The sequence below is a fragment of the Fischerella major NIES-592 genome, assembly GCF_001904645.1.
Lineage (GTDB): Bacteria > Cyanobacteriota > Cyanobacteriia > Cyanobacteriales > Nostocaceae > Fischerella > Fischerella thermalis.
Genome location: NZ_MRCA01000021.1, coordinates 1 through 57,671 on the forward strand (window position 1 = coordinate 1; position 57,671 = coordinate 57,671).

General features: G+C 39.5%; 46 protein-coding genes and 2 pseudogenes (1 of these 48 running past the window's edge). 32 read left to right on the forward strand and 16 right to left on the reverse strand.

Features of this window, described 5'->3' with window-relative positions; all coding sequences use genetic code 11:
- From NIES592_RS22390 to NIES592_RS22430, 9 genes are all read left to right on the forward strand, one after another.
- Positions 1-1,979: KR prefix domain-containing protein (locus NIES592_RS22390; protein WP_143168397.1), on the forward strand; the 1,979-nt coding region annotated here is incomplete at its 5' end.
- Between the two features lie 110 nt (positions 1,980-2,089).
- A complete protein-coding gene (locus NIES592_RS22395) occupies positions 2,090-2,854 on the forward strand; it encodes a class I SAM-dependent methyltransferase (protein WP_062246117.1) in 765 nt (254 codons plus the stop codon).
- A gap of 242 nt (positions 2,855-3,096) precedes the next feature.
- On the forward strand, positions 3,097-7,212 hold the full coding sequence (locus tag NIES592_RS22400) for a non-ribosomal peptide synthetase (RefSeq protein WP_073556946.1): 4,116 nt from the start codon (positions 3,097-3,099) through the stop codon (positions 7,210-7,212).
- A 212-nt stretch (positions 7,213-7,424) separates the two neighbouring features.
- Positions 7,425-8,804: a cytochrome P450 gene (locus NIES592_RS22405; protein WP_073556974.1), complete on the forward strand. Its 1,380-nt coding sequence runs from the start codon at positions 7,425-7,427 to the stop codon at positions 8,802-8,804.
- Between the two features lie 45 nt (positions 8,805-8,849).
- The gene (locus tag NIES592_RS22410; protein WP_073556947.1) at positions 8,850-9,740 is read left to right on the forward strand and encodes an SDR family NAD(P)-dependent oxidoreductase; all 891 of its coding nucleotides are present in this window, start codon (positions 8,850-8,852) and stop codon (positions 9,738-9,740) included.
- A 123-nt stretch (positions 9,741-9,863) separates the two neighbouring features.
- Positions 9,864-10,076: a hypothetical protein gene (locus NIES592_RS22415; protein WP_073556948.1), complete on the forward strand. Its 213-nt coding sequence runs from the start codon at positions 9,864-9,866 to the stop codon at positions 10,074-10,076.
- A 9-nt stretch (positions 10,077-10,085) separates the two neighbouring features.
- On the forward strand, positions 10,086-11,462 hold the full coding sequence (locus NIES592_RS22420; protein WP_073556949.1) for an MATE family efflux transporter: 1,377 nt from the start codon (positions 10,086-10,088) through the stop codon (positions 11,460-11,462).
- 123 nt (positions 11,463-11,585) lie between these two features.
- Positions 11,586-11,810: an MbtH family protein gene (locus NIES592_RS22425; protein WP_073556950.1), complete on the forward strand. Its 225-nt coding sequence runs from the start codon at positions 11,586-11,588 to the stop codon at positions 11,808-11,810.
- 45 nt (positions 11,811-11,855) lie between these two features.
- Positions 11,856-12,734, forward strand: coding sequence for an oxidoreductase (locus tag NIES592_RS22430; RefSeq protein ID WP_073556951.1), 879 nt, complete (start codon positions 11,856-11,858; stop codon positions 12,732-12,734).
- A 444-nt stretch (positions 12,735-13,178) separates the two neighbouring features.
- Here the strand turns inward: NIES592_RS22430 and pstB are convergent, their stop codons facing one another.
- From pstB to NIES592_RS22455, 5 genes are all read right to left on the reverse strand, one after another.
- Positions 13,179-13,976: a phosphate ABC transporter ATP-binding protein PstB gene (gene pstB / locus NIES592_RS22435; protein WP_062246128.1), complete on the reverse strand. Its 798-nt coding sequence runs from the start codon at positions 13,974-13,976 to the stop codon at positions 13,179-13,181.
- A gap of 71 nt (positions 13,977-14,047) precedes the next feature.
- Positions 14,048-14,980, reverse strand: coding sequence for a phosphate ABC transporter permease PstA (gene pstA, locus NIES592_RS22440; protein ID WP_073556952.1), 933 nt, complete (start codon positions 14,978-14,980; stop codon positions 14,048-14,050).
- Complete coding sequence (gene pstC / locus NIES592_RS22445; RefSeq protein WP_062246130.1) at positions 14,977-15,915, reverse strand: phosphate ABC transporter permease subunit PstC; 939 nt, start codon at positions 15,913-15,915, stop codon at positions 14,977-14,979. The genes pstA and pstC overlap by 4 nt, the downstream gene beginning before the upstream one ends.
- A 198-nt stretch (positions 15,916-16,113) precedes the next feature.
- The gene (locus tag NIES592_RS22450; RefSeq protein ID WP_073556953.1) at positions 16,114-17,184 is read right to left on the reverse strand and encodes a PstS family phosphate ABC transporter substrate-binding protein; all 1,071 of its coding nucleotides are present in this window, start codon (positions 17,182-17,184) and stop codon (positions 16,114-16,116) included.
- Positions 17,185-17,467: 283 nt separating this feature from the next.
- Positions 17,468-17,671 carry a hypothetical protein gene (locus NIES592_RS22455; protein WP_062246135.1) on the reverse strand — a complete coding sequence of 68 codons (204 nt, stop codon included), beginning with the start codon at positions 17,669-17,671 and terminating at the stop codon, positions 17,468-17,470.
- A gap of 306 nt (positions 17,672-17,977) precedes the next feature.
- Here NIES592_RS22455 and NIES592_RS25470 point away from each other — a divergent pair, with 306 nt between their 5' ends.
- From NIES592_RS25470 to NIES592_RS26065, 4 genes are all read left to right on the forward strand, one after another.
- The gene (locus NIES592_RS25470; RefSeq protein ID WP_178379609.1) at positions 17,978-18,136 is read left to right on the forward strand and encodes a hypothetical protein; all 159 of its coding nucleotides are present in this window, start codon (positions 17,978-17,980) and stop codon (positions 18,134-18,136) included.
- A 245-nt stretch (positions 18,137-18,381) separates the two neighbouring features.
- Positions 18,382-19,194 (forward strand): molybdate ABC transporter substrate-binding protein, encoded by an 813-nt coding sequence (gene modA, locus NIES592_RS22460; protein WP_073556954.1) that lies wholly within the window; start codon positions 18,382-18,384, stop codon positions 19,192-19,194.
- A complete protein-coding gene (gene modB / locus NIES592_RS26060; RefSeq protein ID WP_084552380.1) occupies positions 19,194-19,931 on the forward strand; it encodes a molybdate ABC transporter permease subunit in 738 nt (245 codons plus the stop codon). The genes modA and modB overlap by 1 nt, the downstream gene beginning before the upstream one ends.
- Complete coding sequence (locus tag NIES592_RS26065) at positions 19,870-20,937, forward strand: sulfate/molybdate ABC transporter ATP-binding protein (protein ID WP_084552382.1); 1,068 nt, start codon at positions 19,870-19,872, stop codon at positions 20,935-20,937. The genes modB and NIES592_RS26065 overlap by 62 nt, the downstream gene beginning before the upstream one ends.
- A gap of 9 nt (positions 20,938-20,946) precedes the next feature.
- Here the strand turns inward: NIES592_RS26065 and NIES592_RS22470 are convergent, their stop codons facing one another.
- Positions 20,947-21,912, reverse strand: a complete 966-nt coding sequence (locus tag NIES592_RS22470; protein ID WP_073556955.1) for an arsenic resistance protein — start codon at positions 21,910-21,912, stop codon at positions 20,947-20,949.
- Positions 21,913-22,011: 99 nt separating this feature from the next.
- Between NIES592_RS22470 and NIES592_RS22475 the strand changes: the two genes are divergently transcribed.
- The 3 genes from NIES592_RS22475 to NIES592_RS22485 all read left to right on the forward strand — a co-directional run bounded on the left by NIES592_RS22475 (position 22,012) and on the right by NIES592_RS22485 (position 24,963).
- Positions 22,012-23,184, forward strand: coding sequence for an MFS transporter (locus NIES592_RS22475; RefSeq protein ID WP_073556956.1), 1,173 nt, complete (start codon positions 22,012-22,014; stop codon positions 23,182-23,184).
- A 228-nt stretch (positions 23,185-23,412) separates the two neighbouring features.
- Positions 23,413-24,567, forward strand: a complete 1,155-nt coding sequence (locus NIES592_RS22480; protein ID WP_073556957.1) for a substrate-binding domain-containing protein — start codon at positions 23,413-23,415, stop codon at positions 24,565-24,567.
- A gap of 213 nt (positions 24,568-24,780) precedes the next feature.
- Positions 24,781-24,963 (forward strand): hypothetical protein, encoded by a 183-nt coding sequence (locus NIES592_RS22485; protein ID WP_073556958.1) that lies wholly within the window; start codon positions 24,781-24,783, stop codon positions 24,961-24,963.
- A 30-nt stretch (positions 24,964-24,993) separates the two neighbouring features.
- On the opposite strand, the gene nrtS is transcribed toward NIES592_RS22485, so the two are convergent.
- The 5 genes and pseudogenes from nrtS to NIES592_RS22510 all read right to left on the reverse strand — a co-directional run bounded on the left by nrtS (position 24,994) and on the right by NIES592_RS22510 (position 28,999).
- Positions 24,994-25,224 (reverse strand): nitrate/nitrite transporter NrtS, encoded by a 231-nt coding sequence (gene nrtS, locus NIES592_RS22490; RefSeq protein ID WP_178379610.1) that lies wholly within the window; start codon positions 25,222-25,224, stop codon positions 24,994-24,996.
- A 538-nt stretch (positions 25,225-25,762) separates the two neighbouring features.
- Positions 25,763-25,909, reverse strand: a pseudogene (locus NIES592_RS26070) (STAS domain-containing protein); the annotation flags it as partial.
- A gap of 57 nt (positions 25,910-25,966) precedes the next feature.
- Positions 25,967-26,461 carry a hypothetical protein gene (locus NIES592_RS22500; protein WP_256678202.1) on the reverse strand — a complete coding sequence of 165 codons (495 nt, stop codon included), beginning with the start codon at positions 26,459-26,461 and terminating at the stop codon, positions 25,967-25,969.
- Between the two features lie 272 nt (positions 26,462-26,733).
- The gene (locus NIES592_RS22505; protein ID WP_073556959.1) at positions 26,734-28,383 is read right to left on the reverse strand and encodes a purple acid phosphatase family protein; all 1,650 of its coding nucleotides are present in this window, start codon (positions 28,381-28,383) and stop codon (positions 26,734-26,736) included.
- 184 nt (positions 28,384-28,567) lie between these two features.
- Positions 28,568-28,999 carry a nucleoside deaminase gene (locus NIES592_RS22510; RefSeq protein WP_062246153.1) on the reverse strand — a complete coding sequence of 144 codons (432 nt, stop codon included), beginning with the start codon at positions 28,997-28,999 and terminating at the stop codon, positions 28,568-28,570.
- A 17-nt stretch (positions 29,000-29,016) separates the two neighbouring features.
- Here NIES592_RS22510 and NIES592_RS22515 point away from each other — a divergent pair, with 17 nt between their 5' ends.
- The 5 genes and pseudogenes from NIES592_RS22515 to NIES592_RS22530 form a co-directional block, all read left to right on the forward strand.
- The gene (locus tag NIES592_RS22515) at positions 29,017-29,940 is read left to right on the forward strand and encodes a nucleoside hydrolase (protein WP_073556960.1); all 924 of its coding nucleotides are present in this window, start codon (positions 29,017-29,019) and stop codon (positions 29,938-29,940) included.
- 663 nt (positions 29,941-30,603) lie between these two features.
- Positions 30,604-31,473 (forward strand): tRNA pseudouridine(55) synthase TruB, encoded by an 870-nt coding sequence (gene truB / locus NIES592_RS22520; protein WP_073556961.1) that lies wholly within the window; start codon positions 30,604-30,606, stop codon positions 31,471-31,473.
- Positions 31,474-31,833: 360 nt separating this feature from the next.
- Positions 31,834-33,201, forward strand: a complete 1,368-nt coding sequence (locus tag NIES592_RS22525; RefSeq protein WP_073556962.1) for an AAA-like domain-containing protein — start codon at positions 31,834-31,836, stop codon at positions 33,199-33,201.
- Between the two features lie 38 nt (positions 33,202-33,239).
- Positions 33,240-33,383: a hypothetical protein gene (locus tag NIES592_RS25475; protein ID WP_178379611.1), complete on the forward strand. Its 144-nt coding sequence runs from the start codon at positions 33,240-33,242 to the stop codon at positions 33,381-33,383.
- 66 nt (positions 33,384-33,449) lie between these two features.
- Positions 33,450-33,794: pseudogene (locus NIES592_RS22530) on the forward strand (transposase); the annotation flags it as partial.
- An 81-nt stretch (positions 33,795-33,875) separates the two neighbouring features.
- Here the strand turns inward: NIES592_RS22530 and NIES592_RS22535 are convergent.
- Entirely contained in the window at positions 33,876-34,835 is a 960-nt protein-coding gene (locus NIES592_RS22535; RefSeq protein ID WP_073556963.1) for a hypothetical protein, read from the reverse strand.
- A 120-nt stretch (positions 34,836-34,955) separates the two neighbouring features.
- The gene (gene cax / locus NIES592_RS22540; protein ID WP_062246163.1) at positions 34,956-36,038 is read right to left on the reverse strand and encodes a calcium/proton exchanger; all 1,083 of its coding nucleotides are present in this window, start codon (positions 36,036-36,038) and stop codon (positions 34,956-34,958) included.
- Positions 36,039-36,946: 908 nt separating this feature from the next.
- Between cax (NIES592_RS22540) and NIES592_RS22545 the strand changes: the two genes are divergently transcribed.
- Entirely contained in the window at positions 36,947-38,929 is a 1,983-nt protein-coding gene (locus NIES592_RS22545) for a P-type ATPase (protein WP_073556964.1), read from the forward strand.
- Between the two features lie 842 nt (positions 38,930-39,771).
- On the opposite strand, the gene NIES592_RS22555 is transcribed toward NIES592_RS22545, so the two are convergent.
- Positions 39,772-40,080: a hypothetical protein gene (locus NIES592_RS22555; protein WP_062246168.1), complete on the reverse strand. Its 309-nt coding sequence runs from the start codon at positions 40,078-40,080 to the stop codon at positions 39,772-39,774.
- Between the two features lie 1,088 nt (positions 40,081-41,168).
- Between NIES592_RS22555 and NIES592_RS22560 the strand changes: the two genes are divergently transcribed.
- The 3 genes from NIES592_RS22560 (at position 41,169) to NIES592_RS22570 (ending at position 43,483) form a co-directional block, all read left to right on the forward strand.
- The gene (locus tag NIES592_RS22560) at positions 41,169-41,921 is read left to right on the forward strand and encodes a DUF1345 domain-containing protein (RefSeq protein ID WP_062246170.1); all 753 of its coding nucleotides are present in this window, start codon (positions 41,169-41,171) and stop codon (positions 41,919-41,921) included.
- Positions 41,922-42,093: 172 nt separating this feature from the next.
- Positions 42,094-42,663, forward strand: a complete 570-nt coding sequence (locus tag NIES592_RS22565; RefSeq protein WP_178379612.1) for a DUF1345 domain-containing protein — start codon at positions 42,094-42,096, stop codon at positions 42,661-42,663.
- 94 nt (positions 42,664-42,757) lie between these two features.
- The gene (locus tag NIES592_RS22570) at positions 42,758-43,483 is read left to right on the forward strand and encodes a manganese efflux pump (protein WP_073556966.1); all 726 of its coding nucleotides are present in this window, start codon (positions 42,758-42,760) and stop codon (positions 43,481-43,483) included.
- Positions 43,484-43,581: 98 nt separating this feature from the next.
- Here NIES592_RS22570 and NIES592_RS22575 read toward each other — a convergent pair whose 3' ends face one another.
- Entirely contained in the window at positions 43,582-43,845 is a 264-nt protein-coding gene (locus tag NIES592_RS22575) for a hypothetical protein (protein WP_073556967.1), read from the reverse strand.
- Positions 43,846-44,689: 844 nt separating this feature from the next.
- On the reverse strand, positions 44,690-46,006 hold the full coding sequence (locus tag NIES592_RS22580; RefSeq protein WP_073556968.1) for a ParB/RepB/Spo0J family partition protein: 1,317 nt from the start codon (positions 46,004-46,006) through the stop codon (positions 44,690-44,692).
- 910 nt (positions 46,007-46,916) lie between these two features.
- Here NIES592_RS22580 and NIES592_RS22585 point away from each other — a divergent pair.
- From NIES592_RS22585 to cax (NIES592_RS22620), 7 genes are all read left to right on the forward strand, one after another.
- Positions 46,917-49,214, forward strand: a complete 2,298-nt coding sequence (locus NIES592_RS22585; protein WP_073556969.1) for a heavy metal translocating P-type ATPase — start codon at positions 46,917-46,919, stop codon at positions 49,212-49,214.
- A gap of 187 nt (positions 49,215-49,401) precedes the next feature.
- The gene (locus tag NIES592_RS22590) at positions 49,402-50,703 is read left to right on the forward strand and encodes a formylglycine-generating enzyme family protein (protein WP_256678203.1); all 1,302 of its coding nucleotides are present in this window, start codon (positions 49,402-49,404) and stop codon (positions 50,701-50,703) included.
- A gap of 323 nt (positions 50,704-51,026) precedes the next feature.
- The gene (locus NIES592_RS22595; RefSeq protein WP_062246185.1) at positions 51,027-51,254 is read left to right on the forward strand and encodes a Nif11-like leader peptide family natural product precursor; all 228 of its coding nucleotides are present in this window, start codon (positions 51,027-51,029) and stop codon (positions 51,252-51,254) included.
- A gap of 1,089 nt (positions 51,255-52,343) precedes the next feature.
- The gene (locus NIES592_RS22600) at positions 52,344-55,067 is read left to right on the forward strand and encodes a heavy metal translocating P-type ATPase (RefSeq protein WP_073556971.1); all 2,724 of its coding nucleotides are present in this window, start codon (positions 52,344-52,346) and stop codon (positions 55,065-55,067) included.
- Between the two features lie 384 nt (positions 55,068-55,451).
- Positions 55,452-55,889, forward strand: a complete 438-nt coding sequence (locus NIES592_RS22610) for a universal stress protein (RefSeq protein ID WP_073556972.1) — start codon at positions 55,452-55,454, stop codon at positions 55,887-55,889.
- A gap of 68 nt (positions 55,890-55,957) precedes the next feature.
- Positions 55,958-56,425: a universal stress protein gene (locus tag NIES592_RS22615; protein ID WP_062246190.1), complete on the forward strand. Its 468-nt coding sequence runs from the start codon at positions 55,958-55,960 to the stop codon at positions 56,423-56,425.
- A gap of 645 nt (positions 56,426-57,070) precedes the next feature.
- On the forward strand, positions 57,071-57,671 hold the 5' portion of the coding sequence (gene cax / locus NIES592_RS22620) for a calcium/proton exchanger (RefSeq protein ID WP_062246193.1). 509 nt of this gene lie beyond the right edge of the window; only the first 601 of its 1,110 coding nucleotides appear in the window; its start codon is at positions 57,071-57,073; its stop codon lies off the right edge, out of view.

Below are 57,671 nucleotides of genomic sequence, written 5' to 3' on the forward strand. Positions count from 1 at the left end.
GTCAGCGTTTGCCTTTACCCACCTACCCCTTTGAACGCCAAAGATACTGGATTGATGCTAAATCGCCACTACCTTCTTCAACTGGCAACTCTGTAACATTAGAGACAAAAAAAGATATTGCCGACTGGTTTTATATTCCTTCATGGAAACGTTCATTGCTACCTCAATCTTGTAGGAAATCAGCAGATGAGAAATGGCTTTTATTTATTGATGAATGTGGATTGGGTTGTGAGTTAGCTAACAGATTAAAAAAACAAGGAAAAAATGTTACTACGGTGAAGGTGGGAGAAAAGTTCACCAAACTAAGTGAAGGAATTTATACAATTAATCCCTACAATTATGAGGATTATGATACTCTGCTGACAGAACTAATTGCCCTAAATGAAACTCCCCAAAATATTGCCTATTTATGGAGCATCAGTAGCTTGGATACTCCTAAATTAGGTGAGTTTTTAGAATTCAAAAGTTTGCTATTTTTAATACAAACCCTTGATACACAAAAAATTACTGAGCGTTTGCAAATTTGGGTTGTATCCAACCAAATCCAAGAGGTTAATGGTAATGAAACTCTCGATCCAGAAAAAGCAACGGTGTTAGGATTGTGTAAGGTTATTCCTCAAGAGTATCCTAATATTATCTGTCGGAATATAGATTTTGTTTTAAAGGATAGTCGAGATTTTAATAGTAATATATTAGATCAATTACTAAGTGAATTCTCGGCTTTATCATCTGATACGGTTGTTGCTTATCGCCACAACTACCGTTGGGTACAAGTATTTGAACCAGTACACTTATCAGCAGTTGAAGAAAATACCCCACAGAGAAAACATGGTGTTTACCTGTTTCCTGGTGGACTGGATAGTCTTGGGGTTGTGATAGCAAAATATCTCACAAAAACTCTCCAAGCAAAACTCATATTTATCGAGAATTTTACTTTTCCAGAAAAGGATGAGTACTCACAATGGCTGGAAACTCACACTCAAGAAGATGAAGTGAGTGGCAAAATTAGGAAATTGCAAGTATTAGAGGAATTAGGTGCAAAAGTTTTAGTGGTACGTGCAGATACAAGTAATTCTGAACAAATGTACCACAGCCTTTCACCTGAGAATATTGGTCAAATTCATGGGGTTATTTATTCAACTCGAATCAGGCGCGAAAATGTATTTTGCTCGATACCAGAAATTGGTAAAACAGAATTAGAACAACTGTTTGACTATCAACTTCGTAAGTATGTTGTCTTAGAACAAGTTTTACAAAATAGAAAGTTAGATTTTTGTATCATTATTTCTTCTTTATCTTCCATTTTGGGAGGATTTGGGTTAGGTTTATACTCAGGAGTTAATCAGTTAACTGATTCTTTTACCCAAAGACATAATCAAACAAATTCTTTTCCTTGGATTTCCATTAATTGGGATAAGTTACAACTGAATGCAATCCAAGAACAAAAAACACTTGGACAGACATCTGGGGTAGAATTAGCGATCACCGAGACTGAAAGTGTAGAAGTATTTAAACGGGTATTCTCTATAGGAGAGGGAACTCAAGTTGTTGTTTCTACGATAGATTTAAAAGCCAGATGGGAACATACATTTAAACTTGACCTAGATTCAAAATATTCTAGTCAAGAAGTCCCTTCCTCGCGCTATTCGCGACCTAATCTGAGTAATTCTTATATTGCTCCAACTAACGAGTTAGAAAAACAAATTACCGAAATCTGGCAAGAAGTTCTTGGAATTACACAAGTTGGTATTTACGACAATTTCTATGAGTTGGGAGGAGATTCTCTGATTGCTACTCAATTGGTTTCTCGATTGCGAGCAAAATTTCCAGTAGAGTTACTATTGCGTGACCTCTTACTACAAGCAATGATACCTATCAAGCAGGCAGAAATGATTGAGCAGCTTTTGATGGAAAAAATTGAAGAGTTATCTGAGGAAGAGGTAGAAATTCTTTTGGCGAACCAGGGGGGTGTTGATTAAGAATTGGCATCATTGGGGTAAAGGGTTGTGTAAAATGTAGTTTTTTTAAACGCAGAGGAACGCGGAGTATTTTGATCAACTTTTGTAGTGAGAAATAGGAGATTCAGTTTATGCTTTTGGTTACAAATCCTCCAAATTATGATTCTATTGCCCGGTTGCAAAATGAATTTAAGAGTCCAGATGAAGTTGTAGTAGAAGCTATCATTCCTGCTTTAGAGCAAATACTTTTACCACATATTCCTGAGGGAGGGCGTATTCTCGATCTTGGTTGTGGTAGCGCTCAGTTAGTACATCAGCTTCAGATCAGGGGATATAAAATGACTGGAATTGATGCTTCTGAGGCGCTGTTACGCTATGCTCGAACAAACGCTCCTGAAAGTGAATTTATCCTTGGTGATATACGTGATTTTAAGTTACCACAAACTTTCGATGCGGTTTTTTCCAAAGATGTTTTACTCTTCATTCTAAGTATTGAAGAATTGACAGTTGTTTTTCAAAATGTTTATGCTGCGCTGCGAGATAATGGTTTATTCGTGTTCACGATACCAATAACAGATTGGTTGCATGATATTGCTCAAGAAAAAAGTTTCAATCATGTCTATGTTAATGATGAATGTGCTTTTATTGAATTATTTGATTATAAACCGGAAGAAAGGATGTGGGAAATTAAAGTCACTGGTTTTGAGTTGGTAGAAGGTATTTGGAAGCGTTCAGATACAACTTGGTTAAGAAAGGATTACTTTTTAGCGGAAGTTCAATCAGTTTTAGAAAAGGTGGGATTTACAGAATTAGCTCATTACAATATTAAAGATTTTGGGGGTAGTGAGGAAGCTGGAATGGCTTGTTTTGTTTGTCAGAAAAAATCTTTGACGTAATAACGAGTCATGAAAAAATAAAACCGCAGAGGCACAGAGGATAAGAGTTAGGGAGGAATTTTGCGTCAGTTCGGTAGTGATTATTTGGACTAGTTGAGGTTAATAGTCATTAATTGATATCGCTAATGTTCCCTTTGAATATCTATCTGTGTTCATCTGTGTGCATCGGTGTTCGTTTTTTATCTATCTTGTAATGTCTCGAATAAATTCAAAATAGCTATTAATAAATACTAACTATTAACATGAATAAAAAATCTTCTAATTTATCACCTGCCAAAAAAGCCCTTCTACAAAAATGGAAGGGAGGCAAATTTCGAGCTGATACTATCCCTATACGTAAAAATTCTAATAACATTCCTTTGTCTTTCTGCCAACAAAGGGTATGGTTTATTGACCAGCTTTATCACGGAAGTTCTTTCTACAATATCCCCAGTGCATTTCATTTAAAAGGGCTACTTAATATTACGGCACTCCAGCAAAGTCTGAATGAAATTCTTAGACGTCATGAAGTTTGGCGTACGACTTTTGTGCTTATAAATGAACAGCCTGTTCAGCAAATTGCATCGGAATTAAGTTGGGAGTTACCCATCATCAACCTGGAGCATTTGTCTGGTGCAAATTGGGAAGAAGAGATTAAACAATTTGCGGCACAGGAAGCAAAAAAACCTTTTAATTTAGCTAAAGGGCCTCTTGTCAGAGCAACTTTATTGCGTTTGGGTGAAGAAGAACACGTTTTCCTTTTGACTATGCATCACATTATTACAGATGGATGGTCTGTTGGTGTGTTTATGCAAGAATTGGCAACACTTTATGTAGCTTTCTCTACAGGCCAGCCTTCACCCTTAAGCGAACTCCCCATTCAGTATGCAGACTTTGCTGTTTGGCAACGCGATCGCTTACAAGGTGAGTTGCTGCAAACTCAACTTAATTACTGGAAGCAACTACTGAGCGGTGAATTACCCGTACTACAGTTACCAACAGATCGTCCACGTCCTGCTGTTAGTACTTTCACTGGTGCTAAACAATACTTTAGGTTATCCAAAACCCTGACAGATGCACTGAATCAATTGAGTCAGCAAGAAGATGTGACTTTATTCATGACTCTGCTGGCAGCATTTAATATACTGCTCTACCATTACACAGACCAAGAGGACATTTTAGTTGGTTCTCCCATTGCTAACCGAAACCGAGCGGAATTAGAAGGAATGCTGGGTTTGTTTGTTAATACGTTGGTGTTGCGTAATGATCTCAGTGGCGATCCCAGTTTCCGCGAACTTCTCCATCGCGTGCGTGAGGTGACTCTCAATGCTTATACACATCAAGATTTACCTTTCGAGAAGCTAGTAGAGGAATTGCAACCGGAGCGAGATTTGAGCCGGAATCCACTATATGAAGTGATGTTTGTCCTGCAAAATACGCCAATGTCGATGCAGGAAGTTTCTGGGTTAACCTTGCGTACTCTGGAGTTCGATAGCGGTACAGCACAGTTGGATATTTTTCTGTCGATGTGTGAATCTCAAGAGGGATTGACAGGATTTTTGGAGTACAATACAGACCTATTTGATTCAGCAACGATAACTCGATTCATCAACCATTTTCAAGCTTTATTAGAAAGCATTGTTGCCGATCAACAGCAGCGTATTTCACAATTATCACCACTGACTGCCAAAGAGCGAGAGCAATTGTTATTTGGGTGGAATCAAACTAGTGCAGATTATCCCCGAAATACGTCTCTCCATGAATTATTTGAGCAGCAAGTTGAGCGATCGCCTAATGCCATAGCCATAATTAATCAGTCAGAACAGCTTACCTATGAGCAACTCAATCAGCAGGTCAATCAGCTTGCTCATTATTTACGCAAACAAGGTATCACAAAAGAAACGCTCGTCGCCATTTGTCTAGAACGTGACCTAGAAATGGTTGTGGGAATTCTAGCTATCCTCAAAGCTGGCGGTGCATACCTTCCCCTTGATCCAAGTTATCCAATTGAGCGCTTGAGCTTTATGCTCTCTGATTCTCAAGCGTCATTGGTCATTAGTCATTCGTCATTGGCTAATAGCTTTAGACAAATGACTTTTGACCAAGAACAAGTGAGGCTCATTTATATAGACAATGAATGGGAAATTATTAACCAAGAGAGTCAACAGAACCCTATTAGCATTTATTCAGGCGATCATCTCGCCTATATTATCTACACTTCTGGCTCTACTGGAACTCCTAAAGGTGTGCTGGGAACTCATCGCGGTACAGTGAATGGCTTGTACTGGTTATGGAAAACCTATCCTTTCACACAACAGGAGGTTTGTTGTCAGAAAACAGCTATAAGCTTTGTAGATTCAGTGTGGGAGATTTTTGCTCCCCTACTCCAGGGAATTCCGACTGTAATTATCCCGGATGCAATTGTCAAAGACCCACAACTGTTTATAGAAACTCTGGCACACCATAAAGTTACGCGTATTGTACTTGTCCCTTCACTGCTACGCTTACTATTAGATACTTACAGCCATCTTGCTAAGAATCTATCGCATCTCAAACTCTGGATCACAAGTGGAGAGGTGTTGTCTGTTAACTTAGCCAAAACTTTCCGAGAATTGCTACCTGAAGCAAAACTGATCAACCTTTACGGCTCATCGGAAGTTTCTGCCAATGTTACTTACTGTGATCTGAGTTTGTTACCAGATCAACTAACCACGATTCCCATTGGTCGTTCCATTGACAATACTCTAGTCTATGTGTTGAATAGCCGTTTGCAACCAACTCCTGTAGGAGTTGTGGGTGAACTCTATATTGGTGGTGATGGATTGGCAAAAGGTTATCTGCATCGTCCGGAGTTAACTCAAGAAAGATTTATAGATAACCCCTTTGTCCCAGGAAGCAAACTTTATAAAACTGGTGACTTGGTACGTTATCTCAACGATGGCAATCTTGAGTATCTTGGTCGTTGCGATCGCCAGGTAAAAATTCGAGGTTTCCGGGTTGAATTAGGAGAAATTGAGGCAGCGATCGCCAAACATCCATCTATCCGGGAGTCTGTTGTCATCGCCCAGGATCATAATCCAAAAGATCAGCGTTTCATAGCTTATGTAGTTACCAAGCAAGACATTGAGATACCACAACTGAGCAACTATTTACAAGAAAAGTTGCCCAATTATATGGTTCCGTCTGCCTTGGTAATTTTGGATGCACTACCGTTAACACCGAATGGCAAAGTAGACAAACTAGCCCTTCCTACAGACGATGTTATCCGATCTCAGGCGATCGCATCTTTTGTTGCTCCTCGGAATTTTACGGAATTGACTTTGGTGAAAATTTGGGAAAATCTCTTGAATACTAGTCCGATTGGAGCCACAGATAACTTCTTTGATTTGGGCGGTCACTCATTTTTAGCTGTGCGACTAATGGCTCAAATTTATGATCAATTTGGTCACAATCTTCCTCTGTCTACTCTTTTTGAAAATCCCACAATTGAAAAACTAGCTGCAATTGTTAATCAGCCATTCTATGAGAACTCCGGTTCTCACTTAGTAGCAATCCAGTCTTCTGGTAACAAGATTCCTTTCTTCTGTATGCATGGCGCTGGTGGAGGTATTCGTAACTACTTTAATTTGTCCAGAAGACTTGGTGAGGACTATCCATTTTATGCCTTGGAAGATAACCCTGACCAAGACGAACCTGAAATTATTTCAGTAGAGGAGACAGCAACTCGCTACCTCGAAGAAATTCGTCAGGTACAACCCCATGGTCCTTATCTTTTAGGAGGTTTTTGTTACGGTGGTGTGCTTGCCTTTGAAATGGCACAACAATTGCAAAGGCAGGGTCAAACAGTAGGTTTGCTAGTTGTCATCGACGCTATATTACCGGAAACTGGGGTTAAACCCGGAGAAGATGACGATGCAAAATTCTTACTCCGCATGGCTGAATCGATCAAAACTAACAATAACATCGACTTTTCTGTTGGTTTTGATGAACTTCGAGGTTTACCACTGAATGAGCAACTTCATTTAGTAAATAAAAAAGCAAACTTCATTTTTAGTGATACAGAGATTAAGGATTTTCTCCGCTATTACAAGCTTTTCAAATCTCATGTTCAAGCGATGCGAGATTATGTTCCGCAGGTTTATCCTGACTCCATGACTTTATTTCGAGCTAAGGAGGAAATTGTGCATGATTTTGAAAGTGCAGAATTTAATACTAGTGATCCTTGGCTAGGTTGGGGTAAATATTCTCGCCAACCTATACAGGTTATTGAAGTTCCAGGGGATCATTTCTCGATGTTTGTTGAACCTCATATTCAGGAATTAGCCAAACAGCTAAGAATTTGCATTGATCATGCTTTGTTTAATATTGCCAATCACTAATAAGACGTTTGTGAAAGTTTGTACACAACTAAACATGAACTACACCCGTGTTCAAGTTATACCCCCACAGGCGTTAGCGTAGCTCCTCCGTAAGCAGGCTCGCCCATAAGCAGGGAATAAATTAAACGAACACCGATGCACACTGATTAACACCGATGGATTATGAGTTTGCTGTTAAGTTAATCCCCGATTGCCATTTTCAAGATATACCAATGAAACTGCCCCCAGGACCTAAAACCCCCAGTTGGCTGCTAAATCTGCAATTCGAGGCTAACCCCTTTGGGTATATGGATAATATTTACAGACGCTATGGTGATATTGTCATGATAATGTCTGATTCTACACCAGTAGTCTATGTCAGTAATTCTTTAGGAATAAAGCAGATTTTCTCTAATACCAAAGAGATCTCAGCTAGGGGTGCGTTGAATCAAGATTTTGCTTTAATGACAGGTCAGCAAGGAATACTTCAATTGGATGGCTTGCGCCACAAACATCGGCGCAAACTATTAATGCCTGCTTTTCACGGTGCTAGGATGCAAGCCTACGGGCGACGTATCTGTGAACTGACAGACAAAATCATGAATCAGCAGGCGATCGCGAAACCTTTTGTTGCCTACCGTACCATAGAAGATATTACTCTGCGGGTGGCTATAGAAGTTGTTTTGGGGTTAGAGGAGGGAGAGCTTTACAATAAGATAAAACTTTTATTCGTTTCTATAGTCAGATATCCCCAATCTCCTTTATATGAGTTCGTGACAAAACTTCCCTGGGGACGACGGGATTTAGGTCGGTGGAGTCCAAGGGGATATATGCTGCACCTACGGCAAGAACTTTTTGATTTACTGTATGCAGAAGTAAAAAAACGCCGTGAACAAGCAGATCCTTCACGCACAAGCATTCTCAGTGATCTCATATTTGCCTGTGATGAAACAGGCACAGTTATGAGCGATGAAGAAGTACGCGACCTGCTACTTTCGCCCGTATTTGCTGCTCAGGATGCTTCTGCTACTGCGATCGCTTGGTCATTATACTGGATTCATCGACTGCCGGAAGTTCGCGATCGACTGCTGCGGGAACTCGATAGCCTTGGTGAATCAAAAGATCCCATGAGCATTATTGAGCTACCCTACCTCGATGCTGTCTGTAATGAAGCTCTAAGAATTTACCCAACTCAATTATTTACATTTCCCAGGTTAGTAGAGTCACCAGTTGAGGTCATGGGCTATGAGTTGAGTCCAGGTACAGTGTTAATTGGCAATATTTATTTAACTCATCAACAAGAAAATTTATACCCAGAGCCTAAGCAATTTCGACCAGAGCGTTTTCTGAAACAACAATTCTCTCCTTATGAATTTCTTCCCTTTGGCGGCGGTTCTCGTGTTTGTATCGGGGCAACTTTTGCTCTGTTTGAAATGAAACTTGTCTTGGCAACGATTCTTTCACGCTATCAATTAACACTGGTTAGTAAACGACCAGAACGACCCAAGTATGGAAATTTAATTTGTTACCCTGCCAGTGGAGTCAAGATGGTCATGCATGGTCGGCGTCAGCACCAAGGACAATCACAATCATTTGTTGTTGGTTCAGTGTAGCTCTAGAGTTAGTTTTTATATCCATTCATCATAGAGGTAAGGAATATGGTTCAAAGTAAGAAAGGCGCTGTAGTAATTACAGGAACATCCACAGGTCTGGGTCGAGCAACCGCACTCAAGCTTGCCGAAAAAGGCTACTGCGTCTTCGCTGGTGTCCGTACAGAAAAAGATGCTGAATCGCTAAAACAATCTGCATCTGGTGATTTAACACCAATCATCATGGATATCACAAAAGCAGATCAAATTCAATCCGCTTCACAATTTGTCTCACTAGCCGTTGGCGACGAAGGACTCATCGGACTAATTAATAACGCAGTTGCAGCAGTAGATGGCCCATTAGAATGTGTAGCAATAGATGATGCAAGATGGCAATTTGAAGTCAATGTTATCGGTCAAATCGCAGTCACACAAGCATTTTTGCCAATGATCCGCAAAGCCAAAGGCCGAATCATCAACATTAGTGCGATTTGCGGCAGATTGGCTCTACCCTATAGAGGACTCTTATCTGCTTCCAAATTTGCACTGGAGGCAATCACAGATTCATTGCGAATGGAATTACGTTCTAGCGGCATTGAAGTTCTTTCTATCTTACCAGGGGCAATAGTCACCCCAGAACAGGCTGACAAAGTAGAGGCAGGCTATCAAAAAACACTAGCAAATATGTCACCCGAAGCTAAAGCTATATATGGTAAAAATTACAGAATATATATGCAACGAGCAGTAGAGGGAAATCGCAACACAGGTTTATCAGTTGAAAAAGTGACAAATGTCATTTTAGAAGCCCTAGAAACTCCCAAACCGAAAAGACAATATTTCGTCGCAGAATCACCTTGGCAACTTAAGCTAAAAGCATTGTATAAAAGATTGCTTCCTCACCAGTATTTTTACGACATATTTTATTTTGATAATCTGCGAAAAGCATTGGGATTGGATTAACGGCATTCACGCAGCATCCCAAATGTTTAAGTTTATTTACTCTCTCTACTCGAAAACTTCCTTCGCGTCCTTTGCGTCTTTGCGGTTCATTCCTCATCCCTACTTCGTATAACCACAATAAACATGCAAACTCAACTCCTCACCACAGACTGTCGTTTTTGCTCACAAATTTCTAAAGCTAATGGATACGCAGCGTCTGATGGTAGTGTGTCAAGTGCTTATGAAGCCAGAGTAGAAGCTTGTGGTAAGGTTATGAGTGCATTCAACTCAGCCAAACAGATGCAGTTAGAAGTTGTGAAGCAATATTGTGTTAGCGCTTTAGTCAAGGTTGAGTAAACAGTAAAAATGACTCTACAAAAACAATCTCAAGTCACAAACGAAATCCTGCAAGGCAATATCTTTAAGCTGATGTTTAAGTTATCAATTCCTAGTATTCTGGGAATATTGATGCTGAGCTTAAACACTTTTTTTGATGCTTTATTTGCAGGTCAATTTATTGGTACAAATGCCCTGGCAGGTATTTCACTGGCATTACCACTCACAGGTATAGTAGATGGATTTGCTCTTTTAATTGGAGTAGGGTCTGCTTCTGTTCTCAGTCGAGCGATTGGTGCTGGAGATATTAAAACTCAGTCCAAATTATTTGGCAATTTGATGCTAATGGGTATTGTGGTTTCCTTTTTTATCACAATTCTTGGTTATATTTTTGGCGAAGAATTAATTGTATTCATGGGGGGAAGTGGCGAAGTTACTGCTGCTGGCACAGAATATTTTAAAATTTATATACTAGGTTCAATCTTTTATATCCTAGCGTTATCTTCTAGCGAGATTATTAAGGCAGAAGGAAAAATCAGACTAGCAACCGGATTTGAACTGACTTTTGTCCTGATTAACATCATCTTAAATTCTATATTTATTACTGTCTTTAATTGGGATATTGCGGGAATCGCGATCGCTACAGTTATTGCGATGGTTTTTTATAGTATTTTCAACTTCACTTATTTTTTTTCTGGTAAAAGTTCTACCCCGATTAATCTCAAAAACTTAGCTATAGCAATAGATTTACTACCTGCAATATTTTCCGTAGGAATATCATCGCTACTTTTCCCAATCATGGGGTTTGTTCAAAATTTTGTGGTTTATCAATCAATTTCTTATTATGGAACAAATAACGATATTGCCTTTTTCGGAGCCACAGTCAGATTAACTTCATTTTTCCTCATTCCCTTATACGGAATTGCACAAGCCTTGCAACCAATAATCGGTATAAATTATGGAGCTAAAAATTATCATCGACTCAAGAAAGCCTACCTAACTTTTGCTACAATGGGTGTGATTTTATTAATATTAATTTGGCTGCCTTTACAGTTATCACCAGAAACATTTCTTTGGTTACTTTTACCAGATGTGATTTTTACAAAAAATGACATATTCAATTTTAGAATTCTCAGTTTATTAATACCAATATGGCCTTTAGCAATTTTTGGTAATACCCTCTTTCAATCTATAGGTAAAGGTAAAATTGTCGTTACAGTAATTTTATTAAGGAGTCTACTTTTATTTTTGCCATTTGTACTCCTTATGTCAAAAATATTAGGTTTAATTGGTATATACTATGGCATATTCTTGACAGAGTTTTTAGTTGGAATAATTGCTTTGATATTAATATGTATAGAATTTAGAGGTTTCAGTCAAATAACAAATGAAAAATTAAGTTTATAAATTTTGAATAGTATTGCAGATATTGACCTAGCAACTTTAGAAGGTAAGGGATACCTGGAACCAGTGGAAGGGTGAAAGCTCTGGTCTTAGGAATTGCAGTTTAGCGATAACAGGAGAAAAATTATGTACCAAGACGACAAAGAAGACACAACCATTTACAAAGTCGTAGTCAATCACGAAGAACAGTATTCCATTTGGCCAAGCGATCGCGAAAATCCCCTTGGTTGGACAAATGTTGGTAAAAGTGGTTCCAAACAAGAATGTCTAGATTACATCAAAGAAGTCTGGACTGACATGAGACCGCTTAGTCTCCGGCAAAAGATGGCAGAATCTGAACGTAACATTTAGTACTTGATCAATTTCAATAAGCTTCTTAGAAATGGAGATTTCCTTATGGTAGCCTCGTCTGTTTCTCAGGCACGGGTATGGTTTATCACTGGTAGCTCAAGGGGTTTGGGTCGAGTGTTGGCAGAAACATTGCTTGAGCGAGGTGAAAGAGTGGTTCTCACCGCACGGAACCCACAGCAGGTAGAAGATTTAGTAGCAAAGTATCCAGGTTGTGCATTAGCAGTGCAACTTGATGTCACGAAACCTGAACAGGTGCGAGAAGCCGTAAAACAAGCAATTGCCAATTTTGGACGCATTGATGTACTCGTCAACAATGCCGGATATTCAACTGTGGGGACAATAGAAGAAGTTAGTGATGACGCAGTTCGCCATCTGTTTGAAGCAAACTTTTTTGGTGTCTTAGAAATGCTGCGAGCAGTGCTACCTCATATGCGACAGCAACGCAGTGGACACATCCTCAATATTTCATCAATGCTTTGTTTTGCAGCTAGTGCTACCAATGGATTTTATTCTAGTAGCAAACTTGCACTAGAAGGAATTTCCGGAGCATTAGCTAATGAAGTTGCACCCTTTGGTATCAAAGTCACCATAGTTGAACCTGGTGCATTCCGTACAGATTTTATCACGCGTTCTGTTGTCGTAACTGACACCCACATTGAGGACTATAAGGCATCAATTGGTGATATACGTCAGCAGTTGCGGAATGCCGATCACGATAAACTCGGTGATCCTAAGAAAGCATCACTGGCAATGATTCAAGTAGTTGATAGCGATAATCCACCAATGAGATTGGCACTAGGAGCAGATGCAGTCGATCTTATTGATGGCGCATTGGAGTTTATTAAAGCAGAACTAGATGCTTGGAAAGAAGTAGCTGTAAATACTGCCTTTAAAGAAATGAGGACTTACGCAAAAACCCTCTAAAAGCCTCTTTCCTTTGCGTTCTTTGCGTCCTTTGCGGTTCATTTTACCGTGACCACTGCGTAAGTCCTAGAAATTTTAGTGGGGGGAAAAACCTAAGTTGCTGGTAGTTCGCCAAGCTAGATTTAAGCACAATGAAGCTAGACGTTCTCATGATTAATACCGTTTACATAAATTATTTGATAGTAAATAAACACAGTCTAAATTAAATTTATTTTCAAATAAAAATTAAAAGACAAAAGCGATCGCTACTAGATGCCCATCTGGATGCGATCGCTTAAACTGTTTACTACAGATAAATATAGTAACATGGTTATTGAAATTTAAGCAATCAATGTAGATGCTAACTTCAATAATTTAAAAAGAGTTTTTTTGTCAATTTTATGAATAGTAAATGTGACATGATACACCCCTTTTCCTTACTATAAAATAACAAATATTCTATCTTTAACCGAATCTGCCGCTAACATAATCTCGTGTGTCTTCCTGCTTAGGATTTTTGAAAATTACCTCTGTTGAACTATATTCGACTAAATATCCACTTTTGCTACCTGTTTCTGTGGCTTGTGCATTAAAAAACGCTGTCTTGTCCGAGACTCGCGCAGCCTGCTGCATATTATGGGTAACGATAATAATGGTGTATTGTTGCTTCAGTTCTTGAAGCAATTCTTCAACCCGCAAAGTTGAAATTGGATCAAGAGCAGAGCAAGGTTCATCCATCAGTAACACTTCTGGTTCAATTGCTAAAGCACGAGCAATACATAGGCGCTGTTGCTGTCCACCAGATAGAGATAGACCGCTTTGCTTGAGTTTATCTTTAACTTCGTTCCATAAAGCAGCTTGCCGCAAACTCCGCTCTACTAATTCATCCATGTCACCGCGATAACCATTTACTCTTGCTCCAAAAGCAATATTTTCATAAATTGATTTTGGGAAAGGATTAGGTTTTTGAAATACCATACCAACTCGACGGCGTAGAGCTATTGAGTCCATTTTAGCTATATCTTTATCTTCAAAGGTAATTCTGCCCTCAATACGTGCGCCAGGAATTAAATCATTCAAGCGGTTAAAGCATCGTAGTACAGTGCTTTTACCACAACCAGAAGGGCCAATAAAAGCTGTGATTTTGTTTCTGCTAATATCTAGATTAACATCACGAACCGCCTTGAAATTACCATAGAAAACAGATAATTGTTCAGCTCGCAATATATATTCAGAAGTAGCTATTTTTGAGTTGATTACCATCTGCAATTTTCACCAAATCGACAGTATTAATTAAGGTTTGCTCGAAGTGCCACAGTTGATTGTAGGTTAAGTTATCCGCGTGCCTTCTGAAATTTATTACGTAATACAATCGCTGTTGTATTCATAAGTAGCAGCAAAATCATCAAAACAATAATTGCAGCAGCAGCATTAGTATGAAATTCTGGCTGAGGACGGGAAACCCAGTTATAAATTTGAATTGGTAATGCTGTAAATGGACTTTGCAAACCTTTTAAAGAAAGTTCAGGAACAAAAGCAATGAAAGTCAAAGCTCCAATTGTAATTAGAGAAGCAGTTTCACCAATTGCTCGTGAAAGGGCTAAAATTGTGCCAGTGAGAATTCCTGGTAAAGCGAGGGGAAAAACTTGTATTCTGATTACCTGCCATTTAGTTGCACCCAACGCATAACCTGCTTGTCTGATACTATCAGGAACAGTACGCAGTGCTTCACGAGTAGCAATAATAATAACTGGTAAAATCAACAAACTAAGTGTTAATGCACCTGCTAGTACACTACGTCCATTAGTTATGGGAAACATCCACCGGACAAAAAGTTGCAAACCTAGCAAGCCATAGATAATTGATGGTACTGCGGCTAAATTGGCAATATTAATGTCTACAAACCGAGTTAACCAATTGTCAGATGCGTATTCTTCTAAATATATTCCCGCCCCTACTCCTAAAGGAAAAGAGACTAAAGCAACTGTAATTAGTAACCAAATACTACCTACTAGAGGGGACAGTATTCCAGCAGCAGACGGATTGCGAGAAGGATAACTAGTAATGAAAGACCAATTTAATCGAAAAAGCCCATCTCTAAACACAGTGATTAACAAAATTACTAGCATCACCAACCCGAAAAAAGTTGCTGTCCAAGCTGCAAATTCAAGAATTTTGTCGAGTCTGTAGCGATCAGAGAGAGAGGTATTAAAGTTTGGATTTGCTTCAGAATAATTTTGAAAAGCTTTGGGATTTTGCGCTGTCATTCATATTTCTCCCGGAAACGACGAACAAACCAGTAACTAAAAATATTTAAGGCTAGGGTAATGAGAAACAAAGTCATACCCACCGCAAAAATTGTGTTGTATGCTAGTGAACCCGCTGGTGTATCTCCTTGACTTACCTGGACAATGTAGGCTGTCATTGTTTGAACTGGTACTAGCGGATTGAAACCTAAGCGGGGATTTTGACCCGCAGCAATAGTCACAATCATAGTTTCACCAATGGCACGGGAAATAGATAATATAAAAGAAGCCACTATCCCAGATAAAGCTGCTGGTAATACTACTGAAACTATTGTTTCCCGCTTGGTTGCGCCTAATGCGTAGGAGCCATTCCTTAAACTTTGGGGAACTGCATAGATAGCATCTTCACTTAAGGAAGCCACTAGTGGAATAATCGAAATTCCCAACACTATCCCTGCACTCAAAGCATTGAATCCCTGTAGTCCAGGGATAAATGTTTGCAGAAATGGTGTGACTGTAAGTAGAGCAAAGTAACCAAAAACAACAGTGGGAACCCCAGCTAGAATTTCTAAAGCTGGCTTCAGCCATTTACGAAGTCCAGCAGGAGCATATTCACTCAAACAAACAGCGATTAATAAGCCAACAGGTAATGCGACTGCGATCGCAATTGCAGAAGTAAGCAGCGTGGCACTTAACAGTACCATAATTCCAAACTGCTGATTAGCGAATAGAGGTGTCCATTGCGTTTCCGTTAAAAATCGCCAAATAGGTACTTTTTCAAAAAATGAGACTGTCTCAAAAATCAGCGTTAAAACAATACCAATTGTTGTTGCTACTGAAATAAAAGCAAACGTTGCAAAAATTGCTTTTACTCCAGCTTCTACTAGCTTATTTAAGCTACGATTAGGCTGCCACAGGCTAGAATCTTTTGGCGTTGAAAGAGGATTGACACTCATTGTTAACACACCGCATAAACTCGAAGTTCCTTTGTCTTTATAAACTAATAAACAGAGTTAAAAGGCTGGCTAGTTTATTATTTGGATTACAGCATTTAGAAATTATTTGCTAACACTCCACAAGTGATAGCTCACAATAAGAATCTAAAATAACTGTTTCCCTAGCCTCTGTGCCTCTGTTTTATCAACAAAAAACTCTTATTTTTCTTTTTTGAGTAAATCTTTCAGGGTGACACCCACTGTAGAACCTTGACCTTCAAACACCGAACCTACTTTACCGTTGTTGAAACGCGCTTGAACTTCAGAAAGTATGTCCTGAGGTAAAGGTACATAGCCCACTTCTTTGACTAACTTTTGATTTGCTTCAGCTAAATGAAAATCAACAAATGCCTTGACTTCAGGACGAGTTGCGGCAGATTTTTTGACATAGATAAACTCTGGACGAGATAGAGGCTGGTAGGTACCATCGGCTACCGTTTCTGCGCTGGGAAGAACACAACCTTTACCGTTATCAATAGCAACTAGTTTTAATTTTTCTTTGTTGTTTTCGTAATAAGCAAGCCCAAAGAAACCAATACCATTAGTATCTGAACTGATACCTTGTACTAAAGTGTTGTCATCTTCACTCGCGGTGTAATCACCCCGACTCTTGCCTTCGGCACCGACAATAGCTTTAGTAAAGAAATCATAAGTACCGGAGTCTGTACCTGCTCCATAAAGCCCTAATCGCTGGTCAGGGAAATCAGGACGAATTTGTCTCCAACTAGTAACTTTGCCCTGGGCTGCTGGTTCCCACATCTTTTTCAGTTCAGCAACTGTGAGACATTTGACAAAATTATTTTGTGGGTTAACTACAACTGACAGACCATCAAAAGCCACTGGTAATTCAATGTATTCAACATTATTTTTTTTACACAGTTCTACTTCTTCGGGCTTAATTGGACGGGAAGCATTGGAAATATCAGTTTCATTATTGCAGAACTTCTTGAAACCGCCACCTGTACCAGAGTTACCCACAGTGACTTGTACGCCAGGGTTGGCTTTTTGAAACTCTTCTGCCATTGCTTCAGAGATCGGGAAAACTGTACTGGAACCATCTACAGTGACTTTCCCAGATAGATTTGAACCGGCTGCTGTGTTTGCTGCTGGAGTTGCATTACCATTAGCTGCGGGATTTGAGTTGTTGGTAGCCTGATTATCGCCACAAGCACCGATAGCAATTGACAAGACGACCAAAGAAGCAACTAACTGTCCTTTTGAAGTGAACATAATAAATTTCGGCTACAAATTCTGAACTTAAGTTACGCTTGAATATTATCATCAAGGGATACTTAGGAAGTTAAGATAAGGTTAAGCAAAAGAAATTAACTAACAATAATTTTATTAAGAAATATTGTTCAATTATTAAACTTCAGTGAAATTTTTTGCACATGATAATCTTGGTGCAAATAAGTTCAAATATAAGCAAACATATCTGTAAAAGCTATTTTTTTAATCAATGTATTTTACATGTAGTATCAATGATACTTGAGAGATTTGGGTTAAAATTAGGTTAAGCCAAGGTTAAAAATAATAATTTACGTCTAATGTGAATTAACAAAGGCGCTAATAGATCATGGGAAATACTCAACAAACCAATGACCACCCAACCACCCATGAAAGATCCATCTGTGTTATCTGTGTTTATCGGTGTGTATCGGTGGTCGATTTCTAAAAAAACGTTTTTTACCAGGCGCAAGGAATATTGCGTCTCCATATTCAATTCACATCAGGCGTAATTTTATGGTTTTTTATCCAGTAAACATATAAAGTATCTGAGCAGATCACTTTGCTAAACCGCAAGAGCGACATATCTGTACATCTTTCATTTCATACTCGATGACATTTTCCACAGCATCCATTTGTAGTTGAGAGCAAGTTTGCAATAACTCTTTGAACTTTTGTCGCCTGCATTGTACTCGTGATTTGGCATTGCTGAATCAAGACATGAATTTACAATTCACGGATATGTAGAGACGTAGCAATGCTACGTCTCTACAANAAATGTATACAAACATAATTCATGACCAAATTCAGCAACGCCCGTGATTTCATTCCAGACACCGATATAGCTAATTCTTGGGCGATCGCTTGCTCAATATTTAAAAGCGATCCCGTACACCGAGAGCAAGTCGATCAATCGATTGCTAGTAATTCAATGTTGAGTGTACGTAAGGAATAGTTCAAGGTCGTAGTAGTGGTCATCACAGCACTCCTGTGTTGATGTTTACCTACATAGACGGCAGACTTTCAAAAAAGGACGCAAAGTTAGAGAATTTCTATTTTTGCTGCTATGGTAGAGATTTTTATTGTGCAATTTTTGTGCAAGTATTTTGTCACAATGTTTGTTCTACTTGCTACAGAATTTAAAATTACATTCATGTATCAATATCAACTAGCAGCCTGTTAGTCATAAACAACACTTCCATGAAAGTAAGAGGACGGTATTTTCTCCTGTCAAGCCTAGTAGCAGTTCTAGTCACATCCTGGGGATTTTTCCTCAATCCAGTACCAGCAATCCAGACACTATTAGCTCAAAAACCAGTAACACTAACTGTATCTGCGGCAGCTGACCTCAACTATGTGTTTAAAGAAATCGGTGCTTTATGGGAAAAAGAAACAGGAAACAAAGTCACCTTTAACTTTGGTTCTACAGGACAATTGGCTCAACAAATTGAACGAGGCGCACCAGTAGATTTATATGCGGCTGCTAATAAGTCATTTGTGGAAGACCTTGACAAAAAAGGGTTAATAGTATCCACAACTAAAGCTTTGTATGGCAGGGGACGGATTACTTTATGGACAAGAGAAGACAGTAAACTCAACCCCAAAGACATTAGAGAGTTAACCAAACCGGAATACAAGAGAGTAGCGATCGCCAATCCGGATCATGCTCCCTACGGTATCGCTGCCAGAGAAGCATTTCAGTCAGTAGGTATATGGGATGCAATCAAGCCGAAACTGGTGCTAGGCGAGAACATCCGCCAAACTCAACAATATGTGGAAACTGGCAACGTTGATGTCGGTATCGTGGCTTTATCTTTAAGCGTCAACAAACCTGGAAAATGGGAGCTAATTCCTGAAAACTTACATAAACCCATTGACCAAATGTTGGCTGTAGTCAAAAAGAGTAAGTATCAGACACAGGCTAAACAGTTTGCTCAATTTATTAACGGGCCAAAAGGCAGACCATTAATGAAAAAATATGGCTTTGTTTTACCTGGAGAGACGGTAAAGTAATGGATTGGTTTCCTTATATATTGTCATTGCAAGTCACCGCACTAGCTACAGTATTACTGTTAGTTTTTGGGCTGGGACTAGCAATTTTCTTAGCCCGTGTTCGTTTTCGAGGAGAACTAATCATCTCTACAGTGCTGAACTTGCCCTTGGTACTACCTCCCAGTGTGATTGGTTTCTACCTATTGTTAGCTTTAGGTCGAGGTAGCCCCATACTGGAATGGTTCGGTATAGATATTTTATTCACTTGGCAAGCAGCAGCGATCGCTAGTGCAGTAGTTGCGTTACCCCTAATTGTAGAAGCAGCTAGAGCCGCAATTTTAGATGTTAATCCCGAATTAGAAGCAGCAGCCCGTACCCTGGGAGACTCGGAAATCAAAGTATTATGGCGAGTTACTTTACCTTTGGCTCGTTCGGGAATTTTAGCAGGCTTTATCTTAGCAGTCGCCAGAGCTTTAGGTGAATTCGGTGCAACCTTAATGGTTGCAGGGAATATCCCCGGACGCACCCAAACCTTACCTTTGGCTATTTATGATGCTGTGCAGAACCAAGAGTATGGCAAGGCTAATTTGATGGTGCTGGTGATGACTTTTTGGGCATTTCTGTTGTTGTTGTGGGCGCGTAGGCTGGAACAGCGTAGACAAAAGCGTTTTACTGAGAAAATAATCAAAACTAAGGATGCAGCTTTTAGTAGACATTCACAAACAACTAGCCAGTTATCCTCTAGAAGTGAAATTTAATCTAGAGGGGCGAGTCCTGGGAATATTGGGGGGTTCTGGTTCTGGCAAAAGCATGACTTTGCGTTGTATTGCGGGGCTTGAAACTCCTAAGCGGGGTCGCATTGTCGTTAATGGAAGGGTTTTGTTTGACTCCAACAAACGAATTAATCTACCAATTCGCTTACGCCGTGTTGGTATTGTCTTTCAAAACTACGCTTTGTTTCCCCATTTGACAGTTGCCGAAAATATTACCTACGGTTTACAAGATTTGTCTGTTGCAGAACGCCAGCACCGCTTAAGAGAACAAATTACCAGATTACAACTTTCTGGTCTAGAGAACCGCTATCCACACCATTTATCTGGCGGACAACAGCAGCGCGTAGCTTTAGCGAGGGCTTTAGCAGTAGAACCAGAAGTGTTGTTGTTAGATGAACCTTTTTCGGCTCTCGATACCCACCTACGACACCAACTGCAAGAACAACTGATTGAGACACTGAGTAGCTATCAAGGAGTGACGCTATTTGTTACCCATAATTTAGAAGAAGCCTATGAGATTTGTGAACAACTGTTAGTGATGTCAGAAGGGCAGGCGATCGCTTACGATAAAAAACAATCGATTTTCGATCGTCCAGCTACTTACACAGTTGCTCAACTAACTGGTTGTAAAAACTTCTCTAAGACAAGAGCAATTTCCCCCACACAAGTAGAAGCCCAAGACTGGGGCTGTACTCTCAAAGTCATTGAACCAATTCCTGAATCATTGGCTTATGTCGGAATTCGCGCCCATCATCTCACCATTACCAATGATCCCAAAGCTGAAAATACCTTCCCCTGTTGGTTAGCTCACACACGGGAAACACCCCATAGAATGACACTTTACCTGAAGCTAAATCATCCACCGACTCAAGCCAACGATTACCACATCCAAGCCGAAGTATTTAAAGAAAAATGGTCAACTATCAAAGATCGTCCTTTCCCTTGGTATGTCAAGTTAGATCCAATGCGGTTATTTTTAATGCAATCATAAACACTTATTTTACTGCTGCCATTGCCCTCGCCGTCGTATCAGCAGTAGTAGCTGAGAAATTAAAACCATAACTGGTAACTCAATCAAGGGGCCAATGACTAAGACAAGAGCAATTAAAGGACGATGGGGAAATGCAGAAGCAGCAATTGCTAGGGACAGTGGGGAATTACGAGCCAAAGTGGTGCAGCTAAGACAAGCAACCTCTTGGTAGGAAAACTTTAAGTAACGTCCTATCAATTGACCTAAGACAAAATTAACCACGAAGAACAGAACAACAGGGATAAACAGTTGAAATATTAATTCTGGATGCTGTATGACTACCTTTCCTTGTGAAGCGAAGATAGTAGCGATCGCTAAATTAAGGCAGATTACTTGAAATATTGCCATCTTTGCAACCACTTGCTGAAAATAAACATCACCTTTCCATCTGAGGATTAATTGTCGGGAAATGGTTGCTACCAACAAAGGTAAAAATAATACCCAAAACAAACTATCAAAAAGTTGAATTATGTTGATCTCTACCAATGTCCCGGCAAAAATCAACAGATACACTGGTAGCAAAATAACTTGCAACACTAAATTTAGTGGCAGTAAAGCAGTTGCCAAAGCCACATCTCCACGGGCAACACCTGTAAAGACAAGATACCAATCAGTACAAGGTGTGACCATCAACATAATTAGCCCCACCCTGAAATCGGGGCTATCTTGCAAAAATAGATAACCATTAATCCAAGTGAAGATGGGAGTCCAGACAAAGTTAACCATCAGGCTTGTTGATGTCACTTTAAAATTCTGTAACCCTCTTCCCCAGCCCTTTAAAGGTATTGGTAGGAAAGTTGCATACAGCATCAAAGCCAATAACGGCACAATTATCTTTGGGGCTAAATTAGCAAACCATCCTATTTGAGCTAATGCCAATCCCACAAAAACTGAAAGCAGTACTAAAAATGGCTGTACCTTCTCAAATAATGGCATTAGTCTACTTTGGCGCTAATTACAGCTAATAGTAAAAAGATATCACTGAATCACAGCTACAACCTCTTAAAAATTAGCACACTTAACAACGTAGTAACTATGGCACAGGGTACATCTAATAAATCAGCTCTCAAATTTGTGGTGATGTTAGGTATAGTTAGCCTCTGTGCTGATGCTACCTACGAAGGTGCAAGAAGCATTACAGGTGCGTATTTAGGAGTTTTAGGGGCTAGTGGTTTTGTAGTCGGGCTAGTAGCAGGTTTAGGAGAATTAATCGGCTATTGTTTTCGTCTTTTCATTGGCTATCTCAGCGACAAAACCCGCAAATATTGGCGAATTACCACCATTGGTTATGCACTCAATACGGCAGTTGTACCACTCTTAGCCTTAGCAGGAAGTTGGCAAGTCGCTGCGGCATTGATGATTGGTGAACGCACTGGTAAAGCAATTCGCACTCCACCTAGAGATGTGCTACTGTCCCACGCGGCTTTGAGACTGGGAGGCGGTTTTGGATTTGGGTTGCATGAAGCACTTGACCAAATCGGTGCAGTAGCGGGGCCATTGGCTGTGGCGACGGTGGTTTATCTTCACGGTGGATATCGGGGCGGTTTTGCAATTCTTATCGTACCTGCTGTAGTTGGGATGATTGTGCTTTTGGTAGGGCAGAGAATTTACCCGAATCCCCGTGATTTTGAACACCAAATTCCTACATTAGCGGACAAAGGACTACCTCAAAGATTCTGGATTTATTTAGGGGCTGTAGCATTCCTGGCCGCAGGCTTTGCTGATTTTCCATTAATTGCTTATCACTTTCAAACTCAAGCGATCGCCACAGGCAATACAATTCCCCTACTATATGCTTTGGCAATGGGGGTTGATGGGATTGCCGCACTGATATTTGGACGTTTATTTGACCGCTTTGGCATATCTATCCTAATTTTTGCGGCTGTTTTGTCTTCAATGTTTGCACCCTTAGTCTTTTTCGGCAACATCAATTTAGCAATATTGGGAATGGTCTTGTGGGGGATAGGGATGGGAGCGCAAGAATCAATTTTGAAAGCAGCAGTGGCAGCAATGGTGCCAATTGAAAAACGTGGCTCTGCTTTTGGCATATTTAACACAGGCTATGGTGTGTCTTGGTTTTTAGGTAGTGCTTTGATGGGAATTTTATACGATAGGTCAGTGAGTACTCTAATTCTTTTTTCAGTCATCATTCAGCTTGCTGCCATTCCGATTCTGCTGCTTGTTAATAGGAGTGGATCGAGAAATTAAAAGCATGGCTAAGGTTTGCGTATAAAAGTTAACCATTATCTTGCTTTTTTAGCATTGTATTTAGTACTGGGATCGCTAGTATAAATTGGGAATCAGAATCAGCGATCGCGTAGCGACTCCCCTAGAGTATTGCTTTCGTTAACTCGATTAAAAATCGAAATTTTACCTAAAATACTAGTTTTATTTACCCTGATTATATAATTTCAAAAAGACAATAACCAAGATGTGGTGAAACAAGAAGTTCTTCGTAATAACTTAAAACAAATTAGAACCCGCTTGGGTATGAGCCAACAGGATTTGGCTAACTTGGCTGGTGTGACTCGTCAAACTATTAGCGGCGTAGAGTCAGGACAATATGCTCCCTCAACCACAATTTCCTTACGTTTAGCGAAGGCTCTTGGTTGTCACATTGAAGATTTATTTTGGCTCGAAGAAGATTTACCAGAAATTACTGCTATCCCTGCCAAAAATTTACCAGTAGGCCAAGGTTTGCGTGTACTATTAGCACGAGTAGGTGGGCAATGGGTAGCTCATCCTCTAATTGGTAAAGATGCCTTTCGTAGTGAAATGATTCCTTCGGATGGTGAGGGAAATCGTCTCCCACATACAGATACGGTGTTAGTTAAACTACTAGATGAACCACAGAAATTACTGAATACGGTAGTTTTAGCTGGTTGTTCCCCTGCACTATCCTTATGGGCAAGAGCCGCAGAACGTTGGCATCCAGAACTGAGAGTACATCTAACTTTTGCCAATAGTATGGCAGCTTTAGAACGCTTATGTCGCGGTGAGGTTCACATTGCAGGAATGCACTTGTATTGTTCAAAAAATCAAGAACATAATACACCCTTTGTGCGTCGTATCTTAAAAAATCAAACAGCAGTTTTAATTAATTTGGGGATTTGGGAAGAAGGTCTTTTAGTGCAGCCAGGAAATCCCAAGAATTTAAAAACCGTAGCTGATTTAGCACAACCTGGAGTCACCATCGTTAATCGCGATCAAGGTTCCGGTAGCCGAGAGTTGTTAGAAAGGAAACTTCAGCAAGAAAAAATATCGTTTACTGCTGTACAAGGATTTGATCAAGTTGTTAGTGGACATCAAGATGTAGCATTGGCTGTAGCTACAGGAAAGGCAGATGCAGGGGTAAGTTCAGCATCTTTAGCCACTGCTTTTGGATTGGATTTTATTCCCTTACATCAGTCACGATATGACTTAGTAATTCTCAAGCAATATTTGGAAGAAGCACCTGTACAACGATTACTCGGTACTTTGGGACATCGACAGGTGATTTCACAACTGCAAGCACTTGGTGGTTATGATACCAGCTTGACGGGGGAGGTAGTGGCGACAGTAGAGGCTGGTAGTAACGGTAAGCACAATTAGCAAGATACATTTAACTATGGCACAGGGTACATCGAAATCTGCTATCAAATTTGTGTTGATTGCCTATCACGTTCAAACAAATGCGATCGCTACAGGAAACACAATTCCCTTATTGTATGCTTCAACGCCCTAGTTGTATTTTCAGCCCCCTGAGTAAGCCTTGAACTAAAGTTCGATCCTCATAGCCCAAGTCCGTTAAAACGGACTCAAAAGATGAACGCACCCTTAGTAATTAGTAACTTGACGGGAGCAAGCTTATGTTTACAATTTCTCAAGAGAGGAATTTTTCACAAGGAAATACTACCCGTCATCAAAGTTTCTCCTGTTGGTTGGGGAATTCTTTTAACTATTAACAGCTTTGAAAGTTATTTTGGTCTGGTTTTTCCGATTAATTGATGTCATGACCTTGATTTTTACTACTACATATCAACCTTTTCTAGAACGACTCACGTATTGACCGTGAATATTCACGATATAAGGAATCAGGTAGGTTACACCCGCAGAAATCCAGCGATCACGATTCATTTGACCTTTAATCAGTGCCGAACCATGATTAATGATAAATAGGATAGAACCAACCACAACAGATACTTTTAGTGCTGTCGGCATCATGTCTTGATTAAAAAGACATAAGCCAAATTCCTTGAAAGTTTTCATGCACTTCATAGGTCGGCTTGCTTTCATAGCTTGTATAAACCAAGAAAACTATAATAATTTATTCCCCGGTAAAGCCAGGGAATAACACTTTTTAACAACTAAATCTTCAGTAAACCTCTCATAATTAATGGCACAGACCACTAGTGGTCTATCGCATTAATTCTGAGGGGTTAAATTAAAAAACCGCGAAGACGCAAAGAGCGCGAAGAAAGAGAATTAGTTTACCCTTTAAAATCAATGCGATAGACTACTAGCTGGGTTTAAAACCTCTGCTTCTACCTTGAATCTTGAATAGGTAGGGGTTTGAATACCCTACTTATTCGGCTTTTTAAGTTTATTCAACTGAATTTTATTGAGGTACAAGTAAAGCTCAGTCGCAAACTAAAGAGGCTGTTAACTATCACCTAACACTAGCCATCTTGGCAGTATCATACTGATCCAACATAGTGACACCCTCGCAAAATGCACTCATCTGGAGATAATTCTTGACATGCTCAGCCGCACCAACTATATAGAATTCAACATCGGCACCCAGCTTTTACTTGTTGAAAATGAGCGATCGCAGTCCAGCGCTAGATATGCATTTCAGATTTTCTAGCATCAAGACAATGCGTTTGACTGACTGGCTGGTTGCTTTCTTTAATTCATCCTCAAAAAGTGGCACAGCAGCTGCATCCATTAACCCACTTGCGGTATATCTCTTCCCCTTAGGATCACTTCAATGCCAGCCTTATGTAGGGCCTTAACCATAATTTTTGCAGCCTAAGGAGGGAGACCTAGTAAACCCGCCAGCATGTAACTCATAAATGATCGTATCACTCATTGGTCGGTTGAGGGGGCGATCGCCTTCCCAGTCATAATCCGAGATGTCAATGACTACACTACGCATTGAGCTGGCTAGGTTGTCTTTTGTTCCCAAAGCATCTATGCGGTTCCAAAGAGCATTGCTGTTTCCCTTGGAGTAGGGATCGATCAGTACCTTGTTCTTGTTGAAGCGGTGTCCTGCGCCGTGTAAATCCTGAGGGCCGTCTACTCTATACGCATAAAAAGTACCTGGTGTCAACCGTTTCACAAAGATATGCCAGAAATGAAAGGTTTTATTTATTGTTGGGTTCAATTGGATAATCTGGATCGGTTCCGCGTCATCATGCTTATCAAACAACAACAGTTCCACAGATGTGGCATGTTCTGAAAAGATTGCGAAATTTACCCCGTCTTTGTACGGCGTTGCACCCAAAGGATGTTGGCTTCCTCTTTCTACTTGGTACTTAGCTGTTACTGGCTCAAGTTGATATAGCGATCGGCATCCATGAACCCTCGATACTCAGTTTCGTCAAAGTGAGCTTCAATCAGTAGACCGAAAAGTTCTGTGATTGCTATGAAGGGGTGACTTGTTTAAGCTTATTTTGAACCTAAAAACCGTATTGTTGAATACAGTTTTTTGACAACTCACTTCATGTTGTCTCATAAATAAATTTATTTCTTGGCGCACGAAAGAAGAAGCAAAAATTATTGATTTAGTTTAAATTCATCAAACTTAATTACCTCTCCATCTAGCTTGCGCGTATCAAAACGATAGCTACTCACCGTTCCCGTACCTGTATCGAAGATACTAAACACTGTTATGTCATTACTGGCAATGTAAGGCATGGGTTGACCATCTTCATCTAAAATAGGTGCAATTGTAGGTGTGAGTGGTACTAACCCATAAGGATCACCACTTGCTACATAATCCTGACTTTCCCAAGGTGGTAAATTCTTACGTTTTGTTTTACCGTACGCAGCGCCATAAGAGTTACCAACGTTGGAAGTTTCTAAAAAGTGCATCCCCGATGGACTGCAAAAGCGGTTCCATAAATGAGAATGACCAAAAAATACTAATTGCACCTCAGCTGCTTCTAATAATGGCAGCACATCACGAATAATGTAGTCTGCTTGTTTGGGGTACTCATAACGTACTGCTTGAATATTGCCAGTTTCATCCTGTTCAATCATTTGTACTGGATCAGTATAGGCAGGGATAATGTTATCACCTAGAGTATGAGGCGGATGATGCAGCATCACGATTTTATACTTGGCTTTTTTAAATTCAGGGCTGTTGAGTTCTTGCACTAACCAGTTGTACTGTTGACTTCCTTGAGCAATTGGTTCGTATATATGCTGACCATAACCCCACTCTTGGGGATTGTTTAATTCTGTTTCTGGTTCACCGTATTTTCCTTTATATTTACCTTCATTCGTGGTATAGCGCCACATATTGGTAGCATAAAGCACTACCAAACGCACATCACCAAAGGTAGTAGCATAGTAGGTTTTTCCGCCTTCTGGACTCTGCGGTAAAGTAAATATCTCTTCGTAGGTATCAGTATTAAAAGAATTGTCTTTGAGGGATTGCTCTCCGTATAATTTGAGCGCTGCTGCACGGGGAATAGTATCATTAAACTCTTCGTTCAAACTGCCTTTTTGAGCATAACGCCCCATGATTTCATGATTACCAATGCAAGTAAACATGGGTGCATGTTGAATAATTTGCCCGCCAGTGTAGCTTGTTTTTATACCGTTATGTTCTATTTCATATTTAGCACGACCTTGTAAACAGGGGAAAAATGCACCACCCCGATTATCATCAAACCATTCACTGGCGCGATCGGGAATATTCGCCAAATCACCAGCAAACCAAACTGCATCTACTCGTCCAACTGTTTCTACAACTTTTTGTAAATTTGCCGCAACCATTGGTTTGATTTGGTGATCGGAGGTAAGGAGAATTTTTAGTGGGGTGTTGGGTGTAGGTGTAGGTGCAAGAGTAAACACTTCACTACTGACACTTTGGTTATCTTCCCGTACACTTGTAATTTGATAAGGAATTCTTGTATTGGGAATTAAACCAGTTATTTCAGCTTCATGTCTCCAAATATGACGGTAAACAGGGTGTTGATAAATTTGTCCGTCTTGAGTTTGACTTCCTACTCTTGATTGTTGATCTTCACGAGTGCGGCTAAGTTTAGTAGTTGTGGCTAAAACTTTTGTGGCTAAATTTTTGCTGTAGGAAACTAGATGTTTGTTACCAGCAAACTCGGTAAACCATACTACTCTGACTGAATTTGGAGTTGGGAGTTGCAGAAATGGATCGGTAAGCAATTGGGGTGGTGAAGTCATACAGATTTTGGATCGGGGATTTTTACTTACAATCAATTATTAACCTGGGAAAAATCATATTTGAAAATCGACCACCGATGCACACAGATGCACACAGATGCACGCAGATAGATTTGCTAATTGCTGATTGGGGATTGGGAGTTATTAATTGCGCTCAAGCATTAATTATTTCATCATTGATGTTTCATTTACCAATATCTTCGTTCCACAGTTCGGGATTTTGTTGAATAAATTCACTCATCATTTTTTCGCATTCTTCTAAGTCTAAATCAACGACTTCGACGCCGCGAGATACCATAAATTCTTTTGCACCGGGGAATGTTCTGGATTCTGCGGCTACAACTTTTTTTATGCCAAATTGTACTACCGCACCGGCACACAAATAGCATGGCATTAAGGTTGAATAGAGTGTTGTACCTTTGTAATTGCCAATTCTACCTGCGTTACGCAGACAATCAATTTCGGCGTGGGTGACAGGATCGTTGTCTTGGACGCGCTTGTTATGTCCTCTGCCTACAATTTTGCCATCTTTGACAAGCACAGAACCAATGGGGATTCCACCTTCTTGTCTACCTTGTTTTGCTTCGTCAATGGCGGCTTTCATAAACTCATCCATTTATTTATTCTCCTGTTATGGCTAAACAACTTGTATTAATGGATCACGATGGCGGTGTAGATGACTACTTAGCAACTATGTTGTTGATGACTATGGATCATATCCAACTTCTTGGTGTTGTTGTCACTCCTGCTGATTGTTATGTACAACCTGCTGTTAGCGCTACACGTAAAATCCTGGATTTGATGGGTGGTACTCATATTCCCGTCGCAGAAAGCACTGTACGCGGTATCAATCCTTTCCCCTATCTCTATCGCCGTGATTCTTTTGTGGTAGATCATCTGCCGATTCTGAATCAAAGCGATCGCATTATTACACCTCTAGTTACCGAACCTGGTCAGGATTTTATGGTGAAAGTGTTGCGATCAGCACCAGAACCTGTGACGCTTATGGTAACTGGCCCACTAACGACAGTTGCAACAGCCTTAGACAAAGCACCAGATATTGAAGCCAAAATTCAAAAAATTGTCTGGATGGGAGGGGCGCTAAATGTCCCTGGTAATGTGGAAAAAAATTGGGAACCAGGACAAGATGGTTCCGCAGAATGGAATGTATACTGGGATCCTGTTTCCGCTGCACGGGTATGGCAAACTCAGATTGAAATTATTATGTGTCCTTTAGATTTGACTAATAATGTACCTGTGACATCTGAGATCGTACGAAAAATGGGACAACAACGCCACTATCCCATCTCCGATTTAGCTGGACAATGTTATGCACTGGTAATTCCCCAAGATTATTATTTTTGGGACGTACTAGCAACAGCTTATTTAGGTCGCCCAGAATTATATCAACTACGGCAGTGGGAAACTGAAATTGTTACTTCCGGTCCCAGTCAGGGACGTACAAAGATAGCATCTGGAGGTCGTAAAATTTACGCGATGGATAAGGTAGATAAAGAGGCTTTTTACGCTTATATTTTGCAACAATGGGCTAGATAGATTTTGCATTTTAGATTAATTATCTAATAATGAGCCTATTTCAAAGTTTGCATCAATAATGTCTAAAATATTTAGACAAATTCAAAAAATATTGGCGACAGATATCCCTCCCGTACTAAAGCGCACCCTCGCCAAAACTTCGTTTCAAAATCATTATGGGTGCGATCGCTGGACTTGTTAGGTGTGACAATAGTTATGACTTTTCTACCTTGGATCGCGCGTGGATTAGAAATGTTAATTCCCAAGAGTAAAAATGAGACTGAGTTCAATGCTGATAAAGCTTGAATAAGGATGTAGCAATAACCTAGAAAATTATGCTTGAGTGAATTAATGTGGTGAGAACAGTATATTTTGTATAAGTCGAACACAGATGCACACCGATGAACACTGATAGACACTGATAGATTATCCGTTTTGCATTTGGCGTCATCTGTTAGTGTTTGCTTATCGAGATATAAATGAAGTGTTGCTGGGTCAAACTTTAGTAAATCCAGAAATTCACATTTTACTAAAAATCCTGATACATATTGGATTTATTGTATGGGCGTACACCTGTATGCCCATACATATGTATTTGTATTTATCAAAAAATTGACATGATATTAAGAGTAGAAACTAATTTAAGAAATGGTATAACACTATCAATTGCCATATGAATATCTTGTGTTTGGTTTTCTCAATCTCAACAAACCGTTTGGTTGGACTTCTCACGACTGTGTAGCGAAGACGCGAAAACTTTTGCGCCTCAAGCGAGTCGGACATGCTGGTACTCTCGACCCAGCAGCAACAGGTGTGTTACCAATTGCACTTGGTAAAGCTACGCGTTTGTTACAGTATCTTCCTGGTGAAAAAGCTTATCAAGCAACAATTAGGCTTGGTGTACGTACGATAACTGATGATTTACAAGGAGAAATAATTGCAGAAAAATCAGTGACAAATGTAACTTTAGAAACGGTAAAAACTGCACTCCAAAAATTTCAAGGCAAAATTGAGCAAATTCCACCGAGTTACAGCGCTATACAAGTAGACGGAAAGCGTTTATACGAGTTAGCACGTAAGGGTGAGACGGTGGAAGTGCCAGTGCGAACAGTGGAAGTATTCAAGATAGAGATTTTAGATTGGCGAGAGGGGGAATTTCCGGAGGTGGATGTGGCGATCGCCTGTGGTACGGGAACATATATTAGAGCGATCGCTCGTGATTTGGGTACAGTATTAGAAACTGGCGGTACTCTCGCTGCTTTGCAACGCACCGCTAGCAGTGGGTTTCAATTAGCAGATAGCCTGACTTTTACAGATTTAGAAGCACAATTGCAAGCTGGAACTTTTCAACCCCTTCCCCCCGATGTAGCTTTGCAGCATTTAGCTTGTGTCAGTTTAAACGCACCAGCAGATCAAAAATGGTGTCAAGGTCAGAAGATCAGTTTTGAACATAATTCTTCACAAATATTGCGAGTTTACTCAGAAGATGGACGCTTTTTAGGGATTGGACAAACAAAAGATGATGTTTTGATTCCTCTGCTTGTTTTGGTTTGATCATTCATATCTAGCTAAATTAAACTTTACAAAATATCCCAGTTTTGCACATGTCTTGGCTGATACCCTGGAAGTCTCTAAATGATATTGTAGGAACAGACTGTGGTTAATTAGATCTTATATTGTTGAACTTGTTTATTTCTCTACATAAGAAAATACGGTTGTATGTACAAGTGTCAGAGAAAGCAAGAGAAAACAATGATAAACCAATATAAATAAGAAATCGCGATCGCAGGTTTACTTGGAAATAAATGTTGGAGTGGTTTATTAAACACAGTACTTTTGATTTTGCCAGTTTTCAAAAGTAGGTTGTTTATTAAAACTTGAATAATAATCCTATATATCTATTCAGGATGAAGAATGAACTGGGAAGAAGGGTTAGAAATTTTAGATGGAGTTGTCTTTAACAAAATTAACAGACACTTAAAAGATGTAGAAATAATTATCCTTCAAGGATCATGGCAAGGACTAAGTTATGATGAAATTGCTACCAATGAAGGTTATGCAGCCAAATATCTCCGGCAGGATGTAGGTTTCAAATTGTGGAAGTTACTTTCAGAAGCATTAGGGGAAGAGGTTAGTAAAACTAATTTTCGCGCAGCGATTGAGCGTTATAACTTTAGGAATATCAATATTCTGTCAGCAGCAGTGCATGATGATAGTTACAGTACCATAAAAAATGAATTTACGCTAGAATACCCAGAAGGTTTAGTGCCACTGAATTCTGCATTTTATATACAGCGATTCTCCACAGGAGACGCTACGCGAACGCCAATAGAAGAACGTTGTTATGAAACGATTCTTCACGCTGGTTCTTTAATTCGGATTAAAGCTCCAAAACAAATGGGTAAAACATCTCTGCTTGAGAGAATTATCGCTCATTCAAATCAGAGAGGTTATCACACAGTACGTTTAAACTTATTGCAAGCAGACACAACAGTTTTTAGTAATTTGGATAAATTTTTGCGCTGCTTTTGTGCTTATGTGAGTCACAAACTAAAACTATCTACTTCATTCAATGAATCTTGGGATGAGTATAGGGGTAGCATTATTAATTGTACTACATATTTTGAAGATTATATTCTGAATCCAATCAATAATAATTTAGTTTTAGCATTAGATGAAGTAGATAGAGTTTTTCAATATGCTGACATTTCTCAAGGTTTTTTTGCCATGTTACGTAGTTGGCATGAAGAAGCGAAAACGGTAGAAATTTGGGAAAAATTACGATTAGCTGTAGTACATTCCACTGAAAACTATGGATCGTTGGATATCAATCAATCACCATTTAATGTTGGATTAGTAGTTGAATTGACGGAGTTTGCTCCAGAACAAATAGAAGACTTAGCCCAGCGTCATCAACTTGATTACAATCCAATCCAAATACAGCAATTAATGTCTATGTTTGGAGGACATCCATATTTAATTAGACTAGCACTTTATCACCTCGCGATTGGGAATATAACGCTGGAAAACTTATTACAAACTGCTCCCACAAATGCCGGAATTTACGAAGAACATTTACGGCGATTTTTGCATATTTTTCAAGTCAATTCCAGCCTAGCCGAGGCATTTATGCAAGTAGTAAAGGCAACGGAACCAGTTGATATAGAAACAATACAAGCATATCAGTTATATAGTATGGGATTAGTTAAAAGGGTTGGCGATAAATTAGTCCCACGCTGTCAGTTATATCAACAATATTTTCGGGAACACTTGAAGATATAGTATTTGATTGCTGGCTGGTAGATTGAATATTATTAATAATGTTTCATAAGCACAGGACTTACGCAACTGGCATAGTGCGATCGCTGCTTAATAGTACACAAGTATTAACTAAATCTGGTTCCGAAAGCTTTGTCAAAGCCGAAGAAGTCGCTCTTAAGGAAACACTGTTGAAATATTCATGAGAAAATAGATAGAGATTGTATTAGATAAATATTGCTTAGAATAATGAAATTTACTAAGCTTAATTACTGCTGCGGGTTGCCGTTTCTACCAACAGAACAGATTATGTCGCCACTAACGATTTATCTCAAAGTTCCACGAATGTTGTACAAGAGGTGTGTAAAATTCGTTGGAAAATCGAGGAGTTTCACCGAGAGATTAAACAACTAACAGGAATTGAATCTTGTCAATGTCGTAAAGCTAGGCTTCAAATAAATCATATTGCTTGTGCAATGTTAGTTTGGGTTAAGTTAAAGAATTTAGCCCATACCACTGGTCAAACTATTTATCAAATCAAGCGTAATTTGCTGTCTAATTATTTAATTGCTGCAACTAAAACGCCCAAGTATTCCTATGTGCTCGGTTTGATTTAAATTGTCCCCTGGTAGGGCTGCGCCCTGCCCACTATTTGTGCCAGTTTCGTAATTCCTGTCTGAAAGTCCCTTAACTACTTATTAGTGGGGATTCGTAGTTTTTGTATTAGGATTCCAGTCTGTTCGTCTGCCTACAACCATGCCAATTTTTTTGCCAACTTCTTTGCCTTTTGGTCCTAGAACTGTACTCCCAATCACTCCACCAATAACAGCTGTACCAGTTTCACCTAAGAAATCACAGGCTGTATTGCCTAACCAACTTCCTTTTTGCTGTTGAGAAGACAATGGTTTTACATTAGAAACAGTTGCAAAATTTTTCTGAGTGATCTGATTGACTTGCCGCACTGTATCCTCCCCAAGCTGCGCTCCAATAGTAAAACCAACTACACTGCCTACTTGAGTACCAACAATTGCGCCTGCTGGTCCCATTACTATCCCAGCTACAACTGCTCCAACTGTTCCTCCTACTGTTTCTCCAACAGTAGCTCCAATCAAGCTGCCTCCAAGTTCTTGCATCGCGGTTTTGGATGCAGGAGAGGGAATATTTTCTATGACTTCGGATACTGTCTGAGCAACAGCTTGACCTGCTTGGGAGGTAGCATTCCCAATCACTTCGCCAAAACCAGCAGTTGTTCCTGCTACCATTTTTCCAGTCAAGAAAGCAGCGCTGCCGATCACTTCACCCATATTGTTGGCTGTTGCAGACAAATATGCTAAACCAGGAGGTGTGACGCTATCAAGCACTTCTCCAACATTAGCAGAAGTTTCCAGAACTGTTTTTCCAGCTTGGTATGCCATGCCATTAATTGCTTCTGCCATACCAGCCGTAGTTTCAATCACAACTTTTCCCGCTTGGGATGCTGCATCGCTGATTGCTTGTCCGATTCCATTGGCAACTGTGGCAAAAAATCCTAAACGAGGAGCTTTGTGAGTCGAAATTCTAGCTAACTGAATACTGGAAGACTGAGAATAAACTTCGATTACCTTTGCTTTGACTTCAATGTCTAAGGATTGAGCTTTGATTCTTGTTTCACTTGACATGGAGATGACCTCAAAAAAATTGGGAGATTTAGCACTGTCTAAGGGTTTGGACAAGGGGTATAGGGGTTTAGGGGTATGGGGTGTAAGTAAAACCTACACCCTTATCCCCTTATGTAAGTTCTAAGGGTGAAAGTAGAATGCTGTGCCAACAACAGCATAGGTAATCAGAAGCAAAGCTCCTTCTAACCAATTAGATTTCCCATCGGTGCTGATGGAGTTGGTAACCAAGACTGCGATCGCCACTGCCAGTACTTCAAAGGGGTTGAAGTCCAAATTCATCGATTGCCCCATTAACTGACCCACCACGACTAAAACAGGAGCAATAAACATGGCTATTTGCAAACTCGATCCCATTGCCACTGCCACCGCCAAATCCATTTTGTTCTTCATTGCAAAGGTGGCAGTGGTGATATATTCCACTGCTCCTCCAAAAATAGGAATGAGAATGACGCCTGTAAAAAGGTCAGTTAGACCTAATGTAGAAATTGCTTCTTGTAGGCTTGCTACTAGAGTATCAGATACAAAGACCAGAACAATCGTGCAAATGAGCAGAATTCCTACTGACTTCCATAACCCAGTCTTATGTTTGTCAGATTCAACTGCATCTGGGTCAGTCTGTTCTAAATCTTTAAGTTGATAAATAGATTTGTGGGTTTTCATGGAAAAGACCAAGGTCAATCCATAGAAAAATAACAATAAGAAAGCAGCAACAATCGAAAAATGATTAATTGTTGCAGGTTGCAAGCCTGTGGAAGTGAAATTAATAGCAGTTGGTGAAAGCAGTACTACTAATGCTAAATTCAACGAAGAAGCGTTGATACGAGCAACAGTTGGTTGAAAGCTTTGCTCTTTAAACTGCAATCCTCCTAACAGAATTGCTGCTCCTAGTGCCAAAAGAAGATTGGCAACGATTGTACCTGTAATACTAGCTTTGACTACATCTACTAGTCCAGCTCGAAGTGCAACAATCGCGATGATTAACTCTGTAGCATTGCCAAAAGTAGAGTTCAGCAAACCCCCCAAGGATGGGCCGATAACTTCAGCGATCGCTTCTGTAGAGTCAGCAATAAATGCTGCTAAGGGAATGATTGCCAAGCCAGAGGCAATAAAAACAACTATCGAGGGAAAATTTAGCCATTCTGCTATGAATGCAATTGGCATAAAAACCAACATGCGTAGCAGAATTACCTGTTTTTGAGTCATTTTTAAGACTCCTAAGGAAAAAAGGTCTTTCCTGTTAATTACTCCTATCCCAATACTATTTGGTTTAAGGCTAAGGGAACCCGGAGTTCCCTTTTAACCTTTTCCAATCAGTACTCTGAGTCAGGAGTAAAGGAAATATGCATCTATGTGAGTGAGGTAATTAGTGGAAAAATTGACAAAATTCTCTCAACTAAAAAACACCGAACCAGAAGGAGAACAACTATTATCCAACTGTTAGAGTGTATTTATGTATATTCCGAATTGCCTTAAACATCGGCTTAACTGCTACGACAAATTATTAATTACGATTGCCGTAGTAGAGTATATTCGACAACATTTTAATTGACTGAGATGATAGCTTGCCTAAACGAAAAACTACCACATTTCAAATCTTCTCATTGAAAAAATTAATTATATTTAACATACATAAATTAAAGTTGAGCTAGTTATCTTCATTTCAAATGTTTGTGAAAATTATACCTTTTGGATAGTAAGTATTACCTAAATAGAAAGATTAATTATAATTATTTTTTATATATTGTGTGAAAGTAGAGAGTTATTTGAGGAGCAAGTTTTATGGATAATCTTTTATTAGTTTCTATTCTTGGTTTTGTGATTTTATTTGGCCTGACATTATTGATAGTGGAGGAGTTTACTATCGAAAGAAGGGCGATTTTAGCTGAATATCGCAGGAGAAGGAAATAATTCGCGGATATACGTAAAACTTTTTTGAAAGGGTGATTGATGATCTGTAGAGATACAGAAGAAATATAAAATAAAAACTGTTCAGTTTACTGAGCGATTCTCACATAGTTTTACAACAAAAGCTTTTTACTTGTTTGAGTTGTAGCTTATGATGTTGATTAATGTGAGATTTAAAACCCTTTCATTCAGATTATCTCAATGTAATGAGCTATCAGGTCGTTCACTCTACTTTTGGACGTTATCGTATTCGTATACCTCAACTTGCTCATGATTCAGACTTTGCTAGCAAACTTAAGGCACTAGTTGAATCGTTGGCATTTGTGACTGAGGTTCGTATTAATGCACAAGCAAGTTCACTGATTGTCAGCTATCAAGATGATGTTTGCAGCACAACGGCGCTGGAAAAGTTTGTTAGCTGTATCCAGGCTGCTGTAGACTGTGTTGATATTCCTTTTACGGAATCTTTACCTGAAGGAGAAGACCTTAAACCGGAAGTTAATCAATGGAAAGATTTAGGATTTCCTTTCCTCAGTCTAAGTTTGGCTTTGCTAGCAGCTCCTTTGGAGTTACCACCATTGATTGTGGTTTTAGCAATTGCTGGAGCTGCTACACCTTGGTTTAACCGTGCTGCTGATAGTCTGATCAATCAACGTCAGCCTAATATTGATCTACTGGATTCAGCATGGATGACTATGCAGACTGTCCAAGGTCAATTTATAGCACCTGCACTCAAGACAGTTTTGGTAGAAGTGAGGAGAGCTCTCAGGGGGAATACAACCGAAACTAGAGAAGAACTGTCTTTGAATGTGTTAAATGAATTAGATCAATATGTTTGGGTAGAGTTAGATGGAGAGGAACAACATGTCCATATCAGCAATTTACACCAAGGCGATCGGATCATTATTAAATCAGGCGAAATGATTTTGGTAGATGGGATCGTTGTTTATGGTTATGGTTTAATCGATACCCAGAATTTGACAGGTAGCTCTACACCTATTGTTTGTTCAGAAGGACGCGACGTCTACGCCTCTACTATCTTGCTTGAAGGTGAGTTATGTGTTTTGGTGAAAAGAATTGGACTTAACACCCGTGCTGGCTTAGCTGCTTTTCTCGCGGAATTAGCACCTGTTCATGACACAAAAATTGGTGCTTTGCAAGCAGAATTTGTAAGAAACGCAATTTTCCCGACTCTAGCTTTAGGTGGCACTATCTATCTCATGACAGGTAATATTGGTGCTGCTATCTCACCCTACCAATTTGATTTTGGCAGTGGTATTCCCATTTCGCTTTCAACCACAGTCCTACAAGCACTGATCTATGCTGTGCGACATGGAATCTACATTCGCAGTGGTGGCATTTTGGAAGCATTAGCGCAAGTCGATGCGATTGTCTTTGATCTTGACATACTAGCTCTAGATTCTCCTGAGACTATAGAAGCTATTGCCATTCTCCAGAGTCAAAACATAGATATTTACTTAGTTTCTGATGCTCCTGAATCGATAGCTTGTGATATTGCAACTGGGTTAGGAATTCATTCCCACCAGGTTTGTGCAGAAGTTCCTCTAACCCAAAAAATCAATCTGATTCGTGGGTTGCAGCACCAAGGTAAGATAGTGGCTTTCGTGGGAGATGAGGAAGATGAAGCAGTACGGCTTGCTCATGCTAATGTCTCTATTTCGTTTGCCAACACGAGTGAGATTCCCCATAGGACAACTGATGTTGTCATTTTAGAAGATGACTTACGCGGAGTCACACATGCCATTGCGATCGCTAAGCGAGCAATGGAAATAATCTATGAAAACACTGCAACTATTGTCATTCCCAACCTATTTATGCAAATAGGCGGTGGAATGGTGTTGGGTGTAAATCCTGTCTACAACGTGATTGTAAATAATGGTACAGCCTTTATAGCTGAATTCTTGAATGGTTCACGTCCACTTTTTGAGACAAACTTCTTACCTCCTCTAAGAAGCAGTTCTCAAAGAATCAGCCAGGGAAGTTTTGCATCAAATGGTAAAGCACTGAAACAAGGTGAATTGGCAAAGCGCTTAGGAGTATCATCTCAGTCTCTCACCAGCAAAAGATTAAAGCCTGAGTTTCCTATATGGACTCAGGCTAGAGATCCAGAAGGAATAGCATGGGATTTTGATCCAGTAGCGAAGCGCTACCGACATTCACTCGCTTGAAGTTTTGTAGGATTCTCTTGAGAATATGCATTTGCACATCTAGCATCCGCTGTTTGTTGAGTCACAAACAGATGGGTTGATAAGTCAGTGAGAATGATTAGCATAAGAAAAGCAAATGGGCCAATTGCAAGGGTAATTGCTAACTTGCGTAAGTTAAAGAACTCTGGATATTTGAGCATGGTAAAAAATCTCCAATAGAGGGAAGCCTTTTCTCCTGATTTCTAATCAGGAGAAGTAATATCAAGTTTGCATGATTACTAATAATTCTTGCTTAACCTCACCCCTATCCTCTCTGATGAGAGAGGGTAGGGTTTTAGTTATTAAGTGACTAACTGAACTTGCTCTTCGTTTTTAGCGGTATCCAGCAAGTTGCAATTATACAAAAGGCTGCAACTTAGACATGACAAACTAGCTTCACCTTTAAGAATGCAGAGATTAAGCAAGTATTAATATCATGCCCGTTTGAAGACTTATCATATCTGTGAAGGCCGGTAATGGGTAATAGGTAGTAGACATCTCCAGAAATTAATTATGCGTTACCCAAAATCCTTGTACCAGACGTGCCATGGCACGTCTCTACACTATTTGTCGGAGATTACCAACTACCAATTACCAACCAAACCAACCATATGGTAAGTAATTAGCCGGACTTGATATAAGTGGTGAAAATCAAGGTTATTGGTGAAGCCGTTAGGTTAAATAGATTCGGAAATTGCACTCTTGGGCAATTCTTAGCAAAATTTGTTTCAGAATTACTAGTAGAATGGTCAATAAAGACTGACAACCGAGAGGCTATCAGTCTCTGGCAAGACGTTAGCTGTTCACTCCATGCTTCGCAGAGGTTAACCGATAGTTACCTCACGGGGAGTACTGTCGCTAGTTCCGTTTTTGGAAGATGAACGCTCTGCTTTTGCTTCAGCAACTAAATCCTTGAAGGATTCACTGGCTTCGGCAAAAGTAGATTGAGCCTTATCAATGGCCTCAAAAGTCCAAATTAATCCAGTCTTAGCTGCACTCCTTGCAGATTCAGAAACATTGTGACCGGTTGCAGAATCAAGAGCGCTAACAACAGGTACTAAAACCAATGCTCCAACTCCAATAATAGCAGCAGTCATTGGTTCAAGGCCTAGCAAAAGAGCCTCTAATTCCATATTTACTTTACCTCCAAAATTATAGAAAAACCCGCTTGCTTCAAGTTGCAGCTATGTAGACAACTCGAATCTTAAGTTGTGAAGGTTATGTCACCTCAAATAATGAATGAAAAATGCAGAAACGAATCTTCAATAGCTACATCAAGCAATTACAAGAAGGCTGTTTAGTGAGAGTAAAAACTGTAGAAAAACAGGTAGCGAAACTTTCTAAATGTTTCCACCTATGTGAGTTCATATTACATCGTATCAGGAAAAGAAGGTACTAGAAACAACATTAAGTTTTTGTTATAAAAGTAGACATGATGAAATATTTGTTTTACTTTTAGTAAATAATTGTATTTTTGATAGCTTGGTAATGTCAGTTTCCGAGCAAACTTACTCATAATTAATTACAGACAGGTATGCAGATAAATCAGGAAAAATATTGATTAAAGTTGCTAGTAGTCAATTGCTAGTTGCTTATTTGGTCAAGCCGTTAGCTATCAGCCATGAGCTATTAGTAATTCTAAGAGACGCTTGATGTCAATTATCTGCTGAAATTGCGTTTTTTCAGTGTAAGGGCTTAATATTTTGTGCTTTTACAAACTTAATCAGCAATTAGTAGCTCTATTTGTAAAGATTATATTTTGCGGCTGGTTGTGGAACTTGTTACTCATTACCAGCAAATAGCCATAGTAAATATTCTTTTCAGTAGAGTCAAGCAGGCATTAGGGTAATATCTATTTCCCCTAATTAATTTAAGATGGGAGCAGCTTAAATTCTTTACACTGATTACCGTTGTGTATATACTACTAGAATATCTGCAAAAATTTTTTTGAAGTTGATAAGTGCTTGAGCGTTCCTAGTTTCGCAGTACTATATCAACTAGGTTCTTGTATGGAGCCATCAATTTATAGATAAATGATCTAGCGGCGTAGAGTACTCTTGCAAACTTTTGACGCAAAAAATGCTTTGCTGTCTTCTAGTTAATTGGAATTGGTTGCTAAACAAAACTGATTTCACAAAGCAAGTAGAAATTTTGAATTTCGAGCTTGTTCAGGTTGGGTTAAAGCCCCCGATTGCTACTAACCTTTAACCTCTAAAAAACTATGAAATTTTTATCAGGAAATAAAGCTAGTACTGGCAAAGTTAAAGCCCTTGAGTTTCTGTTTGTGGGGCAAACCAGACTAGCAATTTTACTCAGCTTACTCAAGAACTTAGATTCGCGCAGTCGTTTAGGGGTATCAATAATGGTAGGGATGGCAGCCTTTATTGTGATGCCAGACTTTATGCACCTAGATATTCAAATCCTTGCTGCTTGGATCTCTGGCGTTCTTTGTTTTTTAATGCTGTTTGTGTTAATGGCAAACAGCGCTACTCCCCAAAAAACTTACTATCTTGCTCAAGGCAAAGAAGCACAACATTCAGTAACTTTTATCTTGGTTATGATTACTGCTTGCACCAGTATCTTTGCCATTGGGCTGATGGAGACAAACAATCAAGATATACCAACTTCTGCTCTTGTTGCTGAAGTCAGTTTGTCTTTGATAGCAGTGCTTTGTTCTTGGTTTTTAACGCATACTGTCTTTGCACTCCACTATGCTACTTGCTACTACCACCGAGAATCAATTAGTCAGGGAGAAGAATATGCAAAGGGGTTAGACTTTCCTGGTAAGGAAGAGCCTGATTTTTGGGATTTTATGTATTTTTCTTTCACTATCGGCATGACTGCCCAAACTTCTGACATATCAATTACATCTTTGCCAATGCGACAGTTGGCTTTAGGACACGCGGTAGTATCGTTTCTTTTCTATATGGTAATACTGGCTTCTAGCGTTAACGTCGTCTCTGGATTGATTTAGACTGATGTCTTTGTTTGCAAAAATTATACTTGCTGCCTTGTATGGGTTATTTATAATATCTGGTCAAAAGTAGGTTATGAATTTTGGTTCTTTACTTATCACTTGTAAAAACCTAAGCCCAAAACACCGCACAATTGTGTCTTTGTGGTTAGCTGCTTTGGTTTTTTTGCTAATGCCGTCTTTTACGATAGAAGTGCGCATTCTTTCAGCTTGGAGTGCTGGAGTTCTCTGCTTTGTAGTCCTAGCTTGGTTTATGATGTTTGATGCTACTCCTGGTAAAACTCGCTATCGCGCCCAGCGCCAGGAAGCCGATCATCTCGCAGTTTTTCTACTAGTTGTATGTGTTGCCTTTAGTAGTCTGTTTGCGATCGCAGTCGTGTTAGCGAAACATAAGGATTCCTTTACCCTCTCTGTTGGATTGTCTATTATGGCAATTTTTAGTTCCTGGGTACTGATGCACACAATGTTCGCATTGCACTATGCGGCGTTTTATTATCGCAGCAACGACTTCAGTCTTGAAGGGGAAGCAATGGGAGGTTTAGAGTTTTCTCATGTAGAACTTCCCTGTTATTTAGACTTTCTCTATTTTACGTTCACTCTTGGCATGACATCTCAGACATCCGACACACAAATTACCTCGTCTTTTATGCGACGGTTAGCACTAGGTCATACAATTATGTCATTTTTTTTCTACAGCGTAGTTATCGCCTTAATGGTAAGCATAGTTTCCGGGTTGTTGTGAACGTTGTGGGCGATCGCTACAACGCCGGAATGAAAATTTGACTCCTCTTACACCCCCACACCCATGTTCCCTAACCTGTATTGGAGAATTTATTATGCATCTGATATCAGCTTTTTTGCTGGCTATTTCAGCAAATGTAGATAACTTAGGAGTAGGAATTGCCTATGGCTTCAAAAAAATCAAAATTGGTTTATCTACAAATCTATTTATTGCCTTTATTTCTGCTTTAGGTACTTATCTTGCCACATCGGTTGGGGAAGATATCAGTAAGAGTTTAAATATAAGTGTTGCCAATATTATAGGTAGCGCTGTTCTCGTAGGTATTGGAGTTTGGGTAATTAGGGAAACATTAAAACGAGAGCGCAAAAAAACGAAAATGCTCTTGAAAATGCAACAGATGCAAATACCTGTAACAACAAGATTTTCTTCACCTTCTTCCAGATCTGTGATGGAACAATCTCCAACAATTATGACAGAGGAATTTTCTCAAGAAATTATTCGTGAGTTTTCCTATGCAACATATATAGAAAATCCTGCAAAAGCTGATATAGATAAATCGGGTTATATTGATGTTCGAGAGTCAATAGCCCTAGGGTTTGGTTTAACGTTCAATAATCTGGGTAGTGGTATCGGTGCTGGGATTTCCGATGTTAATTTGATGGTTATGACACTTCTTACCTTTATATTTAGCGTTTTAGCAATTATGGGAGGATATGTTTTAGGCGATCGCTTCACTACAAGACTACCTGGTTTGTGGGCTGGAACTCTTTCTGGATTGCTGATGATTGCTATAGGAATATACGAATACTTTGTTGTCTGAGAGAGGTTAGTAAGTGGTTAACGATTAATAAATACTTTAGATTATAAAAGTAATACTAATTAACCACTAACCGCCAATTCATATTACTTTAATGTTGATTAGTGATATAACGGGAGTAAATCAATGACATTATTGAAACTTGTAAAATAGTCTCGTAGTGCCTTAGCAGCATCGCCTGTAAACTCTATCCATTCGTAATGGTAGAGATTGGATGAGATCCTGTCTTCCTGGAATAGAGAGGCACTGGGAATGGCAATCAATAAAGAGACACTTTCTTCTTCAGAGCGATTTAGACCTTCTAGCCGAATAGCGGCAATATAGTTTGTGTTGACCACAATCTTGTCAATTTTTATAAATGCCATGATTTTTTTAGTCCGAAATAACTTGATCTAAAAACCATGCAACAATGAAAGTTTGTATTTATTAAATTCAATACCATTAATTATTGATGTATCTTTACAAAGATTGTAATCTATACGAATTACCATCTTGAAAAAAGAATAGTTCAGTTCTTTCTAACTCACTGCTAACAGATACTAATGAGACTTCAGGAGAATTATCATAGAAACGAGTCTAAAATGTGTGTAGCAATCTTGTTTGCATTCTGAAAACTTTTTGAAAGGAGTCAGCAGAAGTACAAGACATTACATCTATTACAAAGTTACAAACCAAGCCGAACTTTGTAAGAGGGATGCAAATGTTCTAGTACTTGACCACATCAGTTTTGACAGGTTGCGAGGCGTTAGATTACCGACTTTTTTAAAAAAGTCGGGGGTCTTGACCAACCTATCAAAACCAATTTCGTGAACTACTAGGCTACCTTTACAAGAGGTTTACAGATTGCTGAGGATTGCTTAATACCATCCATAACAGAATCAGCGTTTTACAATATCGGGGATGTAAAGGTGCAAATCTATTGTTGTTTGTGATTGGTTAGTGCTAACTAATCAAGTCCTTACAGACAATTGGTTATGGCTGTATTATAAGCTGCACCTTTACACTCCATTCCTTTTTCAGTGATCAGTTATCAGTGAACAATAACTGATCACTGAGATATCTATCAAGTTGAGGGTTTTATTTGGGCAAATGGAATCTATCGAACTCGCGTTAATAGGAAATAGCGCTTATACAAAGTAGCTTTTCTCCCGTGTCTTCCCTGTGTGTCTTGTTTCTTGGGCGAGTAATATCTTTGAAAGTAACTTGTTATCAGGCTTTTGTGGCTTGTTTTCCTGTCCATCGTTGCCAACGTAAAATTCCCTCTTCAATTCGCTTGGGATCTTCGTCTCCAGCAAAACAAATTCGTCTTAAACGTTCACAAGCAATTAATGCTTCACCATGTCCTATAGAAGGGATAATGACGAAACTACCTGGTTTGGTAAAAAAGCTAACTAAATAAGAAACGATACCTTCAATACCCTCAATGTCAGGATGATGATTTGGTTTGAGCAAAGGTTCTTGGGAGAAAATAGCAGTGTATATCTTTCCTATAACTAATTCAAATCTAAAGGGCATTTGAGTGCGTTTGCAAAGATTGTAGATTGATCCTTCACGACACATCACAGCTACAATATGAGCTTCGTTGATTAAATAGTCGTGCTTCCAAGAACAACAAGGAGGAGCGATCGCTAATGCAGCATTAGATGGTAAGAGTTGAATAAAATCTTCATCGGTGGTATCACCGCAATAAATCATGTGTCGGTCTAGTATCCAAACTTCGTCAGTCTGAATCTGAATTTCATCATTCTTAACATTTTTTGATACACGTTGAGTTGACTTGCTAGACTCTTTAGCTTCCTTTTGGGCCATTTCATTTTGAAAAGCAATTAACTGAAGTTGTTTTTGTTTCTCTCTTGCCTCTGCTGCTAGTTTTTTTTGCTTTTCTAGTTCGGCTCTGTTTTGTTGTGCTATGGCTTCTTGTGCTGCTATTTCTGCTTGTTCTGCCTGTTGTCGTTCTTTACTACCGGCCCTAGCTACTTTTAATAAAGCTGAGGTACTCTTTGCAATTGGTGTTCCTTTAATCATTTTTTTAACTTCTGGAACAATGTTTTTAGCAATTTGTTTACCGTACTGTAAAGTGCGCTCCGTACAGCCTATTTCTTGTGCCAACTCCAATGTTGTTTTCGGGGGTGGTGAAAGTATTTCACCACCTCTTTGACTAAATTGGTTGTCCCCTACCTTTGCCCTCAGTCCCATCCGTTCTAAAATCCGGTCGCGTTCTAACCATAATTCAGACCTTTCTAGAGCATCCAATTCGCTACGAATTAAATTTTCATCAATTTCTGCTAGACGAGCATGGTCTTTGTCTTCGTAAGTAATTATATGACACTCAATTTCTTTAAGTCCAATAAGCTTACAAGCGGTAAGACGGTGCAAACCTGCCACGAGATTGAGGTTTTGGTCTAAAGTAATAGGATTTAACAGTCCATTAGCTTTAATGGACTCCATCAACTCAGCGACTTTCTGGTCATTGAGAGGACGCCTGTTTGGGAGAATATTGACACGATTAATGTCAACGAAGGACATAGGATTCTTTCTCTATTAATCCAAGATTTAATTGAAATTTGATAGTCGAAAATTGAAAAGACATTATTATGTGTTTTATGAAGTGTTTAAACTTTTTTACTATATCTTTTAAAATCTTTACCATACATTCAACCAGGTTTTCAATGGTATACACCTCCAAGCACTAAATACACATTTGATAAATCATTGCTAATTATTAGTATAAGTTATTGTGTGGGTTATTTGCTGTCAAACGCTGATATCAAGTGGTTACTTGCTACACAGATGGTACACTCTAGCTCATGAGTTTGTTATTAGATAACGCTAAAATCGCATTGTATACTTAGTTAAGACTAGCCCAAAAATTAAGAAAAAGTTAAAAATAAAACTTACTGCTAGAAGTATGTCAATTTAACATGTAAGCTAAGTTCAAATGCCAGACTTCCCCATTGGGCAAGTAATAAATGCTCCAAACACCAAGAAAGATTTTCTTGCAATTAATACAGTAAAATAAGAAAATATCTAACTGAAAAAACTTCCAAAGCTTTATTAAAATCAATATTCTTCTGTCCTATACAATGGCTATCTTCTTGCTATTAGCTTTATTGGAGTGTTTTGATAACTCAGTCCTTCTCCCATAAACTATCTAAATCTAAATCATGCAAAAATAATATATCCTCATTGGTAGATATTTCTGATACGCCTATCTCTCTTAAGAAAGAAATTAGACGAAAGAATAATAATTCTGCTGAGCTACTAAATAGTAATTGCTGATATTCAGCAAAACTTATATATTTAATCGATAATTTTATACTCTCTCACAGAGCAATGACTCCTAAGATAGTTGCAATACAAGGCTACTTCTGTCAAGATGTTTGTCAATTTCTGAAAATTATTTTTTAAACCCAATTGATATAAAGAGTAGAACAATATGAAATTAGTTGCGGAAACAGAACCTCTTTCTTTAGAAAAGCGTGTTGGAGAAATAGATTACCAAATCATCCATATTACTAGCGGTCGCTTCCGGATTAAAATTCCTCGATTATCTAAAGATGTAGAGTATACCAACCAACTTATTTGGTTAATTGAGTCTTTCGACTTCATCATTAACGTTCGCATTAATCCAGCAGCAGAATCACTAATCATCCACTATCAAGAAAACCTTGTTTCTAGCACTATAGTTAAAGAAAGCCTACTAACGATTATTCAGCAGGCAGCGATCGCCGAAACTTCCTCAGAAATTGTCCAGACCCAGACAGAATTTAAACCAGAACTGGAGTGGATGTTAGAGAGAGTAGGGATGCCTGTCTTTAGTTTGGGACTAGCACTGCTGGCCCAACAATTCCTACCGATTCCGCCTTTGTTGGTGGCAGGAGTGGTAGCTGTTGCCGCAATTCCCTTTATTCAACGTACACTCGATCTGATGTTGACAGAGCGTCGTTTGGATGTGGATATTCTAGATATCCTCTGGATGAGTCTTTATACAATCAAAGGTGACTTTGTTGGTCCAGCATTAATGGTCAGCCTCATAGAGTCAGGAGATGTACTCAGAGACGCTACCGCCCGTGCTAACGAACAACAAATGTTAGATTTGCTGCAAGGAGTAGATAAGTACGTCAGGATAGAGCGGGATGGACAAGAGGAACGTATTCAATTAAGTGAGGTGAAAAAAGGCGATCGCATTGTTGTCTATGCAGGTGAGACAATTCCCGTGAGCGGTCGCGTATTAAGAGGTACTGCTCTCATCGACGAACACAAGCTCACAGGTGAATCTAAGTTAGTTTCTCGCTCAGAGGGACAAGTCGTCCATGCTTCAACCCTAGTATTAGAAGGTAAAATTTGTATCCTCACAAAACGGATTGGCAAGAATACTCGCTTAGGCTTAGCAGTGCAACTTATGCAATCTGCGCCAGTACATGATACTCGTGTGGAAGATTACGCCTCTAAAATCGCCAATGCGATAATCGCACCTACCCTGTTACTAAGTGGAGTCATTTTTGCCTTGACGCGAGACGTATCGAGAGCGCTTGCTCCCCTCCACCTTGACTTTGGACACGCCATTCGGATTGCAGTTCCCACAACTGCGCTTGCAGCTGTCACCTATGCTGCTCGTCAAGGAATTTACATCCGCAGTGGTCGAGCTTTGGAAATGCTAGCACGGATAGATACCGTCGTCTTTGACAAAACAGGAACCTTAACACAAGGAAATGCAGCAGTTGTGACGATTGAAACAGCAAACGAGCAAATTTCGCCCCAAGAAATTCTAGCGCTTGCTGCTTCTGCGGAACAAGGCAATTCTCACCCCGTAGCGAGTGCAATTATTCGCCGTGCTGAAGAAAATGGAGTTGAAATTAAACCTTCTACAACCAAAGACTATCGTATTGGCTTAGGAATTGTTGCCCAGATTGAGGATGCAAAAGTTTTAGTGGGTAGCGAACTGCTCCTGCAACAAGAGGGTATCAATTTAGATGCAATGCACAAAAAACATCCCAATTTGAAAACCAGCACTTACTCTCTGGTTTATGTGGCTAAGAATAATGAACTACTAGGAGTTATTTTGTTTACTGATCCTCTGCGTCCAGAAAGTACAAAAGTTGTTGAATCTTTACAATGTCAGGGTCTGGCAACTTACATGTTAACAGGAGATAATCAGCGTGTAGCAAATCATGTCGGTACTCAGTTAGGCATCAACCAGGATCACACTTATGCTCAAGTATTCCCTGACAAAAAAGTTGAAGTTATCTGTAGTTTAAAAGACAGAGGACAGAGGGTGGCTTTTGTTGGTGAAGGTATTAACGATGCTGCCGCCCTTGCTCATGCCGATGTCTCGATATCTTTTCTGGAAGGTAGCGATATTGCCCGAGAAACTGCTGATGTCGTACTTTTGGATAACGACCTGCGAGGCATTAGCCATGCCATTACCATTGCTAAACGGGCAATGGAAATCATTTATCAGAATACAGCGATCGCTGCAATTCCCAATATTAGCGTTGTCCTCGCAGGAGTTTTATTCGCTCTAGATCCAGTGTTAGGAGTGATTATCAGCAATGGTTCAGCCTTACTAGCAGAACTAAACAGCTTCCGACCTCTATTTGAGCCTGACACAGACCCCAACTCATATGTAGTAGACGAATCCTTAATCTCTACATTTGCTAATTCTCAAGAAGCCACCAATTCTAGAAACACCAAAAAAAAGACAACAACAATTTCTGAGTTATTGCCTACTTAAAACATAAAATGTGTGACAATTATAATATCGACTTCTAATACCAATTCATTATAATGATGCACTTAATAATAACCCCTACCTCCGGTGTCCTTCCAAAGCACCAGGAACAGGGGATAGGATTAAGCTCAGCTTTATAGAAATGGTATAAGCAATTCAAAGATTTAACTCAGGTAAAGAGGTTATCATCATGCCTCGCTGCCCCGTCTGCCAAAGTAAGTACACTCATAACAAGGACGAATATTGCCCTTGTTGTAATTGGAATCTGCCACCTTACCCATTTCCTATGGGGTGGATTCCCGAAATTGTCCAAAAAGAAAACATCAGATTGGCTTGGGCAAAACAAATATGGTCAGCCTTTAAGTTAGCCCAAGAACGATTCAAGCAAGCACAAATGCAGCTTGAGGAAGCAAAGCAACGTGCATCACAAATTAGTTTGCAGTTTGAACAAAGCTATCAAGAACGGTCTACTCTTACCGAAACCTTGCACAAACAAGAAGCCAAACTCACACTCTTGCAGGAGCAGTTGCAGCAATCGACTCAACAGATAGCACAACTACGAACTGAACTAGAGGGCATTAAACAAGAGCGCAAGCACAAGCATACAATAGTACCTCACTTCCAGTTAGAGAAAGGTTCTGCATCAGTCAAAATACAAGAGTTTAGCTTTGAAGTTGTCACCTTAAACAACTGGGGACAACCAATCAACTGCTCTATCAATAAGGCACAATATTTTCAAGAGCATCTGGGAAATAATGTCTTTCTGGACATGGTTTACATTCCAGGAGGAACATTTTTGATGGGATCTCCTGAGGATGAATTAGGGCGAGAGAGCAATGAAGGACCCCAACATCCAGTCGCCCTCCAACCTTTCTATCTCAGCAGGTTTCCCATTACTCAAGCCCAGTGGAGGGTAATTGCCCAACTCCCCCAAATCAACAGATATCTCAACCCAGACCCCTCTAATTTCAAACATCCAGATACTCCTGTTGAAAAAGTTTGCTGGTATGATGCCATTGAGTTTTGTGCAAGACTTTCCCAACTCACAGGACATAAATATCGACTACCAAGTGAAGCAGAGTGGGAATTCGCCTGTCGCGCTGGGACTACAACTCCTTTCCACTTTGGTGAAACTATCACCTCTAATCTCGCTAATTATGATGGTAGCTATATTTACGGTTCTGGAACAGAAGGTCCATATCGCCAACAGACTACTCCTGTTGGATATTTTCAAATAGCCAATACTTTTGGACTATCGGACTTACACGGCAATGTCTGGGAATGGTGTGCTGATTCTTGGCATGAAAACTATCAGGATGCACCTGCTGATGGCAGTATTTGGCAGTTAGATGAGTCTAATAACAGTCGTGTATTGCGAGGTGGAGCGTGGTATTGTCTCCCCGCCCTCTGCCGTTCAGCCCAACGACACTGGGATCAGGCAGATCACGCAGGTAGTGGTACTGGTTTTCGAGTAGTCTGTTTCACAATCTAAGAGAATAGTAATTCAATAGTTATTTATCCTTAATATATGATATAAAAAAAATTGAGAGTAAAACTGTAAAACTCAATTTTTCAAAAATCAGTTCTAAAAGCAGCTAAGTAGTTGTTTTTCTTTGTAGATTTTCAAGTTTTGTCCAGCAATTACCTATTTGGGCTGTATCTTGTCATCAGCAATATCTAAATTGCATAAATGTATATTTATGTAATTTGATGTTGACTTACTGGAATTCACCATCTGTTTCCCTCAGCCTAAGCTGAGATAAAGATGATGAACTTATATTTTCTGTTTTTCAATAGAGAAAAGTGAGGATAAACGTGTCGCCACAACAAGTAAAACAATTAAATCAATTAAAACAATTCCATCAATTAGTTCTTCAAGATTCTTCCTTAAAAGAACGTTTAAGACTAGCGACAGACCAAGCCAGTCTTGTCAGCATAGCAGTACAGTTGGGAACTGAACTGGGTTATAGTTTTACCTACCAAGAAGTCGAGGCTTATATTGACCAAAATATATTAACTTTAATGAGACAATTTTTATTTTAAGAAGGAGTGTAAGGTTACTTGCTGTAAAAATTTAGTTTATATAAAGCCTGCTAATGCAGGCTTTTTTTCTGGCCGCTATTCGGCGTTGCATAAAATGAGGATGAATAATGAACCCCCCTACTCTATGAGAAGCCACTTCGTATCTACGTGACGGAAACCGGAGCCACTGCAGTGGACTCATCAAGACGGCAAGAACGCCAATAATTAACTTTTTCGGTTAACAGAGAAAATAAAATCTCGCAAATATGCAACGCCAAAAATAGAATTATAGAGATTAGTAATAGTTTTCATTACAATTATTGTAAAAGTCATTCTCTTGCTTCTCTACCTGCACCTATAACATAAGAAAAAATAATATGAATGTAAGAGGACTATATAGGGAACAAAAGTATTGAAAACCGTTCTATATATAGAAATTGATATATTTATCTGTAAATAATCTATTTTTTTCAAAATCTCTCAAATTATTCGCGAAAATAGTTTCTCACGCTCTCTATCATTACTATAATCAATAAAATTTCTCTCATAAAGAAAGCATATTGATTGATAGTATAATATTGTTAAAATTAAATCTTCTTTTAAAAAGAATGAATTACTTAAAACAAAGTTAACAAAACTTTCTATCTTTATATTTGATTTTTTATGTAAACTCTTCTTTAATTAGAGATAACCTTAAAGTAGAAACACACATCACACTTCTACGCATAAATCATTTCTTGGGAAATGATTGGTTTATTTGTGGGGCGACAATTGATGTTGTCTCGAAAAAAGAAGGTTGCTAAAACTTTTATATCACTCAAGTTTTGGTAATTCGATGATTATCTAACTAATAATCATCAACTTCTTTGATTCTAATCAAAAAACGTCAATCAAATTAACAAATGACTTGATCTTTCAACAGTTAATAGTTCAAAGCTTGGCAAAAAATTCCTACCAAACTTTGATGTATTTATGATCATTCAGGAGACTAATTAAAAGCTTCCTGAATGCACATTCACAGTTACAAGCTGTAAAGACTTGCAAAAATTTACAGCAAGTTATTGTTTTAAGATTTGTACCTTGGACAACAACTCAGTATAGGAGTGCCTTATGACGGTTACAGCAGTTGCGGATAGATTGGTTATATCAGTAGAGGCTCACTCCAGTCAGGCAGAAAACATTCATTATCAGGTTGTGCATTGGATACCGGGACGTTTTCGCATCCGAATTCCCCGACTACATGAAGATGAAGAGTACACCACTAAACTTAAATACGTTCTTGACACAATCGAATTTGTGACAGAAGTCGAGATCAACGCCCAAGCAAGTTCCCTAGTAGTTAGTTACAAACATCAACCAACTGCAACTGCCATTGCCATTGTTCAAGAAAAGCTATTCACTGCAATTCAGCGAGCTTCTGAGATTGAAGTTCCCCTTGAATGGACAGGGGAAGCTGAAAAGAAAAAAGCTGATAATGAGGTTGATTTTGTAGAACGATTAGGATTTCCCATTGCAGGTTTGGTGTTGAGTGTGGGGGCACTGGCTGGCTTGCCAATTCCAGGTTTTGTGATTGCAGGTGTGGTATTTGTCGGTGCGATTCCAGTCTTTAAACGAGCATGGGAAGCAATTCAGCAGGATCGGCAACTGACCATTGATTTTCTCGATGGTTTGGCAATCTCTTTACACACCTTGCAAGGACATTACTTTGCACCTTCCTTTATGTTGGGTTTAGTAGAAGGTGGTGAAGCCGTTCGGGATATGACTGCTCGTGGCAGTGAGCGAGCCAATCTTGACTTGATGTCTTGCTTGAATAAAACCACCATCGTCATTCGCGATGGTCAGGAAATAGAAATCGACACAAAAGATGTGGTACCAGGCGATCATGTCCTGGTATACCCCGGTGATCAGGTTCCCGTTGACGGCATCATCTTGACTGGTACTGGCATTCTTGACCAGTGCAAGCTGACCGGAGAATCAGTTCCTGTGACTCGGCGAGAAGGCGATGAGGTGTTTGCTTCAACGCTGTTAGTAGATGGTAACTTGACGATCCTGGCAGAACGAACTGGTAATAATACTCGTGCTGGTGTGATTGTCAACTTGATGCAGGCGGCTCCGGTGCATGATACCCGCGTAGAAAACTATGCGGCAACAGTGGCAAATCAGTTTGTGCTACCTACCCTGTTAATTGCTGGTGGTGTCGGACTTGCTTCAGGCAATATGAATCGGGCAGTTGCTCTATTGACCCTAGACTTTGGTACTGGCATTCGCGTTTCCGTCCCCACAACAATTCTCTCTGTACTTACCTATGCTGCTCGTAATGGCGTCCTCATCCGCAGTGGTCGAGCTATTGAAATTTTGGCAACCATCGACACCGTTGTCTTTGACAAGACAGGAACATTGACCATCGGACATGCAGGTGTCAATGACATTGATGTTATGGATGACCGTTTCACTAAAGATGAGGTGTTGTGTCTCGCTGCTACGGCGGAACAAGGGCTGACCCACCCAATTGCTGAAGCAATCGTTCACAATGCTAGAGATAAGGGACTCGTTCTCAAGGAATGTGAAGAGTGGGAGTACAAAGTCGGTTTAGGTGCAGTCGCAAAAATCGATGGGATGCAGATCATTGTAGGTAGTCCCCGGTTTATGACTCAGGAAAACGTCGATCTAGATGAATATGATCGCCGTTACCCAGATGCCAAGTCTGGTGGGCAATCTCTAGTATACGTGGCAGGTGATGGCAAACTAATAGGTGTGATTCGCTATAGTGATCCACCACGCGAAGAAAGCAAGGCAGTGATCAAAGAACTGAAGCAAATGGGCATTAATGCCTACATGCTGAGTGGTGATGTCACACGAGTAGCTAGAGCGATCGCTGGCAACTTGGGCATGAATCCTGATAACATCTATGCAGAAGCCTTCCCAGAGCGGAAAGTTGAAGTAGTCAAAGGATTGCACGACAGTGGTAAAACTGTTGCCTTCTGTGGAGACGGCATCAACGACTCAGCAGCTTTAGCATACGCCGATGTTTCCATCTCCTTTGCAGGTGCAACAGACATCGCCAGAGAAACCGCTGATGTGGTACTAATGGAAGACGACCTACGCGGCTTAATTATGGCAATTAAATGTGCCCGCCAAGCAATGGATATTATCTGGCAGAATACAGCGATCGTCGCAATTCCTAACCTCGGCGCTCTACTTTCAGGTATCTTCTTTGCTCTCGATCCAATTTTGGCAGTCGTCATCAACAATGGTACTGCTATTTTGGCAGAACTCAATGGTCTACGTCCATTGATGGGACCGGGTGATGTCACTCCATTAGGCCATACACTCAGTGCAGCCGAAATAGCCGAACAAGAGAATCGGCTTCACCAGCATCAACCCACATCTAACCAAGTTCTACCAACCTATGATGTGCAGGTTGAAGAGGTTCTTGTTTCTTCCCAATTGCAGTCTGAGGTGAAAGACAAGCTAACTAGCACCAATGGACATAGCAACCATGAAAATGGAAATGGTAATGGTCATAAAGAAAATACTGCCATCACTCTAAATGGAACAAATAGTTTCCAAGTCAATAGTCAAACAACCACAGATAAGGCAGCAAAATCTTCTGAAAATAAAACAGTGAAACTTAAGCAAAGTGAATTAGCAAAACGCTTGGGATTATCTCCACAAGCACTAACACGTCACCGTTCCAGACCAGGTTTCATTGAGTGGAGCAGAATCCAAGATCCAGAAGGTGTTGCTTGGGTATACGAACCAACAACTAAGTATTTCCATGTAGTTGATTCCGTAATCTACAGAGCTAAATCACCTGCCGAGAGTTTAGTTTAGCCAGAGAGAACATGGGATATCCATAGGGTGTCCCTTTCTCTTGGCATACTGAATATCTGTCTTGAAAATGGGTATGGAGGTGTAAGGGTGTAGGAATGTAGGAATAGTTAAATTTTCATTCCTTCGTTGTGGAATATTGGCGTGATTAGCTGTCTTGACACTCTATTTCAATTAAAAATGAACTTACATTCTGGAAACAATAAACTTGAGCAAGCTAAATTGCAATTCTACAGTTCTATATTCAAAATGAACTCATATATAGCAAAAAATGAGTTCAATAAAGTCAACTTAGAATCTTGTAATTCCAAATTTGCAATGAAATTCTACCTAGAAAAGAATGGGCTGAATACAATATTTGTGCTTTGAATTCCAAAAAGAATTTGTATGTTCCAAAGAATTTTAGTGGCATTAGATAACTCAGAAACAAGTCAACATATTTTTGAGGAAGCACTCTCGATTGCTAAATTATCCCATGCACGCTTGATGCTACTACATGTTTTGTCGGATTTAGAGATTGGCTATTCAAATGTCAAAAATCTTGATGAACATTTAGATAGATGGGAAGAGTACAGTAAAAAAGGACTAGAACTATTACAAACTCGTCAGAATATTGCCACTTACACAGGTATCAACACTGGTTTCACTCAAATCCCTGGATCTGCCCCTTCCACTATTTGCAAGTTTGCTAAGTCTTGGAAGGCTGACCTAATTATAGTTGGACATCAAAAAATGTCTTCCCTCAAAGAGCTAGCACGGGGAAGTGTTAGTAACTACGTTATGCACTACGCACCATGTTCGGTATTAACCATACAAACAACATAACAATCAGCAGTGCTAACAATGAGGTTCGTCTGACAATTTATATTTCATAATTTGGGAGATTGTTTGTTATGCTACACAGAATACTGGTTCCAATTGCTAGTTCTGATAGCGTTGGCAAGTTCATTTTTCAGGAAGCACTAGACCTAGCAAAAGCAACTGGGGCAAACATGAGATTACTGCATGTTCTATCTTTGGATGACAAAGACACCCCTGGTCTATTGTCATTAATGAATACACCAGAAAGCAAGAAACGCTGGGAAGAGTTTGAGAAGCCTGGCTTGGATCTACTTAAATTTTTTGCAAATGAAGCAATTGCAGCAGGCGTATCAACTGAGTATTCTCAAAGTTTAGGTAGTCCTAGCCGCATTATCTGCGAAACAGCTAAAACCTGGGAGGCTGATTTAATCGTAATGGGGCGTCGGGGAATTTCAGGAATTAGTGAATTGATTTTGGGTAGTGTTAGCAACTATGTCACTCATCATGCACCCTGCTCAGTATTAGTAGTACAATCTTCAACTTCTGCTAAATTTGAATAGCAAATATCTCCTCAAGATAAAGGTGATTTAGCCATGAAAAAATGGCTGTAATGTCAATTTGATTGTATTACCTGCGTCATCAAAAAAACTAACTTCTAACATCTTTTTACCTTTCTTGTTCGCAGAGAGACAGAGACAAAGAGATTTATGTAGACGAAAATAGCTGATCACAAGAGTGCAGTAGCTTCTGCACTCCTCGTCTATAATATGCTTTTCGTCATAAATTCTAAGCTGAGACGAGAGGTTTGATGTCAGTTTTGGGTAATCAAGCAAACCTCATGTTATTCATAAATAATTTCTAGGTCAAAGTTTAGTTAGTCTCGACCTAATCTTCAAGTATTTTACTCAAGTTCATTTTTAGTACTAACTTTCCTAGTGCTTGCATATTATTTTGAGACGCTGCTTCTGTTACGGGATTTTTTATATTGGGAAAAACTAAATAGATTTTTCCCAGTGAATCAACAAACCTTTTCTGATTCAGGGTGGTTTGATAACCAAAATAGTACTGAATTTAAGTTAGGTGTTTAACCACCTATGAAGTTGTCACATTCTTCATTCTCTCCAGTCAAATAATCAAACTTTAGAGTGATAACTATGTCAGTTACAGAATCTAACAAACAGATATTAAGCACAAGCAATCGCTTCATGTCCCGTAAAGATGCATTGCTTTTACGGATGCTGATTTTTGTACCCATCTGCTTGATTTTGAGCAGACTGGATGTTAATCCATTGCTTGTCTTTATCATGGCAGGTTTGGCAATTATTCCTTTAGCAGCCTGGATTGCCAACTTTACAGAAGCGATCGCTACTCGTATTGGCCCTACCTTTGGTGGTTTGCTCAACGCAACCTTCGGCAACGCGACTGAAATGATTGTCTCCGTAGTCGCTCTCCAAGCTGGACTGATACAAGTAGTCAAAGCTAGTTTAATCGGCTCAATCATGGCAAACCTATTATTAGGTTTAGGTTTCGCTCTATTCTTAGGGGGATTACATGCCCCGAAGCAACCTTTTCGCCTGAATGCAGAAAATCTTGGTACAGTTGCTAGAGTAAATGCTTCTCTGCTTAACTTGGTGGTTGTTTTTTTGCTGGCTCCGACTGCAATTGAGATTACCTCTATTACTTTGTACCTGGAAACAACTAATGGTTTTTCTTATATTGCATCAGGACTCATGCTCATCTGTTACATCTTGATGTTGTTGTTCTCAATGAAAACCCATAGCTATCTTTACGGATTAGATGAGGATG

Bases quoted from the DNA above. Each gene is read 5' to 3' on its own strand.
- NIES592_RS22560 (WP_062246170.1), top strand. From the start codon at position 41,169: ATGAAATTTTTATCAGGAAATAAAGCTAGTACTGGCAAAGTTAAAGCC.
- modB (WP_084552380.1), top strand. From the start codon at position 19,194: ATGGATTGGTTTCCTTATATATTGTCATTGCAAGTCACCGCACTAGCT.
- NIES592_RS22565 (WP_178379612.1), top strand. From the start codon at position 42,094: ATGCCGTCTTTTACGATAGAAGTGCGCATTCTTTCAGCTTGGAGTGCT.
- NIES592_RS22410 (WP_073556947.1), top strand. From the start codon at position 8,850: ATGGTTCAAAGTAAGAAAGGCGCTGTAGTAATTACAGGAACATCCACA.
- pstB (WP_062246128.1), bottom strand. From the start codon at position 13,976: ATGGTAATCAACTCAAAAATAGCTACTTCTGAATATATATTGCGAGCT.
- NIES592_RS26065 (WP_084552382.1), top strand. From the start codon at position 19,870: ATGCAGCTTTTAGTAGACATTCACAAACAACTAGCCAGTTATCCTCTA.
- pstA (WP_073556952.1), bottom strand. From the start codon at position 14,980: ATGACAGCGCAAAATCCCAAAGCTTTTCAAAATTATTCTGAAGCAAAT.
- NIES592_RS22580 (WP_073556968.1), bottom strand. From the start codon at position 46,006: ATGTCCTTCGTTGACATTAATCGTGTCAATATTCTCCCAAACAGGCGT.
- NIES592_RS22575 (WP_073556967.1), bottom strand. From the start codon at position 43,845: ATGGCATTTATAAAAATTGACAAGATTGTGGTCAACACAAACTATATT.
- NIES592_RS22430 (WP_073556951.1), top strand. From the start codon at position 11,856: ATGGTAGCCTCGTCTGTTTCTCAGGCACGGGTATGGTTTATCACTGGT.
- modA (WP_073556954.1), top strand. From the start codon at position 18,382: ATGAAAGTAAGAGGACGGTATTTTCTCCTGTCAAGCCTAGTAGCAGTT.
- NIES592_RS22535 (WP_073556963.1), bottom strand. From the start codon at position 34,835: ATGTCAAGTGAAACAAGAATCAAAGCTCAATCCTTAGACATTGAAGTC.
- NIES592_RS22610 (WP_073556972.1), top strand. From the start codon at position 55,452: ATGTTCCAAAGAATTTTAGTGGCATTAGATAACTCAGAAACAAGTCAA.
- NIES592_RS22425 (WP_073556950.1), top strand. From the start codon at position 11,586: ATGTACCAAGACGACAAAGAAGACACAACCATTTACAAAGTCGTAGTC.
- NIES592_RS22420 (WP_073556949.1), top strand. From the start codon at position 10,086: ATGACTCTACAAAAACAATCTCAAGTCACAAACGAAATCCTGCAAGGC.
- cax (WP_062246163.1), bottom strand. From the start codon at position 36,038: ATGACTCAAAAACAGGTAATTCTGCTACGCATGTTGGTTTTTATGCCA.
- NIES592_RS22600 (WP_073556971.1), top strand. From the start codon at position 52,344: ATGACGGTTACAGCAGTTGCGGATAGATTGGTTATATCAGTAGAGGCT.
- NIES592_RS25470 (WP_178379609.1), top strand. From the start codon at position 17,978: ATGACCAAATTCAGCAACGCCCGTGATTTCATTCCAGACACCGATATA.
- NIES592_RS22525 (WP_073556962.1), top strand. From the start codon at position 31,834: ATGAACTGGGAAGAAGGGTTAGAAATTTTAGATGGAGTTGTCTTTAAC.
- NIES592_RS22505 (WP_073556959.1), bottom strand. From the start codon at position 28,383: ATGACTTCACCACCCCAATTGCTTACCGATCCATTTCTGCAACTCCCA.
- NIES592_RS22405 (WP_073556974.1), top strand. From the start codon at position 7,425: ATGAAACTGCCCCCAGGACCTAAAACCCCCAGTTGGCTGCTAAATCTG.
- NIES592_RS22395 (WP_062246117.1), top strand. From the start codon at position 2,090: ATGCTTTTGGTTACAAATCCTCCAAATTATGATTCTATTGCCCGGTTG.
- NIES592_RS22450 (WP_073556953.1), bottom strand. From the start codon at position 17,184: ATGTTCACTTCAAAAGGACAGTTAGTTGCTTCTTTGGTCGTCTTGTCA.
- NIES592_RS22515 (WP_073556960.1), top strand. From the start codon at position 29,017: ATGGCTAAACAACTTGTATTAATGGATCACGATGGCGGTGTAGATGAC.
- NIES592_RS22455 (WP_062246135.1), bottom strand. From the start codon at position 17,671: ATGGAGACGCAATATTCCTTGCGCCTGGTAAAAAACGTTTTTTTAGAA.
- NIES592_RS25475 (WP_178379611.1), top strand. From the start codon at position 33,240: ATGTTTCATAAGCACAGGACTTACGCAACTGGCATAGTGCGATCGCTG.
- NIES592_RS22475 (WP_073556956.1), top strand. From the start codon at position 22,012: ATGGCACAGGGTACATCTAATAAATCAGCTCTCAAATTTGTGGTGATG.
- NIES592_RS22485 (WP_073556958.1), top strand. From the start codon at position 24,781: ATGAACGCACCCTTAGTAATTAGTAACTTGACGGGAGCAAGCTTATGT.
- NIES592_RS22570 (WP_073556966.1), top strand. From the start codon at position 42,758: ATGCATCTGATATCAGCTTTTTTGCTGGCTATTTCAGCAAATGTAGAT.
- nrtS (WP_178379610.1), bottom strand. From the start codon at position 25,224: ATGAAAACTTTCAAGGAATTTGGCTTATGTCTTTTTAATCAAGACATG.
- NIES592_RS22415 (WP_073556948.1), top strand. From the start codon at position 9,864: ATGCAAACTCAACTCCTCACCACAGACTGTCGTTTTTGCTCACAAATT.
- pstC (WP_062246130.1), bottom strand. From the start codon at position 15,915: ATGAGTGTCAATCCTCTTTCAACGCCAAAAGATTCTAGCCTGTGGCAG.
- NIES592_RS22470 (WP_073556955.1), bottom strand. From the start codon at position 21,912: ATGCCATTATTTGAGAAGGTACAGCCATTTTTAGTACTGCTTTCAGTT.
- NIES592_RS22590 (WP_256678203.1), top strand. From the start codon at position 49,402: ATGCCTCGCTGCCCCGTCTGCCAAAGTAAGTACACTCATAACAAGGAC.
- NIES592_RS22585 (WP_073556969.1), top strand. From the start codon at position 46,917: ATGAAATTAGTTGCGGAAACAGAACCTCTTTCTTTAGAAAAGCGTGTT.
- NIES592_RS22615 (WP_062246190.1), top strand. From the start codon at position 55,958: ATGCTACACAGAATACTGGTTCCAATTGCTAGTTCTGATAGCGTTGGC.
- NIES592_RS22545 (WP_073556964.1), top strand. From the start codon at position 36,947: ATGAGCTATCAGGTCGTTCACTCTACTTTTGGACGTTATCGTATTCGT.
- NIES592_RS22400 (WP_073556946.1), top strand. From the start codon at position 3,097: ATGAATAAAAAATCTTCTAATTTATCACCTGCCAAAAAAGCCCTTCTA.
- NIES592_RS22510 (WP_062246153.1), bottom strand. From the start codon at position 28,999: ATGGATGAGTTTATGAAAGCCGCCATTGACGAAGCAAAACAAGGTAGA.
- NIES592_RS22555 (WP_062246168.1), bottom strand. From the start codon at position 40,080: ATGGAATTAGAGGCTCTTTTGCTAGGCCTTGAACCAATGACTGCTGCT.